At 58.5% G+C, this 56,604-nt stretch carries 52 protein-coding genes (2 of these 52 running past the window's edge); 33 read left to right on the top strand and 19 right to left on the bottom strand.

Annotated elements, in window-relative coordinates; translation table 11 throughout:
- The 3 genes from RRF55_RS08190 to RRF55_RS08180 all read left to right on the top strand — a co-directional run.
- Positions 1-1,053 carry the 3' portion of an enolase C-terminal domain-like protein gene (locus RRF55_RS08190; protein WP_004185436.1) on the top strand. 288 nt of this gene lie to the left of the window's left edge, so the window shows 1,053 of its 1,341 coding nt (coding positions 289-1,341); the start codon falls outside the window, past its left edge; it ends in the stop codon at positions 1,051-1,053.
- Between the two features lie 17 nt (positions 1,054-1,070).
- Entirely contained in the window at positions 1,071-2,411 is a 1,341-nt protein-coding gene (gudD, locus tag RRF55_RS08185; protein WP_002915223.1) for a glucarate dehydratase, read from the top strand.
- A 72-nt stretch (positions 2,412-2,483) separates the two neighbouring features.
- Positions 2,484-3,623, top strand: a complete 1,140-nt coding sequence (locus RRF55_RS08180; RefSeq protein ID WP_002915222.1) for a glycerate kinase — start codon at positions 2,484-2,486, stop codon at positions 3,621-3,623.
- 157 nt (positions 3,624-3,780) lie between these two features.
- Here RRF55_RS08180 and barA read toward each other — a convergent pair whose 3' ends face one another.
- Positions 3,781-6,531: a two-component sensor histidine kinase BarA gene (gene barA, locus RRF55_RS08175; RefSeq protein ID WP_004151066.1), complete on the bottom strand. Its 2,751-nt coding sequence runs from the start codon at positions 6,529-6,531 to the stop codon at positions 3,781-3,783.
- A gap of 113 nt (positions 6,532-6,644) precedes the next feature.
- Here barA and rlmD point away from each other — a divergent pair, with 113 nt between their 5' ends.
- The 5 genes from rlmD (at position 6,645) to eno (ending at position 14,509) form a co-directional block, all read left to right on the top strand.
- Complete coding sequence (rlmD, locus tag RRF55_RS08170) at positions 6,645-7,949, top strand: 23S rRNA (uracil(1939)-C(5))-methyltransferase RlmD (protein ID WP_032415455.1); 1,305 nt, start codon at positions 6,645-6,647, stop codon at positions 7,947-7,949.
- A gap of 121 nt (positions 7,950-8,070) precedes the next feature.
- A complete protein-coding gene (relA, locus tag RRF55_RS08165) occupies positions 8,071-10,308 on the top strand; it encodes a GTP diphosphokinase (protein ID WP_002915217.1) in 2,238 nt (745 codons plus the stop codon).
- Positions 10,309-10,419: 111 nt separating this feature from the next.
- Positions 10,420-11,211 (top strand): nucleoside triphosphate pyrophosphohydrolase, encoded by a 792-nt coding sequence (mazG, locus tag RRF55_RS08160; protein ID WP_002915215.1) that lies wholly within the window; start codon positions 10,420-10,422, stop codon positions 11,209-11,211.
- A gap of 280 nt (positions 11,212-11,491) precedes the next feature.
- The gene (pyrG, locus tag RRF55_RS08155) at positions 11,492-13,129 is read left to right on the top strand and encodes a glutamine hydrolyzing CTP synthase (protein ID WP_004142808.1); all 1,638 of its coding nucleotides are present in this window, start codon (positions 11,492-11,494) and stop codon (positions 13,127-13,129) included.
- 81 nt (positions 13,130-13,210) lie between these two features.
- Positions 13,211-14,509 (top strand): phosphopyruvate hydratase, encoded by a 1,299-nt coding sequence (gene eno / locus RRF55_RS08150; RefSeq protein WP_002915213.1) that lies wholly within the window; start codon positions 13,211-13,213, stop codon positions 14,507-14,509.
- A gap of 64 nt (positions 14,510-14,573) precedes the next feature.
- On the opposite strand, the gene RRF55_RS08145 is transcribed toward eno, so the two are convergent.
- Positions 14,574-15,683 (bottom strand): SDR family oxidoreductase, encoded by a 1,110-nt coding sequence (locus RRF55_RS08145; RefSeq protein ID WP_029497026.1) that lies wholly within the window; start codon positions 15,681-15,683, stop codon positions 14,574-14,576.
- Positions 15,684-16,157: 474 nt separating this feature from the next.
- Here RRF55_RS08145 and queE point away from each other — a divergent pair, with 474 nt between their 5' ends.
- Positions 16,158-16,829: a 7-carboxy-7-deazaguanine synthase QueE gene (gene queE / locus RRF55_RS08140; protein ID WP_002915210.1), complete on the top strand. Its 672-nt coding sequence runs from the start codon at positions 16,158-16,160 to the stop codon at positions 16,827-16,829.
- Positions 16,830-16,870: 41 nt separating this feature from the next.
- Here queE and queD read toward each other — a convergent pair whose 3' ends face one another.
- Positions 16,871-17,236 carry a 6-carboxytetrahydropterin synthase QueD gene (gene queD, locus RRF55_RS08135; RefSeq protein ID WP_004174641.1) on the bottom strand — a complete coding sequence of 122 codons (366 nt, stop codon included), beginning with the start codon at positions 17,234-17,236 and terminating at the stop codon, positions 16,871-16,873.
- A 316-nt stretch (positions 17,237-17,552) separates the two neighbouring features.
- On the opposite strand from queD, the gene cysJ reads away from it, so the two are divergent.
- The 3 genes from cysJ to cysH all read left to right on the top strand — a co-directional run bounded on the left by cysJ (position 17,553) and on the right by cysH (position 21,897).
- A complete protein-coding gene (gene cysJ / locus RRF55_RS08130) occupies positions 17,553-19,352 on the top strand; it encodes an NADPH-dependent assimilatory sulfite reductase flavoprotein subunit (protein WP_004151065.1) in 1,800 nt (599 codons plus the stop codon).
- Positions 19,352-21,064, top strand: coding sequence for an assimilatory sulfite reductase (NADPH) hemoprotein subunit (cysI, locus tag RRF55_RS08125; RefSeq protein ID WP_004142787.1), 1,713 nt, complete (start codon positions 19,352-19,354; stop codon positions 21,062-21,064). Before cysJ ends, cysI begins: the two co-directional genes overlap by 1 nt.
- 98 nt (positions 21,065-21,162) lie before the next feature.
- Positions 21,163-21,897, top strand: coding sequence for a phosphoadenosine phosphosulfate reductase (cysH, locus tag RRF55_RS08120; protein ID WP_002915177.1), 735 nt, complete (start codon positions 21,163-21,165; stop codon positions 21,895-21,897).
- 72 nt (positions 21,898-21,969) lie between these two features.
- Here the strand turns inward: cysH and RRF55_RS08115 are convergent, their stop codons facing one another.
- Complete coding sequence (locus RRF55_RS08115; protein ID WP_004174643.1) at positions 21,970-23,016, bottom strand: aminopeptidase; 1,047 nt, start codon at positions 23,014-23,016, stop codon at positions 21,970-21,972.
- A 246-nt stretch (positions 23,017-23,262) separates the two neighbouring features.
- On the opposite strand from RRF55_RS08115, the gene cysG reads away from it, so the two are divergent.
- The 13 genes from cysG (at position 23,263) to rpoS (ending at position 34,493) form a co-directional block, all read left to right on the top strand.
- A complete protein-coding gene (cysG, locus tag RRF55_RS08110; RefSeq protein WP_072198726.1) occupies positions 23,263-24,669 on the top strand; it encodes a siroheme synthase CysG in 1,407 nt (468 codons plus the stop codon).
- A 9-nt stretch (positions 24,670-24,678) separates the two neighbouring features.
- Entirely contained in the window at positions 24,679-25,587 is a 909-nt protein-coding gene (cysD, locus tag RRF55_RS08105) for a sulfate adenylyltransferase subunit CysD (RefSeq protein WP_002915160.1), read from the top strand.
- A 9-nt stretch (positions 25,588-25,596) separates the two neighbouring features.
- Positions 25,597-27,024, top strand: a complete 1,428-nt coding sequence (gene cysN / locus RRF55_RS08100) for a sulfate adenylyltransferase subunit CysN (protein WP_014907017.1) — start codon at positions 25,597-25,599, stop codon at positions 27,022-27,024.
- Complete coding sequence (gene cysC, locus RRF55_RS08095; protein WP_032415454.1) at positions 27,024-27,629, top strand: adenylyl-sulfate kinase; 606 nt, start codon at positions 27,024-27,026, stop codon at positions 27,627-27,629. Before cysN ends, cysC begins: the two co-directional genes overlap by 1 nt.
- Before the next feature lie 50 nt (positions 27,630-27,679).
- On the top strand, positions 27,680-28,006 hold the full coding sequence (locus RRF55_RS08090; RefSeq protein WP_002915157.1) for a DUF3561 family protein: 327 nt from the start codon (positions 27,680-27,682) through the stop codon (positions 28,004-28,006).
- Between the two features lie 140 nt (positions 28,007-28,146).
- Positions 28,147-28,464, top strand: a complete 318-nt coding sequence (gene ftsB, locus RRF55_RS08085) for a cell division protein FtsB (protein ID WP_002915156.1) — start codon at positions 28,147-28,149, stop codon at positions 28,462-28,464.
- Positions 28,465-28,483: 19 nt separating this feature from the next.
- Positions 28,484-29,194 (top strand): 2-C-methyl-D-erythritol 4-phosphate cytidylyltransferase, encoded by a 711-nt coding sequence (ispD, locus tag RRF55_RS08080; protein WP_004174645.1) that lies wholly within the window; start codon positions 28,484-28,486, stop codon positions 29,192-29,194.
- Positions 29,194-29,673 (top strand): 2-C-methyl-D-erythritol 2,4-cyclodiphosphate synthase, encoded by a 480-nt coding sequence (gene ispF / locus RRF55_RS08075; protein ID WP_002915113.1) that lies wholly within the window; start codon positions 29,194-29,196, stop codon positions 29,671-29,673. The genes ispD and ispF overlap by 1 nt, the downstream gene beginning before the upstream one ends.
- The gene (truD, locus tag RRF55_RS08070; RefSeq protein ID WP_004174647.1) at positions 29,670-30,719 is read left to right on the top strand and encodes a tRNA pseudouridine(13) synthase TruD; all 1,050 of its coding nucleotides are present in this window, start codon (positions 29,670-29,672) and stop codon (positions 30,717-30,719) included. The genes ispF and truD overlap by 4 nt, the downstream gene beginning before the upstream one ends.
- Complete coding sequence (gene surE, locus RRF55_RS08065; protein ID WP_004174648.1) at positions 30,700-31,461, top strand: 5'/3'-nucleotidase SurE; 762 nt, start codon at positions 30,700-30,702, stop codon at positions 31,459-31,461. Before truD ends, surE begins: the two co-directional genes overlap by 20 nt.
- Positions 31,455-32,081, top strand: a complete 627-nt coding sequence (locus RRF55_RS08060; RefSeq protein ID WP_002915108.1) for a protein-L-isoaspartate(D-aspartate) O-methyltransferase — start codon at positions 31,455-31,457, stop codon at positions 32,079-32,081. Before surE ends, RRF55_RS08060 begins: the two co-directional genes overlap by 7 nt.
- A 125-nt stretch (positions 32,082-32,206) precedes the next feature.
- On the top strand, positions 32,207-33,343 hold the full coding sequence (gene nlpD, locus RRF55_RS08055) for a murein hydrolase activator NlpD (protein WP_032415453.1): 1,137 nt from the start codon (positions 32,207-32,209) through the stop codon (positions 33,341-33,343).
- Positions 33,344-33,500: 157 nt separating this feature from the next.
- Entirely contained in the window at positions 33,501-34,493 is a 993-nt protein-coding gene (gene rpoS, locus RRF55_RS08050) for an RNA polymerase sigma factor RpoS (RefSeq protein WP_002915106.1), read from the top strand.
- 52 nt (positions 34,494-34,545) lie between these two features.
- Here the strand turns inward: rpoS and RRF55_RS08045 are convergent, their stop codons facing one another.
- Both RRF55_RS08045 and RRF55_RS08040 read right to left on the bottom strand, forming a co-directional pair.
- Positions 34,546-34,923 carry a hypothetical protein gene (locus tag RRF55_RS08045; RefSeq protein WP_004900191.1) on the bottom strand — a complete coding sequence of 126 codons (378 nt, stop codon included), beginning with the start codon at positions 34,921-34,923 and terminating at the stop codon, positions 34,546-34,548.
- Positions 34,920-36,122 (bottom strand): MFS transporter, encoded by a 1,203-nt coding sequence (locus tag RRF55_RS08040; protein WP_004210571.1) that lies wholly within the window; start codon positions 36,120-36,122, stop codon positions 34,920-34,922. Before RRF55_RS08040 ends, RRF55_RS08045 begins: the two co-directional genes overlap by 4 nt.
- A gap of 108 nt (positions 36,123-36,230) precedes the next feature.
- Here RRF55_RS08040 and RRF55_RS08035 point away from each other — a divergent pair, with 108 nt between their 5' ends.
- Positions 36,231-37,118 (top strand): LysR family transcriptional regulator, encoded by an 888-nt coding sequence (locus RRF55_RS08035; protein WP_016947562.1) that lies wholly within the window; start codon positions 36,231-36,233, stop codon positions 37,116-37,118.
- A gap of 8 nt (positions 37,119-37,126) precedes the next feature.
- Here the strand turns inward: RRF55_RS08035 and RRF55_RS08030 are convergent, their stop codons facing one another.
- A complete protein-coding gene (locus RRF55_RS08030) occupies positions 37,127-37,534 on the bottom strand; it encodes a MarR family winged helix-turn-helix transcriptional regulator (protein WP_002915102.1) in 408 nt (135 codons plus the stop codon).
- A gap of 173 nt (positions 37,535-37,707) precedes the next feature.
- Here RRF55_RS08030 and RRF55_RS08025 point away from each other — a divergent pair, with 173 nt between their 5' ends.
- From RRF55_RS08025 to RRF55_RS08010, 4 genes are all read left to right on the top strand, one after another.
- Positions 37,708-38,301 (top strand): non-oxidative hydroxyarylic acid decarboxylases subunit B, encoded by a 594-nt coding sequence (locus RRF55_RS08025; RefSeq protein ID WP_064153081.1) that lies wholly within the window; start codon positions 37,708-37,710, stop codon positions 38,299-38,301.
- Entirely contained in the window at positions 38,301-39,728 is a 1,428-nt protein-coding gene (locus RRF55_RS08020) for a non-oxidative hydroxyarylic acid decarboxylases subunit C (protein WP_004151060.1), read from the top strand. The genes RRF55_RS08025 and RRF55_RS08020 overlap by 1 nt, the downstream gene beginning before the upstream one ends.
- Before the next feature lie 10 nt (positions 39,729-39,738).
- The gene (locus RRF55_RS08015) at positions 39,739-39,975 is read left to right on the top strand and encodes a non-oxidative hydroxyarylic acid decarboxylases subunit D (RefSeq protein WP_002915098.1); all 237 of its coding nucleotides are present in this window, start codon (positions 39,739-39,741) and stop codon (positions 39,973-39,975) included.
- A gap of 338 nt (positions 39,976-40,313) precedes the next feature.
- A complete protein-coding gene (locus RRF55_RS08010) occupies positions 40,314-40,466 on the top strand; it encodes a Hok/Gef family protein (protein WP_002915097.1) in 153 nt (50 codons plus the stop codon).
- A gap of 119 nt (positions 40,467-40,585) precedes the next feature.
- On the opposite strand, the gene mutS is transcribed toward RRF55_RS08010, so the two are convergent.
- The 9 genes from mutS to RRF55_RS07965 form a co-directional block, all read right to left on the bottom strand.
- Positions 40,586-43,147, bottom strand: coding sequence for a DNA mismatch repair protein MutS (gene mutS, locus RRF55_RS08005; RefSeq protein ID WP_004151059.1), 2,562 nt, complete (start codon positions 43,145-43,147; stop codon positions 40,586-40,588).
- Positions 43,148-43,415: 268 nt separating this feature from the next.
- Positions 43,416-43,763, bottom strand: coding sequence for a DUF1493 family protein (locus tag RRF55_RS08000; protein ID WP_008806210.1), 348 nt, complete (start codon positions 43,761-43,763; stop codon positions 43,416-43,418).
- Positions 43,748-44,197 carry an STM2901 family protein gene (locus RRF55_RS07995; RefSeq protein WP_004188736.1) on the bottom strand — a complete coding sequence of 150 codons (450 nt, stop codon included), beginning with the start codon at positions 44,195-44,197 and terminating at the stop codon, positions 43,748-43,750. The genes RRF55_RS08000 and RRF55_RS07995 overlap by 16 nt, the downstream gene beginning before the upstream one ends.
- Positions 44,198-44,208: 11 nt before the next feature.
- On the bottom strand, positions 44,209-44,691 hold the full coding sequence (locus RRF55_RS07990; protein ID WP_130974835.1) for an Hcp family type VI secretion system effector: 483 nt from the start codon (positions 44,689-44,691) through the stop codon (positions 44,209-44,211).
- A 278-nt stretch (positions 44,692-44,969) separates the two neighbouring features.
- Complete coding sequence (locus RRF55_RS07985; protein WP_004149516.1) at positions 44,970-45,749, bottom strand: heme ABC transporter ATP-binding protein; 780 nt, start codon at positions 45,747-45,749, stop codon at positions 44,970-44,972.
- The gene (locus tag RRF55_RS07980; RefSeq protein ID WP_004185411.1) at positions 45,742-46,737 is read right to left on the bottom strand and encodes a FecCD family ABC transporter permease; all 996 of its coding nucleotides are present in this window, start codon (positions 46,735-46,737) and stop codon (positions 45,742-45,744) included. Before RRF55_RS07980 ends, RRF55_RS07985 begins: the two co-directional genes overlap by 8 nt.
- On the bottom strand, positions 46,737-47,555 hold the full coding sequence (locus tag RRF55_RS07975; RefSeq protein ID WP_032415449.1) for a heme/hemin ABC transporter substrate-binding protein: 819 nt from the start codon (positions 47,553-47,555) through the stop codon (positions 46,737-46,739). Before RRF55_RS07975 ends, RRF55_RS07980 begins: the two co-directional genes overlap by 1 nt.
- Positions 47,552-48,583, bottom strand: coding sequence for a hemin-degrading factor (locus tag RRF55_RS07970; RefSeq protein WP_023328379.1), 1,032 nt, complete (start codon positions 48,581-48,583; stop codon positions 47,552-47,554). Before RRF55_RS07970 ends, RRF55_RS07975 begins: the two co-directional genes overlap by 4 nt.
- 71 nt (positions 48,584-48,654) lie before the next feature.
- Entirely contained in the window at positions 48,655-51,018 is a 2,364-nt protein-coding gene (locus RRF55_RS07965) for a TonB-dependent receptor domain-containing protein (protein WP_048332146.1), read from the bottom strand.
- Positions 51,019-51,233: 215 nt separating this feature from the next.
- Here RRF55_RS07965 and RRF55_RS07960 point away from each other — a divergent pair, with 215 nt between their 5' ends.
- A complete protein-coding gene (locus RRF55_RS07960; RefSeq protein ID WP_032415447.1) occupies positions 51,234-51,527 on the top strand; it encodes a SelT/SelW/SelH family protein in 294 nt (97 codons plus the stop codon).
- 39 nt (positions 51,528-51,566) lie between these two features.
- On the opposite strand, the gene RRF55_RS07955 is transcribed toward RRF55_RS07960, so the two are convergent.
- Both RRF55_RS07955 and RRF55_RS07950 read right to left on the bottom strand, forming a co-directional pair.
- The gene (locus RRF55_RS07955) at positions 51,567-53,276 is read right to left on the bottom strand and encodes a thiamine pyrophosphate-requiring protein (protein ID WP_004181065.1); all 1,710 of its coding nucleotides are present in this window, start codon (positions 53,274-53,276) and stop codon (positions 51,567-51,569) included.
- 35 nt (positions 53,277-53,311) lie between these two features.
- The gene (locus RRF55_RS07950; RefSeq protein WP_064114828.1) at positions 53,312-54,253 is read right to left on the bottom strand and encodes an AEC family transporter; all 942 of its coding nucleotides are present in this window, start codon (positions 54,251-54,253) and stop codon (positions 53,312-53,314) included.
- 184 nt (positions 54,254-54,437) lie between these two features.
- Between RRF55_RS07950 and RRF55_RS07945 the strand changes: the two genes are divergently transcribed.
- A complete protein-coding gene (locus RRF55_RS07945; RefSeq protein WP_004181063.1) occupies positions 54,438-55,325 on the top strand; it encodes a LysR family transcriptional regulator in 888 nt (295 codons plus the stop codon).
- A gap of 66 nt (positions 55,326-55,391) precedes the next feature.
- Positions 55,392-55,733: a nitrous oxide-stimulated promoter family protein gene (locus RRF55_RS07940; RefSeq protein WP_074185251.1), complete on the top strand. Its 342-nt coding sequence runs from the start codon at positions 55,392-55,394 to the stop codon at positions 55,731-55,733.
- A gap of 66 nt (positions 55,734-55,799) precedes the next feature.
- On the opposite strand, the gene RRF55_RS07935 is transcribed toward RRF55_RS07940, so the two are convergent.
- On the bottom strand, positions 55,800-56,604 hold the 3' portion of the coding sequence (locus tag RRF55_RS07935) for a metal ABC transporter permease (RefSeq protein WP_064153082.1). It continues 50 nt past the right edge of the window; 805 of the gene's 855 nt are visible here — the last part of the coding sequence; the start codon falls outside the window, past its right edge; it ends in the stop codon at positions 55,800-55,802.

The raw sequence follows: 56,604 nt of genomic DNA, 5'->3' as shown, positions 1-56,604 counted from the left end.
ACCTTCGGCAAAGGGGCGTGGACCTTCGAACTGAAGGTTAACGCGGTGGCGGCGCTGGAAGCGGCGCTGCTGGACCTGCTCGGCCAGGTGCTTAATGTGCCGGTCTGCGAGCTGCTGGGCCCGGGTAAGCAGCGTGATGCCGTCACCGTGCTGGGCTACCTGTTCTATATCGGCGATCGGCAGAAAACCGACCTTGGCTATCTGGACCATACGCCGGGCGATCACGAATGGTACCGCCTGCGCCACCAGCAGGCGTTGAGCAGCGAGGCGGTAGTGCGTCTGGCGGAAGCCGCCCAGGATCGCTACGGTTTCAAAGACTTTAAGCTCAAAGGCGGCGTGCTGCCCGGCGAGCAGGAGATTGACACCGCGCGGGCGCTGAAAAAGCGTTTCCCGGATGCGCGCATCACCGTCGACCCTAACGGCGCCTGGCTGCTGGATGAGGCCATCGCGCTGTGTAAAGGGCTGCAGGATGTTCTGACCTACGCCGAAGATCCGTGCGGCGCCGAGCAGGGTTTCTCCGGCCGGGAGGTGATGGCCGAGTTCCGCCGCGCCACCGGGCTGCCGGTCGCCACCAATATGATAGCCACTAACTGGCGCGAAATGGGCCATGCGGTGATGCTCAACGCCGTCGATATCCCGCTGGCGGACCCGCACTTCTGGACGCTCTCCGGCGCGGTGCGGGTGGCGCAGCTGTGCGACGACTGGGGGCTCACCTGGGGCTGCCATTCCAACAACCACTTTGATATTTCCCTGGCGATGTTTACCCACGTCGGCGCAGCCGCGCCGGGCAACCCCACCGCCATCGATACCCACTGGATCTGGCAGGAGGGCGACGCGCGCCTGACCAAAAATCCGCTGCAGATTATTAACGGCAGCATTGCCGTGCCAGACGCGCCGGGACTCGGCGTGGAACTTGACTGGGAGCAGGTGCGCAGAGCCCATGAGGCCTATAAAGCGCTGCCGGGCGGCGCGCGCAACGACGCGGGCCCGATGCAGTACCTGATCCCCGGCTGGACATTCGACCGCAAACGTCCCGTTTTCGGCCGCCACTAATTAAAAAGGATGATGCTATGACGACTTTCTCTTCAACGCCCGTTGTCACCACCATGCAGGTGATCCCGGTTGCCGGCCATGACAGCATGCTGATGAACCTGAGCGGCGCGCACGCCCCGTACTTCACCCGCAATATCGTAATTATCAAAGATAACGCCGGCCATACCGGCGTCGGTGAAATCCCGGGCGGTGAAAAAATTCGCCAGACCCTGGAGGATGCCATTCCGCTGGTGGTGGGCAAAACGCTGGGCGAGTATAAAAACGTGCTGGGCGCGGTGCGCAATCAGTTTGCCGACCGCGACGCCGGGGGCCGCGGCCTGCAGACCTTTGACCTGCGCACCACCATTCACGTGGTGACCGGCATCGAAGCGGCACTGCTGGATCTGCTGGGCCAGCACCTTGGGGTCAACGTCGCCTCGCTGCTAGGCGATGGCCAGCAGCGCAGCGAAGTCGAAATGCTGGGCTATCTGTTCTTTGTCGGTAATCGCCATGCGACGCCGCTGGCCTATCAGAGCCAGCCGGATGAGCAGTGCGAGTGGTATCGCCTGCGCCATGAAGAGGCGATGACGCCGGATGCGGTGGTCCGCCTGGCGGAAGCGGCGTATGAAAAATATGGTTTCAACGACTTTAAGCTGAAGGGCGGCGTGCTGGCCGGTTTTGAAGAAGCCGAAGCGATCAGCGCCCTGGCGAAGCGCTTCCCGAATGCTCGCGTCACTCTCGACCCGAATGGCGCCTGGCTGCTTGAGGAGGCCATTCAGATTGGTAAACAGCTGAAGGGCGTGCTGGCCTATGCGGAAGATCCGTGCGGCGCCGAACAGGGCTTCTCCGGCCGCGAAGTGATGGCCGAGTTCCGCCGCGCGACGGGCCTGCCGACCGCCACCAATATGATCGCCACCGACTGGCGGCAGATGGGCCATACGCTGTCGCTACAATCGGTGGATATCCCGCTGGCGGACCCGCACTTCTGGACCATGCAGGGGTCGGTGCGCGTAGCGCAGATGTGCCATGAGTTCGGTCTGACCTGGGGTTCGCACTCTAATAATCACTTCGACGTGTCGCTGGCGATGTTCACCCACGTCGCGGCAGCGGCGCCGGGCAAGATCACCGCTATCGATACCCACTGGATCTGGCAGGAGGGCAACCAGCGTCTGACCAAACAACCTTTTGAAATCAAAGGCGGCATGGTGCAGGTACCGAGTACCCCGGGCCTGGGGGTTGAGCTGGATATGGACCGCGTGATGCAGGCAAATGAGCTATATAAGAAACATGGTCTTGGCGCCCGCGACGATGCGATGGCGATGCAGTATCTGATCCCGGGCTGGACCTTTGACAACAAGCGTCCATGCATGGTGCGCTAAAAGTCCGCCGGCCTCTGCGGGGGCCGGCATTGCGCGACAGCGCCAGGGGTTGGCTCAGAGTAAGGACAGCAGATGAAAATAGTGATCGCACCGGATTCCTGGAAGGAGAGCCTGAGCGCGCTGGAAGTGGCCAGTGCGATAGAGCAAGGCTTTCGCGAGATTTATCCTGACGCCGAGTACGTCAAGCTGCCGGTTGCCGATGGTGGGGAAGGGACGGTGGAAGCCATGGTGGCGGCGACCGGCGGGCTTCTGGTTCCGCTGACGGTCACCGGGCCGCTGGGCGAGCCGGTTGAGGCATTTTACGGGCTGTCCGGCGATCGCCAGTGCGCCTTTATCGAAATGGCGGCGGCCAGCGGCCTGGAGAGCGTCCCGCCGGCGCAGCGTAACCCGCTGCTGACCACTTCCTGGGGTACCGGGGAGCTTATCCGCCATGCGCTGGACGCCGGGGTAAGACAGATCATTATTGGTATTGGCGGCAGTGCGACCAATGACGGCGGCGCCGGGATGGCGCAGGCGCTGGGGGCGAAACTGCTGACCGCCGAGGGCCAGCAAATTGCCTCCGGGGGCGGCGCGCTGGAGACGCTGGCGCGAATCGATCTCAGCGAACTCGATTCGCGGCTGGCAGATTGCCGGATTGACGTTGCCTGCGACGTCACCAACCCGTTGACCGGCCCGCAGGGCGCCAGCGCGGTGTTCGGCCCGCAAAAAGGGGCGACGGCGCAGATGATCGACCGGCTCGATAGCGGCCTGCGGCACTATGCCCGGATTATCGCCCGCGATTTAGATATCGACGTGCTGAGCCTTGAGGGCGGCGGCGCGGCGGGCGGCATGGGTGCGGCGCTGTATGCGTTCTGTGGTGCTCAGTTGCGTCCGGGCATTGAGATTGTCACCGATGCGCTACAGCTGGCTGAGCGGGTGGCGGATGCCGATTTAGTGATCACCGGCGAAGGGCGTATCGATAGCCAGACGATCCACGGCAAAGTGCCGGTGGGGGTGGCGAGGGTGGCGAAGCGTTTTAACGTCCCGGTGATCGGGATTGCCGGCAGTCTTACCGCCGATGTTGGCGTCGTGCATCAGCACGGGCTGGATGCGGTATTCAGCGTGTTGTATACCATCTGTACCCTTGATGAAGCGTTGGCCAATGCCGCCGCCAACTTGCGAATGACGGCGCGTAACGTAGCCGCGGTTTTGCAGATGGGCGACAGGCGGTAACCCGGCTGGCGCAGTGGTATTTGTAGCCCGGATAAGGTGCGTAGCACCGCGATCCGGGAACCATCCCCGGTGGCGCTTACGCTTACCGGGGCTACCAACCGAATACCGGACCGTAGGACGTAGCCCGGATGAGGCGCGTAGCGCCGCTATCCGGGGTTTACACCCCCATCCGGCACGCTTCGCGGGCCACATTATCCATCTCATCTAACAGCTCAAGCAGCTCCGGCTCCAGATCCTCGGCGGCGGTGCCTGCCCGCAGCTGACTTTCCAGGGTATGGCACAGCTTTTTCAGCCGCGGCACGCCGCTATAGCTGCAGCTGCCGTGCAGTTTATGGATCAGATCCACCAGCCCTTCCGGCTGCTCGCCCACCAGCTGCTCCTCAACTTTGTTACGCACCTCCGGCATAAAGGCGATCAGCATTTGCAGCATCTCCCGCGCCAGGTCCGGCTTCATGGCCGCCTGGCGCAGCGCCAGCTGCCAGTCGAGCGTTTGATTATGATCGACGATCGGCTCTGCGGGCGGTAGCGACGCCGGAACGACGCTGTGCAGGCCGGGCTGATAGCGCAACAGCAGTGCGTGCAGTTTCTCTTCTTCGATTGGCTTCGCCAGATAGTCGTTCATGCCGGCGCTCAGTAATTTCTCACGCTGCCCCTCCAGGGCGTGCGCGGTGACCGCAATAACCGGGGTTTGCTGATGATGGGACAGGTGATGGATAAGCTCACAGGCGCGGATGCCGTCCATATCCGGCATCTGAATATCCATCAGGATCAGATCCATCTGCAGCTGCTTGGCCTTGTCCACCGCCTGCTGGCCGCTGTCGCAGAGGATCACCTGCTGCACAAGATCATCCAGCAGGGCGCCAATCAGCTTCAGGTTAGCCGGGTTGTCGTCGACGGCCATTACCGTCATTGGCAACTTATGACTGTCGATCTGCATCAGCGGCGCGGAGGCAAGCGCGTGGCTGGTAGCCACCAGCGCCGGTAGCAGACGGGTGGTGGTGAGCGGCTTTAACAGGCAGGCGGCAACGCCGTCGCGCTTCAGGGCTTCGGCGCTGACCTGGGCATGGCACGGCAGGGCCAGCAGTACGTTATCGGACATCGCGCAGGCTTTGGCTAATTTTTCCCGATGCGGCGACAAATCGCGCATTGAAACCGGGATACCGACCAGCAGAATGTCATACTGCGCTTCCGCCAGCGAGGAGAAGGTAGGGCTGTAGATAACCTCCAGCGGCGTAGCGGCCAGCATCTCCAGGGTACACTGCGCCGCCGTCGCGTTGGCTTCCACATAGGCCAGACGTTTGCCGACAAGCCCGTCGGTGTTCAGCGTATCCGGAATGGCGTTCGGGTTGAGATCGAGGCTGATATGGAACCAGAAGGTGGAGCCGCGGTTCGGCTGGCTGTGGAACGAAATATCCCCGCCCATCTCTTTGACCAGACGCTGAGTGATCACCAGCCCGAGCCCGGTGCCGCCGTGGCGGCGTGAAATACTGGCATCGGCCTGACGGAAGGCCTGGAATAGCCGGGACTGGTCGCGCTCGGGGATGCCGATGCCGGTATCGTGGATCTGAATTTCGATCTGTACCCGGGAATTACTGATGGCCCGCTGCTCCACCAGTACGTCGATATTGCCGTGCTCGGTAAATTTGATGGCGTTGCCCACGAGGTTGGTCACAATCTGCTGCAGACGCAGCGGGTCGCCGATAACGTTGTCCGGTACATTGTTCTTAATATTCAGCGTCAGCTCCAGCCCTTTATCGTGCGCGGAATGCGCCAGCAGGGTGACCACTTCATCAAGCGAAGTGCGCAGCAGGAACGGAATACTCTCCAGGATCAGCTTCCCGGCTTCCAGCTTGGAAAAGTCGAGCACGTCATTGATGATCGCCAGCAGATTGTTGGCCGAACGTTCGATGGTGGTCAGGTGGTCGCGCTGCGTAGCGTTGAGATCGGTTTTCAGCGTCAGGCGGGTAAAGCCGATCACCCCATTGAGCGGGGTGCGCAGCTCGTGAGACATATTGGCCAGGAACTCAGACTTAATGCGCGCCGCCTCCTGGGCGCGCTTTTTCGCCAGGTCCAGCTCGACGTTCTGGATCTCCATCTGCTCAAGCGTTTCCCGTAGATCGGAGGTCGCCTGGTCGACGTTGTGTTGCATCTCTTCGTGGTATGCCGCCAGCGACATGGCCATCGAGTTAATGCCATTTTTCAGCATATCCAGTTCGCCGAGCATAAAGCCTTCGACCCGGCTGTCCAGCTGTCCGCGGCGGATGCGGTCGACAGTGTTAACCATATTGCGGATTGGCCCGGTGACGTCGCGCATCAGCCTCCAGCCGAAGATTAACGCGATGCCGATACAGAACAGCATCATTACGCTGGAGATAAAAATCTCTTTGTACTGCTGGAGGCGAACCGATTTTAGATCCAGCTCCAGGGCGACGTAGCCCAGCATATTGCCCGGCATTTTAGCGTCAGATTCGGGTGATTCATCCGGAGAATAGCTTTCCGAGACAATAGGCGTGCGCAGGATCATCATGTCGCCATCGCGGATGACGCTGAGGTGACGGGGGAATGCCTCGCCTTTCGGGATCTGCAGTTCGCTGGGATTGAGCTGGTAATTGGAGGTGACAAATAAGCGGTTATGCGAATCGTACACCGAGATGGCCCGCACGATCTCCGAGTGGCGACGATGCAGAACGCTGATCAGCTGGCCGATGGATTCGCGGTTTTGCAAGTTCATGCCATATTCGCTGGAGACCGCCAGCGGTTCGATAATACTGGCGCCAGCGTCCTCCAGCTGGCGTTGCAGGTCGTTATAACGATGAGCGACAAAGAAAATACTGAGCAACAGTCCTATCAGGACGGTTGGCGCCAGAATCAGAATCATCATGCGAGCACGCAGGCTGTAGTTGGTCATGCGGTTCCATTATGGGAGAATATAGACATCATCGTTCTGTGCAGCGTCGCTGCGCCTCGCGGCGCTGCCGCTCTGAACGAGCTCGTTTTATTTGATTGAGACAACTCTCTACGATGGCGCAATTCTACTCTGCAAAACGGCGTGTGACGACGCGCCAGATCATAACCGTTACAGTCAACGACCTCGATCCCTTTGGTCAGGGTGTTGCCCGCCATCAGGGGAAGGCGTTGTTCGTGAGCGGCGTGCTGCCCCACGAGCAGGCCGAGGTGGTGCTGGTGGAAGATAAAAAACAGTACGCCCGCGCCGAGGTGAAACGCCGACTGACCGACAGCCCGCAGCGCCAGGCGCCGCGCTGCCCCCATTTTGGCGTCTGCGGCGGATGCCAACAACAACATGCCAGCGTTCCGCTTCAGCAGCAAAGTAAACGCGCCGCGCTGGGGCGACTGATGAAGCGCGAGGTAGATGACGTCATCGCCGGCGCGCCGTGGGGCTACCGCCGTCGCGCACGCTTGAGCTTGAATTATCAGCCGAAGACCCAACAATTGCAGATGGGTTTTCGCCAGGCCAACGCCAAAGCGATCGTCGATGTGGTGCAGTGCCCTGTTTTGGCGCCCCAACTTGAGGCATTGCTGCCCGCCGTGCGCGAGTGCTTAAGCGCGCTGAGCGCATTACGCCATCTCGGCCACGTCGAGCTGGTGCAGGCGGACAATGGCCCGCTGATGGTGCTGCGCCATACCGCAGCCCTGCCGGCGACAGACAAGGAAAAACTGGAACGCTTTTCGCAAACTCACGGTCTTTCCCTGTACCTCGCGCCACAAAGCGAGATACTGGAGCATATTCATGGCGAAGCGCCATGGTATACCTCAGACGGACTACGCTTAGTGTTCAGCCCGCGGGATTTTATCCAGGTCAACGACGGCGTAAATCAGCAGATGGTGCGTACCGCACTGGAGTGGCTGGATCTGCGGCCAGAGGACCGGGTGCTGGATCTGTTCTGCGGGATGGGCAACTTTACCCTGCCGCTGGCGACACGCGCCGCCCATGTGGTGGGCGTGGAAGGGGTGCCGGCGCTGGTGGAGAAGGGGCGGGAAAACGCCGCCCGCAATGGTTTATCAAATGTCACTTTCTTCCATGAAAATCTGGAAGAAGACGTCACCCGTCAGGCCTGGGCGAAGCACGGCTTTGATAAAGTGCTGCTGGACCCGGCCCGCGCCGGCGCGCCGGGCGTGATGCCGCATATAATAAAACTGGCACCGCGGCGGGTGGTGTATGTTTCCTGCAACCCGGCGACGCTGGCGCGAGACAGCGAAACCCTGTTGCAGGCTGGATATCAGATTCAACGCCTGGCGATGCTGGATATGTTCCCGCATACCGGCCATCTGGAATCAATGGTGTTGTTTGAGCGCAGGCTTACATAAGGTCATTCACAACGTCGCAGAAGAGCCACCCTGGCCATGAATGCTGACGCGACCTGCAGGATGACATGTAGAAAGTTGAGGCTTGCCGACTTCGGCAGGCCGGTCCCTTAAGGAGAGGACAATGGTTGCGGTAAGAAGTGCACATCTTAATAAAGCTGGTGAATTTGACCCGAAGAAATGGATCGCGAGTCTGGGAATTTCCAGCCAGCAGTCGTGTGAGCGCTTAGCCGAAACCTGGGATTATTGTCGCGAAAAAACGCAAGGACACCCGCAGGCGGACCTGCTGCTGTGGCGGGGCGTCGAAATGGTGGAGATCCTCTCCACCCTAAGTATGGACATCGATACGCTGCGCGCGGCGCTGCTGTTCCCGCTGGCCGACGGCGAAGTTGTCAGCGAAGAGGTGATGCAGGAGAGCGTAGGTAAATCGGTCGTGACCCTGATTCACGGGGTGCGGGACATGGCCGCTATCCGCCAGCTGAAGGCTACCCATACCGACTCGGTCTCTTCCGAGCAGGTGGATAACATTCGCCGTATGCTGCTGGCGATGGTTGACGATTTCCGCTGCGTGGTCATCAAACTTGCTGAGCGGATCGCGCATCTGCGCGAGGTCAAGGACGCGCCGGAAGATGAGCGCGTTCTTGCGGCGAAAGAGTGCACCAATATCTATGCTCCCCTGGCGAACCGCTTAGGTATCGGCCAGCTGAAGTGGGAGCTGGAAGATTACTGCTTCCGCTATCTGCACCCGGCGGAATACAAGCGCATTGCCAAACTGCTCCACGAGCGCCGTATCGACCGCGAGCATTACATCGAAGAGTTTGTCGGCCACCTGCGCTCAGAGATGAAAGCCGAAGGCGTCAAGGCGGAAGTCTATGGCCGGCCGAAGCATATCTACAGTATCTGGCGCAAAATGCAGAAAAAACACCTCGCTTTCGACGAGCTGTTTGACGTTCGCGCGGTGCGTATTGTGGCTGAGCGTTTGCAGGATTGCTATGCCGCGCTGGGGATCGTCCATACTCACTACCGCCATCTGCCGGATGAATTCGACGACTACGTGGCCAACCCGAAACCCAACGGTTACCAGTCTATCCATACCGTGGTGCTGGGGCCGAGCGGCAAGACGGTGGAGATTCAGATCCGCACCCGGCAGATGCATGAAGATGCCGAGCTGGGCGTGGCCGCACACTGGAAGTACAAAGAGGGCGCGGGAGCCGGCACCAGCGGCGGCCGCGGCTATGAAGACCGTATCGCCTGGCTGCGTAAGCTGATTGCCTGGCAGGAAGAGATGGCCGACTCCGGCGAGATGCTCGACGAAGTGCGCAGCCAGGTCTTCGACGACCGGGTGTATGTCTTTACGCCGAAAGGCGACGTGGTGGACCTGCCTGCGGGGTCGACGCCGCTCGACTTTGCCTATCATATTCACAGCGATGTCGGCCATCGCTGCATCGGCGCCAAAATTGGCGGCCGCATTGTGCCGTTCACCTATCAGCTGCAGATGGGCGATCAGATTGAGATAATCACCCAGAAGCAGCCGAACCCAAGCCGCGACTGGCTGAACCCGAACCTTGGCTACGTGACCACCAGCCGTGGACGCTCCAAAATTCACGCCTGGTTCCGTAAACAGGATCGCGATAAAAACATTCTCGCCGGGCGGCAGATCCTTGACGATGAGCTCGAGCATCTGGGCATCAGCCTGAAGGATGCCGAGAAACATCTGCTGCCGCGCTACAACTTTAATGAACTGGATGAACTGCTGGCGGCTATCGGCGGCGGCGATATTCGCCTTAACCAGATGGTCAACTTCCTGCAGGCGCAGTTCAATAAACCTAGCGCCGCCGAGCAGGATGCGGCCGCGCTGAAGCAACTGCAGCAGAAAACCTACACGCCGCAAAATCGCACCAAGGACAATGGCCGGGTAGTGGTGGAAGGGGTAGGCAACCTGATGCACCATATTGCCCGCTGCTGCCAGCCAATCCCGGGCGACGAGATCGTCGGCTTTATCACCCAGGGGCGCGGGATCTCCGTGCATCGCGCGGACTGCGATCAGCTGGCTGAACTGCAGTCGCATGCTCCGGAGCGCATCGTCGATGCGGTATGGGGCGAAAGCTACTCGGCGGGCTACTCGCTGGTGGTCAGGGTGGAGGCGAACGATCGCAGCGGTTTACTGCGCGATATCACTACCATCCTCGCCAATGAGAAGGTGAACGTGCTGGGCGTCGCCAGCCGCAGCGATACCCGTCAGCAGCTGGCAACCATCGATATGACCATCGAGATTTACAACCTGCAGGTGCTGGGCCGGGTGCTCGGTAAGCTCAACCAGGTGCCGGATGTGATCGACGCGCGCCGTCTGCACGGCGGTTAATTCGTCTGTAGGCCGGATAAGGCGAAGCCGCCATCCGGCAATTTCGCAACGTCGGATAAGGTCTAAACGCCTTATCCGGCCGACTATTTTTAAAATTTCCAGGATTGTCACATGACTCAAATTGACCGCTTGCTCGGCATCATGCGCCGCCTGCGCGACCCGGAAAACGGCTGCCCATGGGATAAAGAGCAGACCTTTGCCACCATCGCCCCTTACACCCTTGAGGAGACCTACGAGGTCCTCGATGCTATCCAGCGGGAAGATTTTGACGATCTGCGCGGTGAGCTGGGCGATCTGCTGTTCCAGGTGGTGTTCTATGCGCAAATGGCGCAGGAAGAGGGACGCTTTAACTTTGACGATATCTGCGCCGCCATCAGCGACAAGCTGGAGCGTCGCCACCCGCATATCTTCGGCGAGGCATCGGCGGGCAATAGCACGGAAGTCCTGGCTCGCTGGGAGCAAATCAAAAGCGCGGAGCGGGCGGAAAAAGCCCAGCATTCGGCACTGGACGATATTCCCCATAGCCTGCCGGCGCTAATGCGCGCGCATAAAATCCAGCGCCGCTGCTCGGCAGTGGGTTTCGACTGGACCTCGCTGGGCCCGGTGCTCGACAAAGTGCATGAAGAAATTGATGAAGTGATGCATGAAGCGCAGCAGGCGGTGGTGGATGAAGCAAAACTGGAAGAGGAAGTGGGCGATCTGCTGTTTGCCACGGTGAATTTATCCCGTCATTTGGGCGTCAAAGCCGAGGTGGCGCTGCAGAAAGCAAACCTCAAATTTGAGCGTCGTTTCCGCGAGGTCGAGCGTATTGTCGCCGCCCGAGGCCTGGAAATGACCGGCGTCGACCTCGATACCATGGAAGAAGTGTGGCAGGAAGTAAAACGCCAGGAAACTGATCTCTAACGGATTTTCGTGATCAAGCGCGATTTGTGTGATTTTATAAATAACAAGCGCTTGATTTACGTCAAAAACATTTCGCCAAAAGCGTCTATTTTCTCTTTCCGTTATGTCGTTGAAACACCATGTAGCCTGCCTCTTCGAGTTGTTCGAGTCGCAACACAGGTGCAACTTGAAGAACGAAGGGGAGGGGAAGAATGAAAGTTTGTGGCGTCACGCATGTTCGGGTATACTACTTTCCCGTCCTGGTTATTCCATCGTTTTACCCTAACTTCTCAGGTTCAGCATGACAACGAACTATATTTTTGTGACCGGCGGGGTCGTATCCTCTCTGGGTAAAGGCATTGCCGCAGCCTCCCTGGCAGCCATTCTTGAAGCCCGTGGTCTCAACGTGACCATCATGAAACTGGATCCGTATATCAACGTCGATCCGGGCACCATGAGCCCAATCCAGCATGGGGAAGTGTTCGTTACTGAAGACGGCGCAGAAACCGATCTGGACCTGGGCCACTATGAGCGTTTTATCCGCACCAAGATGACGCGCCGCAATAACTTCACCACCGGCCGTATCTACTCCGACGTGCTGCGCAAAGAGCGCCGTGGCGACTACCTGGGCGCGACCGTTCAGGTTATCCCGCACATCACCAACGCTATCAAAGAGCGCGTACTGGCGGGCGGCGAAGGCCATGACGTCGTGCTGGTGGAAATCGGCGGTACCGTAGGCGATATCGAATCCCTGCCGTTCCTCGAAGCGATTCGTCAGATGGCGGTAGAGATCGGCCGCGAGCATACCCTGTTCATGCACCTGACTCTGGTGCCGTACATGGCCGCCGCGGGCGAAGTCAAAACCAAGCCGACCCAGCACTCCGTAAAAGAGCTGCTCTCCATCGGTATTCAGCCTGATATTCTGATCTGCCGCTCCGATCGCGCGGTTCCGGCCAACGAACGAGCCAAAATTGCTTTGTTCTGTAACGTTCCGGAAAAGGCTGTGATTTCTCTGAAAGATGTCGATTCCATTTATAAAATTCCGGGCCTGTTGAAATCTCAGGGGCTGGACGATTATATTTGTAAACGATTCAGCTTAACTTGTCCGGAAGCAAACCTGGCCGAATGGGAACAGGTAATCTATGAAGAAGCTAATCCGGCAGGCGAAGTCACCATCGGTATGGTCGGTAAGTACATTGAACTGCCGGATGCCTACAAGTCGGTGATTGAAGCGCTGAAACACGGCGGTCTGAAAAATCGCGTTACCGTCAACATCAAGCTGATCGATTCGCAGGATGTGGAAACGCGCGGCGTCGAAATCCTCAAGGATTTAGACGCTATCCTGATCCCGGGCGGCTTCGGCTACCGCGGCGTTGAAGGCAAGATCGCCACCGCGCGCTATGCGCGTGAAAACAATATTCCTTATCTGGGCATCTGCCTGGGTATGCAGGTAGCGCTGATTGAGTTCGCGCGTAACGTAGCGGGTATGGAAAACGCCAACTCGACGGAATTTGTGCCAGACTGTAAATACCCGGTCGTGGCCCTGATTACCGAATGGCGTGACGAAGATGGCAACGTTGAAGTCCGCTCTGAGAAGAGCGATCTGGGCGGCACCATGCGCCTGGGCGCGCAGCAGTGCCAGCTGAGTGATGATTCTCTGGTACGCCAGCTTTACGGCGAGCCGACCATCACCGAGCGTCATCGTCACCGCTACGAAGTCAACAACATGTTGTTGAAACCGATTGAAGCTGCCGGTCTGCGCGTTGCGGGCCGTTCCGGGGATGATCAGTTGGTCGAGATCATCGAAGTGCCGAACCATCCGTGGTTTGTGGCCTGCCAGTTCCACCCGGAGTTTACTTCGACGCCGCGTGATGGACACCCGCTGTTTGCCGGCTTTGTGAAAGCCGCGAGCGAGTACCAGAAACGCCAGGCGAAGTAAAAAGAGTTTGAACGGCAATGCACCCATCCGGGTGCATTGTTTGTCTGGAGTTTTAGTTTAACTTGTACTGAGGAAAACCTAATGTCCAAAATCGTTAAAGTCATCGGTCGTGAAATCATCGACTCCCGTGGTAACCCGACTGTTGAAGCCGAAGTACACCTGGAAGGTGGTTTCGTCGGTATGGCAGCTGCTCCGTCAGGTGCTTCTACTGGTTCCCGCGAAGCGCTGGAACTGCGCGATGGCGACAAATCCCGTTTCCTGGGTAAAGGCGTAACCAAAGCTGTTGCTGCGGTAAACGGCCCGATCGCTCAGGCAATCCTGGGCAAAGATGCTAAAGATCAGGCTGGCATCGACAAGATCATGATCGACCTGGACGGTACTGAAAACAAATCTAACTTCGGTGCGAACGCTATCCTGGCCGTTTCTCTGGCGAACGCCAAAGCAGCAGCTGCGTCCAAAGGCCTGCCGCTGTACGCGCACATCGCTGAACTGAACGGCACTCCGGGCAAATACTCCATGCCGGTTCCGATGATGAACATCATTAACGGCGGTGAGCACGCTGACAACAACGTCGACATCCAGGAATTCATGATTCAGCCGGTTGGCGCGCCGACCCTGAAAGAAGCAGTACGCATGGGTTCTGAAGTGTTCCATCACCTGGCGAAAGTGCTGAAGTCCAAAGGCATGAACACTGCCGTTGGTGACGAAGGCGGCTACGCGCCGAACCTGGGTTCCAACGCCGAAGCGCTGGCTGTTATCGCTGAAGCGGTTAAAGCTGCAGGCTACGAGCTGGGCAAAGACATCACCCTGGCGATGGACTGCGCGGCGTCTGAATTCTACAAAGACGGTAAATACGTTCTGGCTGGCGAAGGCAACAAAGCGTTCACCTCTGAAGAGTTCACTCACTTCCTGGAAGAGCTGACCAAACAGTACCCGATCGTCTCCATCGAAGATGGTCTGGACGAATCTGACTGGGAAGGTTTCGCTTACCAGACTAAAGTACTGGGCGACAAAATCCAGCTGGTTGGTGACGACCTGTTCGTAACCAACACCAAGATCCTGAAAGAAGGCATCGAAAAAGGCATCGCTAACTCCATCCTGATCAAGTTCAACCAGATCGGTTCTCTGACCGAAACTCTGGCTGCTATCAAGATGGCGAAAGACGCTGGCTACACCGCTGTTATCTCTCACCGTTCTGGCGAAACTGAAGACGCTACCATTGCCGACCTGGCTGTTGGTACCGCTGCAGGCCAGATCAAAACTGGTTCTATGAGCCGTTCTGACCGCGTTGCTAAATACAACCAGCTGATTCGTATCGAAGAAGCGCTGGGTGAGCAAGCGCCGTTCAACGGTCGTAAAGAGATCAAAGGCCAGGCTTAATCCTGTCCTTGTGAAATAATCATGCCAGCCTTCGGGCTGGCATTTTTTTTTACGCCTGCGGCCATTATTTAAAGTCGACGGCCATTTGCTGAGGGATCGACAACCCACGGGTGGTTTCCACGCAGCGGTCGATGTAATCGGTAAAGCGCGGCGGTTTTGGCATCCCCATGCTCAGCAGTTTGTCGTTACTAAAGCGCACGTTCAGTGTGGCGAATGCGCCGTATAAGCGCATGGCTTTCAGCATCAGCCGCTCATTGCATGGCCCAAATATCCCTTTCAGTTCACGACGCATTTTGACCAGCGTTTCATAGCTCACCTGGGCGTACTTATCCCCCACCGGCGCCTGCTCCAGGGCCTGAGCCATCGCCCGGTCGATTTCGGCAAACTTCACGCTGTTCTCTTCGCCAGCAGAGATATGCACCACCTCGCCGTGAGCCAGAGGCTGGTTAAGCAGCATTAGCAGGGCGTCGGCGCAGTAGTCCACCGGGATAACGTCAATTCGGTCCTCCATGGAGCACATGAATTTCTGCAGCATCAGCCCCATGCTGAACACCCAGAAAATACTGCTGGAAGGCCGGCAGCCGTGATGGGTATGACCCACCACGATAGAGGGGCGGGCAATTACCAGCGGTAGCGTAGGGCACTGCTGCTGCATTAGCTGCTCGATGGTCGACTTCGAGTGGGTATATTCCACCAGGTGCTCAGCGCGTTCCCGAAACTCCGAGCTTTCGGCGACCAGTGAATCCGGTTCAGGCGAACATGACATCGCCGTACCGACGTGCAGAAAGCGCTGCAGACCCGTCACCTGCGCCATACGTTGCGCCAGGCGCAGCGTGCCCTCAACGTTAACCTTCCAGATAAGCGGGTTGCTGCCAAATGAGGCGACAGCGGCGCAGTTGAGGATGTGCGTGACCTGATCGAGGCGCGGATCGTTAAGAAAATGCTCCGGAGAGGCGAGATCGCCCAGCAGGATATGCTGCTGGCGCAACATCGCCAGCTTCTCCTCGGCGATGTTGAACTTACGCATGTTCTCTTTAACCCGTTCGAGGCCAGCCTCGGGGCTATCAGCACGTACCAGCAGCAGCAGATCTAACCGGGTTTCCTGATGGAGTATTTTCTCTAACGCGGCACCGCCCAGAAACCCCGTAACGCCGGTAATTAATAATGTGGTCATAAACGCTATCTCATTATGGTTGGTCTGCGGGATTCTAGGCGGGCAAAAGTAAACGACAATTAAATAAAAAAGGGGCCCGATCAGGGCTTTATTAAGACCAGTTTAAGGTTATTATTACCGGGGGATAGAATTGGACTCGCAGATCGGCCAGATAATTCACTCTTTCATGTATCAGTTTGTACATTACTGTATTTTAAGGTTTTTTATTTTGGTTCTTGGACCTTTTATTTTATCCTGAATGACAGGAATAACATTTTCTGTTACATATTTCCCCCCGCGCGTCAGAATGCTATTTATTTTAATTCTTACCATGCTAATAAACTAAGCCAAAAGAAAAGATTGCTTTTTTAATCAATAATATTATTCCCGACACGGATATTGACGGAGGGGTAAAAAAGCGATCGCAGCGCAGGACAAGACCTGGGCAGCGAAATCTGCGATAATGAACGTTTATCACCCTAAACAGAGATGACTATGCAGTACCCGATTAACGAGATGTTCCAGACCCTGCAAGGCGAGGGTTACTTCACCGGCGTGCCTGCCATCTTTATTCGTCTGCAGGGATGCCCGGTAGGATGCGCGTGGTGTGACACCAAGCATACCTGGGACAAGCTGGCCGATCGGGAAGTGTCGTTGTTCAGCATCCTGGCGAAAACCAAAGAGAGCGACAAGTGGGGCCCGGCAAGCAGCGAGGATCTGCTGGCGATTATTGGGCGGCAGGGGTGGACAGCCCGCCACGTGGTTATTACCGGCGGTGAGCCCTGCATTCATGATTTAACGCCGTTAACCTCGCTTCTGGAACAAAACGGCTTTAGCTGTCAGATTGAAACCAGCGGCACCCATGAAGTACGCTGCAGCCCCAATACCTGGGTGACGGTTTCCCCGAAGGTCAACATGCGCGGTGGCTATGACGTGCTGTCTCAGGCCCTGCAGCGGGCGGATGAGATCAAGCATCCGGTAGGGCGCGTCCGCGACATAGAAGCGCTGGACGAACTGCTGGAAACGCTGAGCGATGACAAACCGCGGATCATCGCCCTGCAGCCGATCAGTCAGAAAGAAGATGCGACGCGCCTGTGTATCGACACCTGCATCGCCCGCAACTGGCGCCTGTCTATGCAGACGCACAAGTATCTGAATATTGCCTGATAAAAAAGCCCGGCAGCGTACTGACCGGGCTTTTTTTTCGCTTACTCGCCGCGATAGACGCAGCCGGCGGTGCAGGTCTCTTTGACCATCACGGCGCTGAGCAGCGGCACCCGCGGTTTCATCTCATCCCAGATCCATTTGGCCAGCACTTCGCTGGTGGGGTTTTCCAGACCAGGAATATCGTTCAGATAATAGTGGTCGAGGCGATCGTATGTCGGCTTAAAGGCGGCCTTCAGCTCGGCAAAATCCATGATCCACCCGGTATGGGGATCGACTTCACCGGTGATCTCCAGACGCACCATAAAGGAGTGGCCATGCAGGCGACCGCATTTGTGTCCTTCCGGGACGTGCGGCAGGTGGTGGGCGGCTTCGAAGGTGAAATCTTTAAACAGCGTGGTGGACATCATTGACTCTCAACAGGACGAAAAAAACCGCCGTAGGGTACCGGAAAGTACATTTTTTCGCATTAACTAAAACGGCCGTGAACAGAAAATGGACATGTTTATCTGCTTTATTTGATTTAATCTCTTATATTTCAATTGCTTATTTAATCGATTTTGTTGTTAATAACTACAACTAAAACAGGTTAGTCCATTTGGTTATTTATTATTTCCATCCCTTATTTAATTGTTACTATGCCCGCCGTTAACCTTCTATTCTCTTCTGTTTTTGTCGCGCTGACAGGGTGCGAATAACAGCTTTGCTTACTGGAACAAACGACGCATGACGACACAGGCCCCACCTTCCAACTTGCTGCCGCTCAACCCGGAGCAACTGGCGCGCCTTCAGGCGGCCACCACTGACTTCACGCCCACTCAGCTCGCCTGGGTATCTGGCTATTTCTGGGGCGTGCTGAATCAGCAGTCCGGCGCGGCGGTAGCCGCCCCCGCCCCGGCCGCCGAGGTACCGACGATCACGCTGATTTCCGCCTCGCAAACCGGCAACGCCCGCCGCGTCGCCGAAGCGCTGCGTGACGATCTGCTGGCGGCGAAGCTGAACGTGAAGCTGGTGAATGCAGGCGATTATAAATTCAAACAAATTGCTGCGGAAAAACTGCTGGTGGTAGTGACGTCCACCCAGGGGGAAGGAGAGCCGCCGGAAGAAGCGGTCGCATTGCATAAGTTCCTGTTCTCTAAGAAAGCGCCGAAGCTGGACGGGACCGCGTTCGCCGTCTTTGGTCTCGGCGATACCTCTTATGAATTTTTCTGTCAGTCCGGCAAAGATTTCGACAACAAGCTGGCCGAGCTCGGCGCGGAACGTCTGCTCGATCGCGTTGATGCCGACGTTGAATATCAGGCCGCGGCCGCTGAATGGCGCGCGCGCGTGGTTGAGGCGCTGAAGGCTCGTGCGCCGGTCGCTGCGCCCGCTCAGCTGGCCACCAGCGGCGCGGTGAACGATATTCACACCAGCCCATATACCAAAGAAGCGCCCCTGACGGCGACCCTGTCGGTCAATCAGAAAATCACCGGCCGCAATTCAGAAAAAGATGTGCGCCATATCGAAATAGACCTCGGTGATTCCGGTCTGCGCTATCAGCCGGGCGACGCCCTGGGCGTCTGGTACCAGAACGATCCTCAGCTGGTGAAAGAGCTGGTGGAGCTGCTGTGGCTGAAAGGCGACGAGCCGGTGACCGTTGAGGGTAAAACTCTGCCGCTGTCGGAAGCCCTGCAGTGGCATTTTGAGCTGACGGTTAACACCGCGACTATCGTTGAAAACTACGCCACCCTGACGCGCAGCGAATCGCTGCTGCCGCTGGTGGGCGACAAAGCTCAGTTGCAGCAGTATGCCGCCGCGACGCCGATCGTCGATATGGTCCGTTTCTCTCCGGCGCAGCTGGACGCTGAGGCGTTAATCGGTCTGCTGCGTCCGCTGACGCCGCGCCTGTATTCTATTGCTTCCTCACAGGCGGAAGTGGAGAGCGAGGTGCATGTCACCGTGGGCGTGGTGCGCTATGAAATTGAAGGCCGCGCCCGGGCTGGCGGCGCCTCCAGCTTCCTCGCCGACCGCGTGGAAGAGGATGGCGAAGTCCGTGTCTTTATCGAACACAACGACAACTTCCGTCTGCCAGCCAACCCGGAGACCCCGGTGATCATGATTGGCCCGGGCACCGGTATTGCGCCGTTCCGCGCCTTTATGCAGCAGCGCGCTGCGGACGGAGCGCAAGGCAAGAACTGGTTGTTCTTCGGCAACCCGCACTTCACCGAAGATTTCCTCTATCAGGTGGAGTGGCAGAGCTATGTGAAGGAAGGTCTGCTGACCCGTATCGATCTGGCCTGGTCCCGCGATCAACAACAAAAAATCTATGTGCAGGACAAACTGCGCGAGCAGGGGGCCGAGCTGTGGCGCTGGATCAATGACGGCGCCCACATTTATGTCTGCGGCGACGCCAATCGTATGGCGAAGGACGTGGAAAACACCTTACTGGAAGTGATTGCCGAATACGGCGCGATGGACGCCGAAGCGGCGGACGAATTTTTAAGTGAGCTGCGCGTTGAGCGCCGTTATCAGCGAGATGTCTACTAATGAGCGAAAAACATCCGGGGCCTTTAGTGGTCGAAGGTAAACTGAGCGATGCCGAGCGCATGAAGCTTGAGAGCAACTACCTGCGCGGCACCATTGCGGAAGATTTAAACGACGGTCTGACCGGCGGTTTTAAAGGCGATAACTTCCTGCTGATCCGTTTCCACGGCATGTACCAGCAGGACGATCGCGATATCCGCGCGGAGCGCGCCGCCCAGAAGCTGGAGCCGCGTCATGCGATGCTGCTCCGCTGCCGTCTGCCGGGCGGGGTGATCACCACCACCCAGTGGAAGGCGATCGATAAGTTTGCCGCTGAGAACACCATTTACGGCAGTATTCGCCTGACCAACCGGCAGACCTTTCAGTTCCACGGCATTCTGAAAAAGAACGTCAAGCCGGTGCATCAGATGCTGCACTCGGTGGGGCTGGACGCGCTGGCCACCGCCAACGATATGAACCGTAACGTGCTGTGCACCTCCAACCCCTACGAGTCGCAGCTGCACGCTGAGGCCTACGAGTGGGCGAAAAAGATCTCCGAGCATCTGCTGCCGCGTACCCGCGCTTATGCCGAGATCTGGCTGGATCAGAAAAAGGTCGCCACTACCGACGAAGAGCCGATCCTCGGCCAGACCTATCTGCCGCGTAAGTTTAAAACCACGGTGGTGATCCCGCCGCAGAACGATATCGATCTGCACGCCAACGACATGAACTTCGTGGCGATCGCCGAAAACGGCAAGCTGGTGGGCTTTAACCTGCTGGTGGGCGGCGGTCTCTCTATCGAACATGGTAACAAAAAAACCTACGCCCGCACGGCGAGCGAATTCGGTTATCTGCCGCTGGAGCATACTCTGGCGGTGGCGGAAGCGGTTGTGACCACCCAGCGCGACTGGGGCAACCGTACCGACCGTAAGAATGCGAAAACCAAGTACACCCTTGAGCGCGTCGGTGTCGAAACCTTCAAAGCGGAAGTGGAGCGCCGGGCAGGCATTAAGTTTGAGCCGATCCGCCCGTACGAATTTACCGGCCGCGGCGATCGCATCGGCTGGGTGAAGGGGATTGATGATAAGTGGCACCTGACGCTGTTTATTGAAAACGGCCGCATTCTCGATTATCCGGGTCGTCCGCTGAAGACTGGCCTGCTGGAGATTGCTAAGGTCCATCAAGGCGAATTCCGCATCACCGCTAACCAGAACCTGATTGTCGCCAGCGTACCGGAAGATCAGAAGGCGCGGATCGAGAAGCTCGCGCGGGATCATGGTCTGATGAATGCCGTCACCCCGCAGCGCGAAAACTCGATGGCCTGCGTCTCCTTCCCGACCTGTCCGCTGGCGATGGCGGAAGCCGAGCGTTTCCTGCCGTCGTTTATCGACAAGGTGGAAGGGGTGATGAGCAAGCACGGCGTGAGCGATGAGCATATCGTCACCCGCGTCACCGGCTGCCCGAACGGCTGCGGCCGCGCGATGCTGGCGGAAGTGGGACTGGTGGGCAAAGCGCCGGGCCGCTATAACCTGCACATCGGCGGTAACCGCAACGGCACCCGCATCCCGCGGATGTACCGGGAGAATATTACCGAGTCGGAAATTCTCGACTCGCTAGACGAACTGGTAGGGCGCTGGGCGAAAGAGCGCGAAGCGGGTGAAGGCTTCGGCGATTTTACGGTGCGTGCGGGCATCATTCGCCCGGTGCTCGACCCAGCCCGCGATTTCTGGGAATAACATCCTGGTGCCCGGTGGCGCGTAGCGATCCGGGCCAGCGAAACCCGTAGGCCGGACGAACGCAGTGTCGTCCGGCAAAACAGGCAAACGAGGTTCATATGTCCGTACTCGATCTAAACGCGCTTAATGCATTGCCGAAAGTGGAACGCATTCTGGCACTCGCGGAAACCAACGCCCAACTGGAAAAGCTTGACGCCGAAGGGCGTGTGGCGTGGGCGCTGGAAAATCTGCCGGGAAACTATGTGCTGTCGTCGAGCTTTGGCATTCAGGCGGCAGTCAGTTTGCATCTGGTGAATCAGATCCGCCCGGATATTCCGGTGATCCTCACCGATACCGGCTACCTGTTCCCGGAAACCTATCAGTTTATTGACGAGCTGACGGACAAGCTCAAGCTGAACCTGAAGGTCTACCGCGCGGCTGAAAGCGCAGCCTGGCAGGAGGCGCGCTACGGCAAGCTGTGGGAGCAGGGCGTTGAGGGCATTGAGAAATACAATGAGATCAACAAGGTTGAGCCGATGAACCGGGCGCTGAAAGAGCTCAACGCGCAGACGTGGTTTGCCGGTCTGCGCCGCGAGCAGTCGGGCAGCCGGGCTACGCTTCCGGTGCTGGCGGTCCAGCGCGGGGTGTTCAAGGTGCTACCGATTATCGACTGGGATAACCGCACGGTGTATCAGTACCTGCAGAAGCACGGGCTGAAGTACCATCCGCTGTGGGATCAGGGCTATCTCTCGGTAGGCGATACCCACACCACCCGCAAATGGGAGCCGGGCATGGCAGAAGAAGAGACCCGGTTCTTCGGGCTTAAACGCGAGTGCGGATTGCACGAGGGTTAAGCTGTTAGCTCTTCCTCTGAGTGATAATTCAAAAAGAACACGCGGGCGATACCGCGCGTTCTTTTGTGCGTATTAGCTTTTCTTCTCCACCTTCGCCAGCTCTTTCACCAGCGGCAGCATGACTTTCACTACCTCGCGTCCGCGGTGTTCGATGCGCCCGGGCAGCGCGTGGTCGATATACTGCTGATTATCCAGCTGGACGTCATGCCAACTGGTTCCCTGCGGGAAACTGGCCGATTTGCTCCGCTGCTGATAGCCATCTTTTTTGCCGAGTGACCAGTTAGTCGCCTCGACCGACAGCACCGGGATCCCGGCGTTGTCGAAGACGCTGGCGTCATTGCAGCAGCTGGTGCCTTTCGGATAAGCCGGATTGAGTCCCGGGTTGGTGTAGGCGGCGATGCCCTTGCTGCGAGCGATAGCCAGCGCGCGGTCGCGGGTCAGCTTGCGCACCGAGGCCGGCGTGCTGCGGCCGCTGTTGAAGTAAAGCTTATCGCCCACCACCAGATTATCGAGATTGATCACCAGCAGGGTATTTTTCTTTTCCGCTTCGCTCATCCGCTGCAGCAGGTTTTGCGCGCCGAGACGGCCTTCCTCTTCACCGCTGGTGGCGATAAAGCGGATGCCATAGCGGGTAGGGACGTTCTTTAAATGCTCCGCCAGCTCCAGCAATACGCCAAGTCCCATCGCGTTGTCGTCGATGCCCTGCAGCGTCAGGCCGCCGAGGTTGTTCTCCACGTCTTTATCGCTCTGCGGCGCATAGGTGTCGAGGTGTGCCATGATAATAATCTGCTGGCGCACTTTACCTTCATGGGCGGCGATCACCGTACTGCCGGTGGCGTTATGCCAGTTCTTGCGCTGATTGCTGTCGGTATAGATATAGCGGGTATTGAAGCTTCGCACGTCGCTCTGATACCCCATCAGGGCGAACTGCTGGCGCAGATAGTCAGCTGAGAGCATTTCCGGCGGCGTTCCGGTCATTCGTCCCGGGAAGACGGTGGCGATATGGCGGGCCTGGCTACTGGCGGTGTCGCCCAGCGCGCTGAATGCGGGGGCGGCGGCAAAAACAAAACCGGTGCCGAGCGCCAGCGGAAGCAGACGGCGGCACAACGCGGAAAACATAAGGGGTCCTTACACGAACAAGACAATTTGACGGCTACAGTATGAAACTGTGACCGCGGTTAAACAATTTCAATTGCTCTTAAATAGCGGAAAAATAGCGCGTTAAGCACTTTTTGATATTTGTATTTCCGCTGCGTTATTCCTTTGTGTCACAACTCATTCCATTTCGTAATTTCATTTGCTCTAAGGCGCACCCTATAGTCGCAGTATCGCTGAATGTAAGAGAGTTGTTGCACCGTGGATTACTTGCCCCTTTTTGCCGAACTGAAACAAAGGCCCGTGCTGGTGATCGGCGGCGGCGAGATTGCTGAACGTAAGATCAAGTTCCTGCTGCGCGCCCAGGCGCAGGTGCAGGTGGTCGCTGAAACGCTGTCACCGGCGCTGGCCGATCTGGCTGCGCGCCAGGCACTCAGCTGGCGGGCGACGGAATTCAGCGACTCGCTGGTGGATGATGTCTTTCTGGTGATTGCGGCCACCGAGGATGAGGTGCTTAACCAGCGGGTATTTGCGGCAGCTAACGCGCGCTACCGGTTGGTCAACGTGGTGGATAACCAGGCGCTGTGCTCGTTTGTTTTCCCTTCTATCGTCGACCGTTCGCCGCTGCTGGTGGCGATCTCCTCCAGCGGTAAAGCGCCGGTACTGTCGCGCATTCTGCGTGAAAAAATCGAAGCGCTGCTGCCGACGAATCTCGGTCGGCTGGCGGAATCAGCAAGCTACTGGCGCAACCATCTGAAAACCCGCCTGACGACTACCGAAGCGCGTCGCCGCTTCTGGGAGCGCGTCTTTACCGGCCGCTTCGCCAGCCTGATGGTGGCGGGCAACTCTGCGGAGGCGGAAAAAGCGCTGCAGGATGAGCTCGACAAACCCGAACGCGAGACGGGAGAAATTATTCTGGTCGGCGCCGGGCCGGGCGATGCCGGGCTGCTGACCCTTCGCGGTCTGCAGGCGATCCAGCAGGCGGACGTGGTTTTCCACGATCATCTGGTGACTCAGCCGGTTCTCGAGCTGGTGCGCCGCGATGCCGAGCTGATCTGCGTTGGCAAACGCGCCGGCGAGCATTCGGTGCCGCAGCATGAAACCAATCAGCTGCTGGTGGAGGCGGCGAAGGCGGGGAAAACCGTCGTGCGCCTGAAGGGCGGCGATCCGTTTATTTTTGGCCGCGGCGCAGAAGAGCTGCAGGCTGCCGCCGAGGCGGGGATCCCGTTCCAGGTGGTGCCGGGCGTCACCGCCGCCGCCGGAGCGACAGCCTACGCCGGTATTCCGCTGACCCATCGCGATTATGCGCAAAGCGCCGTCTTTGTCACCGGCCACTATAAGCCGGACAGCGCCCCCTTCGACTGGTCGCTGCTGGCGAAGAGCCAACAGACGCTGGCGATCTACATGGGCACCATGAAGGCAGCGGAAATCAGCGCGCAGCTGATCGCCCACGGTCGCGACAGCGACACGCCGGTGGCGGTAATTTCCCGTGGCACCCGTGACGATCAGCAGACGATAACCGGCACATTGCAACAACTCGAACACCTGGCGAAAGACGCCCCGATGCCCGCCCTGCTGGTGGTAGGCGAAGTGGTGCAGCTGCATCAGCAGCTCGCCTGGTTTCAACATACATCATCCGCCGAGGGGTTTAACGCTTCGGTGGTCAATCTGGCTTAAGGAACGGTTATGGACCAAAAACGACTCACTCACCTGCGGCAACTGGAGGCGGAAAGCATCCATATTATTCGTGAGGTGGCCGCCGAATTTTCTAACCCGGTAATGATGTACTCCATCGGGAAAGATTCCAGCGTAATGCTGCATCTGGCGCGCAAAGCGTTTTATCCGGGAACCCTGCCGTTCCCGCTGCTGCACGTCGATACCGGCTGGAAATTCCGTGAGATGTATGAGTTCCGCGACCGGACCGCTAAAGCCTACGGCTGTGAACTGCTGGTGCATAAAAACCCGGAAGGGGTGGCGATGGGCATCAACCCGTTTGTCCACGGCAGCGCCAAGCATACCGATATCATGAAAACCGAAGGGCTGAAGCAGGCGCTGAACAAATACGGCTTTGACGCCGCGTTCGGCGGCGCGCGTCGCGACGAAGAGAAATCCCGCGCGAAAGAGCGCATCTACTCCTTCCGCGACCGCTTCCACCGCTGGGACCCGAAAAATCAGCGTCCGGAGCTGTGGCACAACTACAACGGCCAGATTAACAAAGGCGAAAGCATCCGCGTCTTCCCGCTCTCCAACTGGACCGAGCTGGATATCTGGCAGTACATCTATCTGGAAAATATTGAAATCGTGCCGCTGTATCTGGCCGCTGAGCGTCCGGTGCTGGAGCGCGACGGTATGCTGATGATGATCGATGACGACCGTATCGATCTGCAGCCGGGCGAGGTGATTGAAAAACGGATGGTGCGTTTCCGTACCCTCGGCTGCTGGCCGCTGACCGGCGCGGTGGAGTCTGAAGCGCAGACGCTACCCGAAATTATTGAAGAGATGCTGGTATCGACCACCAGCGAACGTCAGGGGCGCGTCATTGACCGCGACCAGGCCGGCTCGATGGAGCTGAAGAAACGTCAGGGGTATTTCTAAGGAGCCGCCATGAACACGACCATTGCCCAACAAATTGCCAACGAAGGCGGCGTAGAAGCTTACCTGCACGCGCAACAGCACAAGAGCCTGCTGCGTTTTTTGACCTGCGGCAGCGTCGATGACGGCAAAAGCACCTTAATTGGCCGCCTGCTGCACGATACGCGCCAGATCTATGAAGACCAGCTCTCTTCGCTGCACAACGACAGCAAGCGTCACGGCACCCAGGGCGAAAAGCTGGACCTGGCGCTGCTGGTGGACGGCCTGCAGGCCGAGCGCGAGCAGGGCATCACCATCGACGTGGCCTATCGCTACTTCTCAACCGAAAAACGCAAATTTATCATCGCCGACACCCCGGGGCACGAGCAGTACACGCGCAATATGGCCACCGGCGCGTCCACCTGCGACCTGGCGATCCTGCTGATCGATGCGCGCAAGGGCGTGCTCGACCAGACCCGCCGTCACAGCTTCATCTCGACGCTGCTGGGCATTAAACACCTGGTAGTGGCGGTCAACAAAATGGATCTCGTCGAGTTTAGCGAAGCGCGCTTCAACGAGATCCGGGAAGATTATCTGACCTTTGCCGAGCAGCTGCCGGGCAACCTTGATATCCGCTTTGTGCCGTTGTCGGCGCTGGAAGGCGATAATGTCGCCAGCCAGAGCGCGAATATGCCGTGGTACAGTGGCCCGACGCTGCTGGAAGTCCTCGAAACCGTGGAGATCCAGCGGGTGGTCGAGAGCCAGCCGCTGCGCTTCCCGGTGCAGTATGTTAACCGTCCGAACCTTGATTTCCGCGGCTTCTCCGGCACGGTCGCCTCCGGTACCGTGCAGGTTGGCCAGCGTCTGAAGGTGCTGCCGTCGGGCGTCGAATCGAGCGTGGCGCGTATCGTCACCTTCGACGGCGACCTGCAGGAAGCCGCCGCCGGCGAAGCCATTACCCTTGTGCTGAAAGATGAAATCGACATCAGTCGCGGCGACCTGCTGGTTGACGCGCAAGCCTCGCTGCCGGCGGTACAAAGCGCTAGCATCGACGTGGTGTGGATGGCCGAGCAGCCGCTGACCCCGGGCCAGAGCTACGACATCAAAATCGCCGGCAAGAAGACCCGCGCTCGCGTCGACGCTATCCGCTACCAGGTCGATATTAACAACCTGACCCAGCGTGAAGTCGAGTCTCTGCCGCTGAACGGCATCGGCCTGGTGGAGCTGACCTTTGACGAACCTTTAGTGCTGGATCCGTATCAGCAAAACCCGGTGACCGGCGGGCTTATCTTTATCGATCGCCTGACCAACGTCACCGTCGGCGCCGGGATGGTCAACGAGCCGCACCTGCAGGCATCGACTTCGGCATCACAGTACAGCGCCTTCGAGCTGGAGCTGAACCAGCTGATCCGTAAACATTTCCCGCACTGGGACGCCCGCGACCTGCTGGGAGGCCAATAATGGCCCAGCATGACGAAAACGTCGTCTGGCATGCCCACCCTGTGACCCAACAGCAGCGGGAACAGCATCACGGCCATCGCGGCGTGGTGCTGTGGTTTACCGGCCTTTCGGGGTCGGGTAAATCCACCGTCGCCGGGGCGCTGGAGGAGGCCCTGCATGAGCGCGGCGTCAGCACCTATCTGCTGGACGGCGATAACGTGCGCCATGGCCTGTGCAGCGACCTGGGATTCAGCGATGAGGATCGCAAAGAGAACATTCGCCGCGTCGGCGAAGTGGCCAGGCTGATGGTCGATGCCGGGCTGGTGGTATTGACGGCATTTATATCTCCGCACCGTGCGGAACGGCAGATGGTGCGCGAGCGCCTCGGGGAAGGACGCTTTATCGAAGTGTTCGTCGATACCCCGCTGGCCATCTGCGAGGAGCGGGATCCGAAAGGATTGTATAAGAAAGCGCGGGCAGGGGAATTACGCAATTTCACCGGCATAGACTCGGTCTATGAGGCGCCAGAAAAGGCGGAAATTCATCTGGATGGTGAACAATTGGTAACAAATTTGGTGCACCAACTATTAGACCTGCTGCAACAGAGCGATATTATCAGATCCTGAAACGGCAGCGGCATCGAGGGGTGCCGGTTGCCCGGTCTACAGGATTCGATATGCGCAATACCCAGAACCTCAGTATTATTCGTTCAGAACCGCCTCCGGCGATCGGCGACGAGACCACCTGGTCTTTGTCGGGCGCTGCCGTGGGCTTTATTTCGTGGCTGCTGGCGCTGGGTATTCCCTTCCTTCTCTATGGCAGTAATACACTCTTCTTTCTCCTCTACACCTGGCCATTCTTCCTTGCGTTGATGCCGGTGGCGGTGGTGGTCGGTATTGCGCTGCACTCTCTGCTCAATGGCAAACTGCTCTATAGCGTCAGCGCGACCATCCTGACCGTTGGGCTGATGTTTGCGCTACTCTTCCTCTGGCTGTTGGGATAACCCGTTGCTGGTATGAATCAAGCATGGGTATCGACAGCAAAAATATGGTACAGTCCCCGCGTTACGCGGCATCGTCCGCGCGCCCCGGTAGCGTACCCGGGCGAGTTTTGGGATGATGATGCCGTTTTTCAGGGGGCAGGATGGGTAAACTAACGCTGCTATTATTAGCTTTGCTGGTCTGGCTACAGTATTCGCTGTGGTTCGGTAAAAACGGCCTGCACGACTACACGCGGGTTAACGACGACGTCACCGCCCAGCAGGCGACTAACGCCAAATTAAAAGCACGCAACGATCAGCTGTTTGCCGAAATTGACGACCTCAACGGCGGGCAGGAAGCGATTGAGGAGCGTGCGCGCAATGAACTCAGCATGACCCGCCCGGGCGAAACCTTCTATCGTCTGGTACCGGATGCGTCTAAACGCAATCAGGCATCGGGGCAACAGCAGAACAATCGATAACCAGGCCCAGGATTACAACATGGCAGCCACTTTTCCGGGCGTTTGCGCCGTGGTGCCGGCAGCCGGTTTCGGCCGCCGCATGCAAACGGAATGCCCGAAACAATATCTCTCAATCGGTAACAAAACGATTCTCGAACACGCGGTCGCCGCGCTGCTGGCGGATGCGCGCGTCCAGCGGGTGGTGATTGCCGTCAGCCCCGGCGATCGCCGCTTCAGCCAGCTGCCGCTGGCGCAGCATCCGCAAATTACCGTGGTGGATGGCGGCGCTGAGCGTGCCGATTCGGTGCTCGCCGGCCTGCAGGCGTTGCCGGAGGCGCAGTGGGTGCTGGTGCATGACGCCGCGCGCCCCTGCCTGCATCAGGACGACCTCAGCCGCCTGCTGTCGCTCTGCGAAACCAGCCGCGTCGGCGGGATCCTTGCGGCGCCAGTGCGCGACACCATGAAGCGCGCCGAGCCGGGCAAAACCGCTATCGCCCATACCGTCGACCGCAATGACCTGTGGCATGCGCTCACCCCGCAACTTTTCCCTCGCGAGCTGCTGGTGGATTGCCTCACTCGCGCGCTAAACGAGGGTGCCACTATCACCGATGAAGCCTCGGCGCTGGAGTACTGCGGCTTCCATCCGCAGCTGGTCGCCGGACGCGCGGATAATATTAAAGTGACGCGCCCGGAAGACCTGGCGCTGGCTGAATTTTACCTCACCCGTTCCCGACACCAGGAGAAAGCTTAATGCGAATTGGACATGGTTTTGACGTACACGCTTTTGGCGGTGAAGGCCCAATCATCATTGGCGGGGTACGCATTCCTTATGAAAAAGGGCTGCTGGCCCACTCCGACGGCGACGTCGCGCTGCATGCGCTGACCGACGCGCTGCTTGGCGCCGCGGCGCTGGGCGATATCGGCAAGCTGTTCCCCGATACCGATCCGGCGTTTAAAGGCGCCGATAGCCGCGAACTGCTGCGCGAAGCATGGCGCCGCATTCAGGCCAGGGGCTATACGCTCGGCAACGTCGACGTCACGATTATTGCCCAGGCGCCGAAAATGCTGCCGCATATTCCGCAGATGCGCGTCTTTATCGCTGAGGATCTCGGCTGCCATATGGACGACGTCAACGTGAAAGCGACCACCACCGAGAAGCTCGGCTTCACCGGCCGCGGGGAAGGGATCGCCTGCGAAGCGGTTGCGCTGCTGCGTAAGGCCGACAAATGATCGCCTTTGACCAACTGACCTGGCTGCACGGCAAGCCGCAGAGCAGTGGGCTGCTGAAAGCCAATCCGGAAGATTTTCTGGTGGTGGAAGATCTGGGCTTTGCCCCGGACGGCGAAGGCGAACACGTGCTGGTGCGGATCCTGAAAAACGGCTGCAATACGCGCTTTGTCGCCGACGCGCTGGCAAAATTCCTTAAGATCCACGCCCGTGAAGTGAGCTTCGCCGGGCAAAAAGATAAGCACGCGGTCACCGAGCAGTGGCTGTGCGCCCGGGTGCCCGGCAAAGAGATGCCGGACCTGAGCAAATTTCAGCTCGAGGGCTGCCAGGTACTGGAATATGCTCGCCATAAGCGTAAGCTGCGTTTAGGCGCGCTGAAAGGCAACCAGTTTACCGTGATCCTGCGCGAGATTAGCGATCGCCAGGACGTGGAGACGCGTCTGCAGGCCATCGCTGAACGGGGAGTGCCGAACTATTTCGGCGCGCAGCGCTTCGGCATTGGCGGCAGTAACCTGCAGGGTGCCCTGCGCTGGGCGGAGAGCGGCGCGCCAGTGCGCGATCGCAATAAGCGCAGTTTTTGGTTGTCGGCAGCCCGCAGCGCGTTGTTTAATCAGCAAGTGAGTATTAGATTAAAAAAAACGGAATTTAATCAGGTCGTTGATGGCGATGCGCTACAATTAGCGGGGCGCGGGAGCTGGTTTGTCGTCACACCGGAAGAACTCGAGGTTTCGCAGGCGCGGGTGCATAACCGCGAACTGATGATTACGGCCACGCTGCCGGGCAGCGGCGACTGGGGAAGCCAGCGCGACGCCCTGGCTTTCGAGCAGGCCGCGATCGCCGAGGAAACCGCGTTACAGGCGCTGCTGGTGCGGGAGAAAGTCGAGGCGGCGCGCCGGGCGATGCTTCTCTATCCACAGCGGCTCAGCTGGAACTGGTGGGATGACGTAACCGTTGAACTGCGTTTCTGGCTGCCGGCGGGCAGCTTCGCCACCAGCGTGGTCAGGGAGCTTATCAATACAACGGGTGACTATGCGAATATTGCTGAGTAACGATGACGGGATCCATGCGCCGGGGATACAGACCCTGGCGAAGGCCTTAAGGGAGTTTGCCGAGGTCCAGGTGGTTGCACCCGATCGTAACCGCAGCGGGGCCTCAAATTCGCTGACGCTGGAATCGTCCCTGCGTACGTTTACCTTTGAAAATGGCGACATCGCCGTCCAGATGGGCACCCCGACCGACTGTGTCTATCTCGGCGTGAACGCGCTGATGCGCCCGCGTCCGGACATCGTAGTTTCCGGCATTAATGCCGGCCCCAACCTGGGCGACGACGTCATCTATTCCGGCACCGTGGCCGCGGCGATGGAAGGCCGTCATCTGGGGTTCCCCGCGCTGGCCGTGTCGCTGAACGGCTATCAGCATTACGATACCGCCGCGGCGGTAACCTGCACCATTCTGCGCGCCTTAAGCCGCGAGCCGCTGCGTACCGGGCGGATCCTTAACATCAACGTGCCGGATCTCCCGCTTGATCAAATCAAGGGCATTCGCGTGACCCGCTGCGGCAACCGCCATCCGGCCGACCAGGTGATCCCGCAACAAGATCCTCGCGGCAACACCCTGTACTGGATTGGTCCGCCGGGCGATAAGCGCGATGCCGGGCCGGGCACCGATTTTGCGGCAGTGGATGAAGGCTATGTTTCCGTGACGCCATTGCACGTCGATTTAACCGCCCATCAGGCGCATGAGGTGGTCACCGATTGGCTGGAACGTGTCGGGGTTGACAGGCAATGGTAAGTAAACGTGTTGAAAGTTTGTTGAATCAACTGCGCACGCAGGGCATCGTCGATGAACGTGTCCTCGAGGCGATCGCGCTGGTCCCGCGCGAAAAGTTTGTTGATGAAGCCTTTGAACATAAAGCGTGGGAAAACACCGCGCTGCCGATTGGCCAGGGGCAGACCATCTCCCAGCCGTATATGGTGGCGCGGATGACCGAGCTGCTGACGCTGACGCCGGAGTCGCGGGTGCTGGAGATCGGCACCGGTTCCGGCTACCAGACGGCCATCCTGGCGCATCTGGTGCATCACGTATGCTCGGTAGAGCGAATTAAGAGTTTACAGTGGCAGGCGCGTCGTCGCCTGAAACAACTTGATTTACATAATGTTTCAACCCGTCATGGCGATGGGTGGCAAGGTTGGCAGGCGCGGGCGCCGTTTGATGCCATTATTGTGACGGCGGCGCCGCCGGAAATACCGACCGCGCTGCTGGCGCAGCTGGATGATGACGGCGTGCTGGTGCTGCCGGTCGGCGAAGAGCATCAGTTTCTCAAACGGATCCGTCGTCGGGGCAACGAATTTATCATTGATACCGTCGAGGCCGTTCGCTTTGTTCCCCTGGTGAAGGGGGAGCTGGCCTGAGACCCGGATTATTCCAGGTTTTTTTTGCCTGACTTTAGGCGTAGGGTGGACACATTTTTCAGTGTCCTGGCCGGGCGCCGCCCGGTAAGCAAGATATTGGCAGTTAACATATTCCTGGGGGATAAATGAGCGCGGGAAGCACCAAATTTACCGTCAGCCGTATTGCGGCTCTTTCACTGGTTTCACTCTGGCTGGCCGGGTGTACCAACACCAATAATCCGCCTGCGCCGGTTAGCTCTGCCGGCGGCGCCGCCTCTTCCAGCACCAACTCCGGCATGCTGATTACGCCGCCACCCTCCGGCGTCAAGTCCGCTCCTCAGGCGCAGCCGATTCAGCCGATGCAGACCCAGAGCATTCAGCCGCAGCCGGCGCCGGTGGCGCAGGAGCCGGTACAGACGGTAAATGGCAGGATCGTTTACAACCGCAAATATGGCGATATTCCGAAAGGTAGCTATACCGGCGGCAGTACCTATACGGTAAAACGCGGCGACACGCTATTCTATATCGCCTGGGTCACCGGCAACGATTTCCGCGACCTGGCGCAACGCAACAATATCCCGGCCCCGTACGCGCTGAACGTGGGGCAGGTACTGCAGGTCGGTAACGCCTCAGGCCAGCCGATCACCGGCGAAAACGCCGTTTCTCAGGCCAGCGCAAGAGCGAGCGGCGGTGCGACGACCAGCACAACTTCTGCACAAAAATCGACCGCGGTGGTTGCTTCACAACCGACTATTACGTATTCTGAATCTTCAGGTGAACAGAGTGCTACCAAGATGTTGCCTAATAATAAACCAGCGACTACAACCACAACGGTTGTCGCGCCGGTGACGGCACCAACAACGGTGAGCACAACCCAGCCGACTGCAAGCAGTACGTCAACCAGTTCGCCGATCTCAGCATGGCGCTGGCCGACTGATGGCAAGGTTATCGAGAACTTTAGCGGCGCGGAAGGCGGCAATAAAGGTATCGATATTGCAGGCAGTAAGGGACAGGCTATTGTCGCGACCGCCGATGGGCGCGTCGTCTATGCCGGTAACGCACTGCGCGGCTACGGTAATCTTATTATCATCAAACACAACGATGATTACCTGAGTGCCTACGCTCATAACGATACCATGCTGGTTCGGGAGCAACAGGAAGTCAAAGCGGGGCAGAAAATCGCTACCATGGGTAGCACCGGAACCAGCTCAACAAGATTACATTTTGAAATTCGTTACAAGGGGAAATCCGTCAACCCGCTGCAGTACTTACCGCAGCGATAATTTGGCAAAGTACGGATAAGCGAAGCATCAGCTAACAGGCGCCAGGGCGGTGTCTACGTTCCTCTCGCAGAGAGGGCAGGGGAAATCGTCCAGGCGTCGTTTGTTGATGTGCCGTGGAAGGTGCTTTGCTCAGGGATCACGGGTAGGAGCCACCTTTATGAGTCAGAATACGCTGAAAGTTCATGATTTAAATGAAGACGCGGAATTTGATGAGAACGGAATTGAGGTTTTCGACGAGAAAGCCTTAGTAGAAGAGGAACCCAGTGATAGCGATCTGGCTGAGGAAGAGCTGCTGTCGCAAGGCGCAACCCAGCGCGTACTTGACGCCACTCAGCTTTATCTTGGAGAGATTGGTTATTCCCCACTGCTGACCGCGGAAGAGGAAGTCTATTTCGCGCGTCGCGCACTGCGTGGTGATGTCGCTTCACGCCGTCGCATGATTGAAAGTAACTTGCGTCTGGTGGTGAAGATTGCCCGTCGTTACAGCAATCGTGGTCTGGCGCTGCTGGATCTGATTGAAGAAGGTAACCTCGGCCTGATCCGCGCCGTTGAGAAGTTTGACCCGGAACGTGGGTTCCGTTTTTCGACCTACGCGACCTGGTGGATCCGCCAGACTATTGAACGGGCGATCATGAACCAAACCCGTACGATCCGTTTGCCGATCCATATTGTTAAAGAGCTGAACGTCTATCTGCGTACCGCGCGCGAGTTGTCCCATAAGCTGGACCACGAGCCTAGCGCGGAAGAGATCGCCGAACAGCTGGACAAACCGGTCGATGACGTCAGCCGTATGCTGCGTCTGAACGAGCGCATCACCTCCGTGGATACTCCGCTGGGTGGCGATTCAGAAAAAGCGCTGCTGGATATTCTGGCCGATGAGAAAGAGAACGGCCCGGAAGACACCACGCAGGACGATGATATGAAGCAAAGTATCGTCAAATGGCTGTTTGAACTGAACGCCAAGCAGCGTGAAGTTCTGGCACGTCGTTTTGGTCTGCTGGGTTATGAAGCTGCCACGCTGGAGGATGTGGGCCGTGAAATTGGCCTGACCCGCGAACGCGTGCGGCAGATCCAGGTGGAAGGTCTGCGTCGCCTGCGGGAAATTCTGCAGGGACAGGGGCTGAATATCGAAGCGCTCTTCCGCGAATAAGACGTTTTCTGTCAAAAAGGCCCCCTCGAAAGTCGGGGCCTTTTTCTTTGGGCTAGCCGAGGCGGGTTTCCTGCAGATGGCGCCAGACGATTTTCCCTTCCGCTTGCTGAAAAATCGCCGTCGACCAGCGAACGTTCTGGCTGCTATCCGCCAGCGTTTGGCTTTCACGATATAGCACTGCGGCGCCGTCGTGCCACTCGCTGATGATTTCCATCTGATCCACTACGATATCTAACCCCGGACGGCTGCCGCCGGCGTGGTGGAAAAAATGGCTCACCGTTGGGTAGTCCATCTTCTCACCGCTCAAGGGGATCATGGTAAAATCGGCGGCAAAACGCTTCATCAGCGCCTCAGCGCTTCCTTCGCCATGGCTTAACCAGCGTTCGATAAGGACATGGGCATCGAGGACTTCCTGCAGATAAGGATTCATGACTTCTCCAGAGTGGTGTGCAGGCGATGGATAATCGCCCGATTATTCAGCCGCAGGCAAAACAGCAGCGGCAACAGGGTAATGACGGCGGCGCTGATAAATACCCCCTGCCAGGCGTAGGCCGGCGGGAATACCCTCAGCAGCAGGGCGAGCAGGGCGCTGCCGGCAAAGAAGCTGAGCTGGCGGTTAAGATTCCATAGCGCGCTGGCGTCAGGCATCTCTTCGGCAGGCGTATGCAGGAAAGCGCTGCTTTGCGCGGTGCTGCTGCATAAGCTGCCTCCGCCGCCCATCAGCGTAAAGGCCAGAATCAACAGCGCCAGCGGGCTGTCCGCATCGATCTTCAGCAGCAGCATGATCCCCATCGCCTGAAGCAGGCAGCCGATGACGACCAGCGGCCGGGGCCCGAAGCGGTTGAAATATCTGCCGGTAAAGGTGATGGCGGCAAACGAGGCCAGCGACCAGGGCACCATCAGGGCACCGATTGCCCCCGGCGCCATCCCGGTGACGCGTTGCAGGTAGTACATCCCCACCACGTTGACGCCAATAAACATCCCCGGCACGCAGAGGTAGATCAGCATCGCGAAGCGCAGCAGGGGATCGGCCAGCAGCGACAGTGGAAGAAAGCGAGTCGGGCGAACCGGACCGGGGGTGTCGTTCAGCCATCGCACCGCCAGCACAAAGGTTAGCAGAGCCACAGGCAGGCTGGCGAAAAAGACCCAGCGCCAGCTGAACGCCTCGACTAACAGGCCGCCGATCGCCGGCGAGCAGGCGGGGGCCAGCAGGCCGACCAGCATCACCGCCGCCGACAGCTTCGCCCGCTCATGCGGCTGAAACAGCGGCCACGTCAGCGCCTGGCCGAGGGGGATTAACAGCCCGCCGCCCATCCCCTGCAGCGTCCGCCATAAAATCAGTTCGCTCAGGCTGTTGGCAAGCCCTGCCGCCAGCGCGCCGAGGCTGAACAGCCCCAGCGAGAGTAAAAACAGCCGTTTCGCCCCCCAGCGCTCGCTGAGCCAGGCGCTGAACGGCACAACGACCGTCAGACCGAGAATATAGGCATTACTGACCCACGCCAGCTGCGAGACGGAAACCGCCAGCGCGCGGCTGATTGCCGGAAAGGCGATGCTGGCGATAAACATATTGATCAAATCGAGAAAAAAACCGAACAGAAAAACGGTGGCAACGCGGTGGCGGTAGGTCATGGTTCACTCCCTCAGACAGGCGGCTACTGTAAACCTGCCGCAGCGAGGGATAAACGGGACTAATTGGGATATACTGTCTGAATATTTTTGACAATCATCCGGACGACGATGCTTAATCTTCAGCGCGTGACCATGTTTATCGCCGTGGTAGATGCCGGCAGTTTCACCCTGGCCGCAGCGGCGCTGGGGCAGACCAAGGCGGTGGTCAGCTTTAACGTACGGCAGCTGGAAAATGAGCTGGGGGTGACGCTGCTGCTGCGTTCGACGCGGCGTTTGCGGCTCACTGACGCCGGGGTGCTGTTCTATCAGCGCGGGGTAGCGCTCCTGAACGCGGCGGAAAATCTCCAGGATGAGGTGCGGGCCAGCCATAGCGGCTTAAGCGGGGAGCTACGGATCACCACCACGCCGGAGTATGGCGCGCAGGTTATCATTCCAGCGCTGGCCGCGTTCGCCCGTCGTCATCCGGCGCTGCGGGTGCGCCACGTCTCCTCCTCCCATCATGCCGACCTCATTTCAGAACGATTTGACGTGGCGATACGCCTCGGTACGCTGGCCGATTCCCGCTATCGGGCGACGCGGATAGCCAGTTTCGCGATCCTGCCCGTCGCCTCTCCGGCCTGGCTGGCAAGCCATCCGGTGCAGACGCTGTCCGATCTGGCGCAAGCTGAGTGGATTATTCACGAGCGCCTGCAGACGCCGCTGCGCTGGCAGCTGCGCACGGATCACCAGACAGAGGTGGATTTCGCGATAGCCAGCGCGCCGCGGTTTTCTGCTGATAGCGCTACGGCGCTGATGAGCTTTGCTCTGGCGGGATGCGGCGTCGCCTTGCTGCCCGCATGGCTGGTAGCCAAAAAGGTGGCGCAGCGGGAGCTGGTGCCGCTCCTGCCGGAATACCATTTCCCACAGCAGGGCGTGTATGCCCTTTATCCCGACTCGCAGCATTTGCCGACCCGGGTGCGGGCATTTATTGACTTCCTGCGCGAGAAGGTCGGTTAAGCGCCCGTTCAGGGCGCCATCATTTTGTGCACCAGCCGGGAGAACTGCTCGCGCTCGTCATCGCTCAGGCGGCCGAGAAACTCGTCATCGACCTCATTGCCCTGCGGAATGGAACGGTTAAGCAACGCCTCGCCTTCGTCGGTCAGATAGACAAAACGGCGGCGTTTATCGGCCGGATCGTGCTCACGGCGCACCAGGCCGCGCGCTTCCATTCGGCTGAGCATCTCCGCCAGCGTAGCCTTGGTGCTGACCGCCGCTTCAATCAGCGCCACCTGTTCGATCCCGGGGTGCTCCGCTACCGAGCGCATCACCGCATACTGAGGTTTAGTCAGGTCCGGCAACGCCTGCTGCCAGCGGGCGGTATGCTGTTGAAAAAGCTGGCGCAGCAGGTGGAATGCTTCGTTTCGTAACTCCATGAATACTCCGTAACAAAACTGTCACCTCTATGATAGCCGTTCGTACGCCTTTTTATACCCTTTCTGCGTTTTGATTAAAAATGCGCACGTATACGAACGATCTTGCCAATAAGGGCTGGAGGGGGTAGTTTAAATATAAAGTTCGTACACGAACAAAAGTAATGAGGTCTGGAATGAAACTGATTATTGGGATTACGGGGGCCACCGGGGCACCGCTTGGGGTGGCATTGCTGCAGGCGCTGCGCGATATGCCGGAGGTGGAAACCCATCTGGTGATGTCGAAATGGGCCAAAACCACCATCGAGCTGGAAACGCCCTGGACGGCGCGCGAAGTGGCCGCGCTGGCGGACTTTTCCCACAGCCCGGCAGACCAGGCCGCCACCATCTCATCCGGTTCATTTCGTACCGACGGCATGATCGTTATTCCCTGCAGTATGAAAACGCTTGCAGGCATTCGCGCGGGTTATGCCGAAGGACTGGTGGGCCGCGCGGCGGACGTGGTGCTCAAAGAGGGGCGCAAGCTGGTGTTGGTCCCGCGGGAAATGCCGCTCAGCACGATCCATCTGGAGAACATGCTGGCGCTGTCCCGCATGGGCGTGGCGATGGTCCCGCCGATGCCAGCTTACTACAACCACCCGGAGACGGTTGACGATATCACCAATCATATCGTCACCCGGGTGCTGGATCAGTTTGGCCTCGACTATCACAAAGCGCGCCGCTGGAACGGCTTACGCACGGCAGAACAATTTGCACAGGAGATCGAATAATGGCTTTTGATGATTTGCGCAGCTTTTTGCAGGCGCTGGATGACCAGGGACAACTGCTGAAAATCAGTGAAGAGGTGAACGCTGAGCCCGATCTGGCGGCGGCCGCCAATGCGACCGGACGCATCGGCGACGGTGCCCCGGCGCTGTGGTTCGATAATATTCGCGGCTTTAACGACGCTCGCGTGACGATGAACACCATCGGCTCGTGGCAGAACCATGCCATCTCGCTGGGCCTGCCGCCTAACACGCCGGTGAAAAAGCAGATTGATGAGTTCATTCGCCGCTGGGATAACTTCCCGGTGACGCCAGAGCGCCGCGCCAACCCGGCGTGGGCAGAAAATACTGTTGATGGCGATGATATCAACCTGTTCGATATTCTGCCGCTGTTCCGCCTCAACGATGGTGACGGCGGTTTCTACCTCGATAAAGCCTGTGTCGTTTCGCGCGATCCGCTGGATAAAGATAACTTCGGTAAGCAAAACGTCGGTATCTACCGCATGGAAGTGAAAGGCAAGCGCAAGCTCGGCCTGCAGCCGGTACCGATGCACGATATCGCGCTGCATCTGCACAAAGCGGAAGAGCGTGGGGAAGATCTGCCAATCGCCATTACCCTCGGTAATGACCCGATTATTACCCTGATGGGCGCCACGCCGCTGAAATACGATCAGTCTGAATATGAGATGGCTGGCGCGCTGCGCGAGAGCCCGTATCCCATCGCTACCGCGCCGCTGACCGGCTTTGACGTGCCCTGGGGTTCGGAAGTGATCCTCGAAGGGGTCATTGAAGGGCGTAAGCGTGAGATCGAGGGGCCGTTCGGTGAATTTACCGGTCACTACTCCGGCGGTCGTAACATGACGGTAGTGCGTATCGACAAAGTCTCTTATCGCAGCAAACCGATTTTTGAATCGCTCTACCTCGGTATGCCGTGGACCGAGATTGACTATCTGATGGGCCCGGCGACCTGCGTACCGCTGTATCAGCAGCTGAAGGCCGAATTTCCGGAAGTGCAGGCGGTCAACGCCATGTACACCCATGGTCTGCTGGCGATCATCTCCACCAAAAAACGCTACGGCGGTTTTGCCCGCGCGGTGGGCCTGCGGGCGATGACCACTCCCCACGGCCTCGGATATGTGAAGATGGTGATCATGGTTGATGAAGACGTCGACCCGTTCAACCTGCCGCAGGTGATGTGGGCGCTCTCCTCGAAGGTTAACCCGGCAGGAGACCTGGTGCAGTTGCCGAACATGTCGGTCCTTGAACTTGACCCAGGCTCCAGCCCGGCAGGCATTACCGACAAACTGATTATCGACGCCACCACCCCGGTTGCGCCGGACCTTCGCGGCCACTACAGCCAGCCGGTGCAGGATCTGCCGGAAACCAAAGCCTGGGCTGAAAAACTGACCGCTATGCTGGCCAACCGTAAATAAGGAGAAGAAGATGATTTGTCCACGTTGCGCCGATGAAAAGATTGAAGTCATGGCGACCTCGCCGGTGAAAGGGGTCTGGACCGTGTATCAGTGCCAGCACTGTCTTTACACCTGGCGAGATACCGAGCCGCTGCGCCGCACCAGCCGCGAACACTATCCGGAAGCGTTCCGCATGACGCAGAAAGATATCGATGAGGCGCCGCAGGTGCCGCACGTACCGCCGCTATTGCCGGAAGATAAGCGTTAATGAAAGGGGCCCGCTAAGTCGGGCCTTTTTTATATTTAGTACAATTATGGAAATTATTTTTTCATTAAATTAAAAAATTACGTGAAGGGTTAATATACCGGGATGACTTTGCGAGCCTGCATCCAGATTATTATAAAATTCGTCTGATTAATTCCTTGCAGATAAATTTCACGCCCTGACGAGTGTAGAATTGCGGCGGGTGCTTGAGGCTGTCTGGCCTTGAGCATTACCAGGCCCCCAGACAGACGAAAGCCCCAGGAGATATTTCTATCAACTGAGGCTAGCGAATGAACATAGACAATTCAGATGTTAGTCTCTTCTTTGCAGGAAGGCAAGATATGCTGACAAAATATGCCCTTGTGGCAATCATCGTACTCTGTATTACGGTACTGGGATTTACGCTGTTGGTGCACAGCTCACTATGCGAGCTGAGTATTAAAGAGCGTAATATTGAGTTTAAAGCTGTTCTCGCTTACGAATCGAAGAAGTAGCATCCGCGCGGGGGCAACCCCGCGTATGGGTTGTCAGGACGTATCCTCTAGCACCCATTTTTTTGTTTGCTAAAACGGCAGCGCTTCACAGCGCTGCCGTTTTTCACCTTAATGGGTGGCTAGACCAGGCTTTTCAGACGGTAGATCCACTCCAGCGCCTGACGCGGGGTCAGGGAGTCCGGATCAAGATTTTCCAGCGCCTCAACCGCAGGCGAGGTCTCTTCCGGGGCGGCGAGTAGCGACATCTGCGTGCCGTCGACCTGGGTCGCCGCCGCGTTGGGCGAGATACTCTCCAGCTCGCGCAGTTTCTGCCGCGCGCGCTTGATCACCTCTTTCGGCACCCCCGCCAGCGCGGCGACCGCCAGGCCATAGCTCTTGCTGGCCGCGCCGTCCTGCACGCTGTGCATAAAAGCGATGGTATCGCCGTGCTCCAGCGCGTCGAGGTGGACGTTGGCGACGCCTTCCATTTTCTCCGGCAGCTGGGTGAGCTCGAAGTAGTGGGTGGCGAACAGCGTCAGCGCCTTGATTTTGTTGGCCAGATTTTCCGCACAGGCCCACGCCAGCGATAGCCCGTCGTAGGTGGACGTGCCGCGGCCAATCTCATCCATCAGCACCAGGCTATGCTCGGTGGCATTGTGCAGGATATTGGCGGTTTCAGTCATCTCCACCATAAAGGTCGAGCGGCCGCTGGCCAGGTCATCCGCCGCGCCGACGCGGGTAAAGATGCGATCGATGGGCCCGATCTCCACCTTCTGCGCCGGGACGTAGCTGCCGATATAGGCCAGTAGCGCAATCAGCGCGGTCTGGCGCATATAGGTACTTTTACCGCCCATATTCGGCCCGGTGATAATCAGCATCCGCCGCTGCGGCGCCAGCTGCAGCGGGTTGGCGATAAACGGCTCTTTCAGCACCTGCTCGACCACTGGATGGCGGCCTTCGCTGATGCGAATGCCCGGCTTATCGCTAAAGGTCGGGCAGCAGTAGTTCAGGGTTTCCGCGCGTTCCGCCAGGTTGACCAGCACGTCCAGCTCGGCCAGCGCGCTGGCGCTGGTTTGCAGGTCGGCGAGATGCGGCAGCAGCAGGTCGAACAGTTCGTCATAAAGCTGTTTTTCCAGCGCCAGCGCTTTGCCCTTGGAGGTCAGCACCTTATCTTCGTATTCCTTCAGCTCAGGAATAATGTAGCGTTCGGCGTTCTTCAGCGTCTGGCGGCGCACGTAGTGGATCGGCGCGAGGTGGCTCTGGCCGCGGCTGATCTGGATGTAGTAGCCGTGGACGGCGTTGTAGCCGACTTTCAGGGTATCGAGGCCCAGCCGCTCGCGCTCGCGGATCTCCAGTTTATCGAGATAATCGGTGGCGCCATCGGCCAGCGCCCGCCACTCGTCCAGCTCTTCGCTATAGCCCGGGGCGATGACCCCGCCGTCGCGGACCAGCACCGGCGGGGCGTCGATCACCGCGCGCTCCAGCAGTTCGCGCAGTTCGGTGAACTCGCCCATTTTCTCGCGCAATTTTTGCACCGGCTGACTGTCAACGTCGGCCAGCAGCTCACGCAGCAGAGGCAGTTGCTGCAGGGCATGACGCATGCGGGCAAGATCGCGCGGCCGGGCGGTACGCAGCGCCAGACGCGCCAGAATACGCTCCAGATCGCCGACCTGGCGCAGCACCGGCTGCAGCTCGGTATAGCGCTCCTGCAGCGCGCCGATGGTCTGCTGGCGCTCCACCAGTACGGCGGTATCGCGGACCGGCATATGCAGCCAGCGCTTGAGCATCCGGCTACCCATCGGCGTCACCGTACAGTCGAGTACCGAGGCCAGGGTGTTGTCGGTGCCGCCGGCCAGATTCTGGGTGATCTCGAGGTTACGGCGGGTGGCGGCATCCATAATGATGCTGTCCTGCTGGCGTTCCATGGTGATGGAGCGGATGTGCGGCAGCGAGGTACGTTGGGTATCTTTGACATACTGCAGCAGGCAGCCGGCGGCGCACAGGCCGCGCGGGGCGTTTTCGACGCCGAAGCCGACCAGATCGCGGGTGCCGAACTGCAGGTTTAGCTGCTGGCGTGCGGTGTCGATTTCAAATTCCCACAGCGGGCGACGGCGCAGACCGCGGCGGCCCTCGATCAGCGACGATTCGGCAAAATCTTCCGCATACAGCAGTTCCGCCGGGTTGGTGCGTTGCAGCTCTGCCGCCATGGTTTCGCGGTCGGCCGGTTCGCTCAGGCGAAAGCGCCCGGAGCTGATATCCAGCGTCGCGTAGCCGAAGCCTTTGCTGTCCTGCCAGATGGCGGCCAGCAGGTTGTCCTGGCGCTCCTGCAGCAGCGCTTCATCGCTAATGGTGCCCGGGGTGACGATACGCACCACTTTACGCTCGACCGGCCCCTTGGTGGTGGCTGGGTCGCCAATCTGCTCGCAAATGGCCACCGACTCGCCCTGATTGACCAGTTTGGCGAGGTAGTTCTCTACGGCGTGGTGGGGGATGCCGGCCATGGGTATCGGTTCGCCCGCGGAGGCGCCGCGCTTGGTCAGCGAGATATCGAGCAGCTGCGAGGCGCGTTTCGCATCGTCATAAAATAGCTCGTAAAAATCCCCCATCCGGTAAAACAGCAGAATGTCAGGATGTTGCGCCTTTAGCTTGAGATACTGCTGCATCATCGGCGTGTGGGCGTCGAGATTGTCAATTGTGCTCATGGGGTGTTATCCAGATCCCTGATTTTAAATGGCTGCGATTTTGTAGTTTTCGTCGTTATCACATGGATGAGACATAATAACGGAGATGGGCAGGTGAGGGAAACCGACGAAAGCACGCGGCGCGATCCGGATTCCAGTTGCAGAGGGGGCGGGGTACCGTCACAGTAATTGAACCGCCGCCACGCGATCGTCTTCATACATTACGTTCGCCGTCGATGTTGTTCTGCCTTCTGGCCGTAGACCTCGTTACGACAACGGCTTGTGGTTGCTAGTCGTAAAGCCATTTACCTGCTTTTGCTGATTCGGCAAACATTTTGATAGTTAAAGGTTTACGCGTTTTTTCTACATCTTCTCGTTTTACTTTAAACCACCGAGTTAGCATTGGAGTATTCTCCCAAGGGAAATAACACGACCATTTAACACTGGAAAGATCAACATTAAATTTTTGTTCAAATTTATTTAAAGCGTCATGCAGATCGTCGCCGGGAGCATCAAATAAGTCATAATCAAGTTCCAATGGGATTTCTTTCCAATTTTTATCTAAACGGGTTGAGATCTCATCTTTAAACAAGTCTAAAACCTGATCTTGAATGCTTTTCATTAAAAGGATGTCCATTGTATACGGTCTTTGGGGCGAGCTATTAGGTTGTATTTTTCCTGAGTTTTTCTTGAAACTTGATAAATTGAGTTTACAAGTCCTATCCAACCTAACCACGGAACATAACGGGCGATAACAGCAGCAAGACTATTCGTTTTTCTCATTCTTACACCAACGGGTGTAGGAACCCTAATACCAAATGGAGTTTTTGCATTTCTCAGAAGCATCCTTCCATATTTAGAAACAACACTTGTTCCTTTTATTGCCTCTCCTGGCTTTGTTCTGGTTTTTAGCCAAGGTTGCCCGGCGAGGATAGCGGCACCAGATTCAATACCAATGCCAAGTTCGTCACAAAATTGTTCAAGAAAAATGACATCAAAAAGTTCACCAGCCGAAAGATTGGATTGTCCGTGATAGAAATAGGTTCCATTTAGTTCTTCTGTCGTATCCATTTGCTCATCTATTATGCTGTTTGTCTTTCATTCCAGGCATCGGTGAAAATTATATTTCCGTCACAATGTTTCCAGGTGATCTTCTCATATCTAAGTTCGACAGATTCAAGATGGTTGTTGTTCTTGTCTTCTGGGGAAGCCATTGTAGGAGATATTGATACGATTCGGACGCCTTCAAGTAGCATATTGAAGTATTCCACTTCTTGACCAGCATCGCTGATTTTATACCATTTGATTTCAGCAGATTTCAGGTTCTGACCATTAGCTACTGCTTTGTAGAGGTATGGACTGGAATAGTCGAATTCTTTAACGATGATCATTGGTGAGTGCTGACGAGTGCCGGTAGGCTTGCCAGTGGCATTATCAGTGGGAATGGAGAGATTGTGATGAAACCCTTTAAATTCGATGCTGAACTCCCTGTCTGCAACATCACAACCACCTTTGATTAGTGCCCCACCGTCGTCGTATATCCACATATTACCTGGAATAGCCATGCTTCTTCTTCCCTCTATTATCATTAGTAAGAAAACAGTGTATCGAGTTGATTAAGCGCAGTAAATAATCAATGTGTCGTTTTTGGATTAATACGGGAAATATCTTCTCTGTAATGATGGTTTATATTTAAAAATAGCTGTCGTAAATATTTCATTGGGTTATTACGCCATTGGTATAGATTTTAAATATAAATGACCCTCAATAATATAATGCAGGCAATTATTGCCAGAAAGCGTAAGCGCGGCGCGATCCGGATTCCAGTTGCGCCGCGCGGGGATTATGGCGCCAGATAAACCTGGGGGACCGCGTTGTCCGGGTGCTGGACGAGGCGGACATCCGCCCCGTACCAGCGATGGATAACCGGCTGCTGGATCACCTCCTGCGGCGTGCCCTGGGCGACCAGATGTCCCTGGTGAAGCAACAGAATGCGGTCGGCCCACAGGGCGGCGAGGTTAAGGTCATGCAGCACCACGCAGACGTGCAGTTGCCCGCCGGCGGTGAGCCGTTTGAGCAAACGCAGCAGGTGCTGCTGATAGTAAAGGTCCAGCGCCGAGGTGGGCTCATCGAGAAACAGCCAGCCCTGCGGCGCGCCGTCGCGCCATAGCTGCGCCAGACAGCGGGCCAGCTGTACCCGCTGCTGCTCGCCGCCGGAGAGGCCGGGATAGCGGCGACCGGCAAGGCCATCGCAGCCGGTGACGGCCATCACCGCCGCCAGCACCGCCGGATCCGCCGTCGCGCCCCACGGTGAGCGTCCCATGGCAATGACCGTTTCCACCGTCCAGTCGGCCTGCAGGGCCGTTCGCTGCAGCATGACCGCCCGCCGGCGCGACAGCGCCTCGGGGGACCAGGCTTCCAGCGGCTTGCCTGCAAGATGGCGGGTGCCGCTGTCCGGAGTCAGATAGCCGGTCAACAGGCGCAGCAGAGTGGATTTCCCGGCGCCGTTCGGCCCGATAAGCGCCGTCATCTCGCCGCCGCGCAGCGCGACGGAGACGTTGTCGATAATCTGTCGTTTACCAAGGTGAAGTGACAGCCCCTGGGCGCAGTATTCATTAACCATGTCTGGAGTTCTCCCGACGAAAGACCAGCCACAGAAACCAGGGGGCGCCCAGCAGGCTGGTGAGCAGACCGACCGGTATCTCCGCCGGCGCCGCCACGGTGCGGGCCAGGGTGTCGGCCAGCAGAAGCAGGATCGCGCCGGCCAGCAGCGAGCCGGGGATCAGTCCGCGATGGTCCGGTCCCAGCCACAGGCGCATCAGGTGCGGCACCACCAGGCCGATAAAGCCGATGACTCCGCTGATGGCCACCGCGGCGGCCACCAGCACCGCGCTGCACAGCAGCAGCCAGCGCTGCAGCGCCTGCACGTTGACCCCGAGATAGTGCGCCTCTTCATCGCCAAGCTGCAGCAGATTGAGGCGGGACGCCATCCACCACACCGCCAGCGCAGCCGGGATAATCAAGGTCGCGGCCACCAGCAGCGTCGGCCATTCGGCCTGGCCCAGACTGCCCATTCCCCACAGCGACAGCTGGCGCAGCTGGGCGTCATTGCTCAGCCAGGACAGGACGCCGACCAGCGCGCCGCACAGCGCGTTGATGGCGATCCCCACCAGCAGCAGGCGCGACAGCGAACCCTCCTCCGCCCGACTGAGGATGAAAATCACCACCATCACCGCCAGGCTGCCAATAAACGCCGCCAGCATCGGCATATACAGAGCGATCAGCCCCGCAGCGGAGAACGGGAGCACCAGCCAGCTGGCCACCGCCAGCGCGGCGCCGCTGCTGATGCCCAGCAGGCCCGGGTCGGCAAGCGGGTTGCGAAACAGCCCCTGCATCACGCAGCCGGAGAGGGCCAGCGCCGCGCCCACCAGCAGGGCCAGCAGCACCCGCGGCAGACGGATGGTCAGCCAGATATGGCGCAGCATGTCATCCCCGGAAGGCAGCAGGTTGACCAGCGGCAAGCGCATGGCGCCGAGGGTGGTGGCAAACAACGTCAGGGAGACCAGCAGCAGCGTCATCAGCAGCAAACGGCGAGCGAGGGCAGGGCGCATCAGGGCAACTGCTCCGCTTTGTTTCGCAGCGCGATTATCGCCTGCGGTGTGCGCGGCCCGAAGCCCAGCAGGGCCATATCGTCGATCGTCAGCAGCTGTTTATGACGCCCCGCCGGGGTCTGCACCAGGCCGGGCAGTTTCCACAGCCCGGCTTCGCCGCCCATCCCTTTGAGACCATCGGCGGAGATCACCACCAGATCCGCCTGGCTGGCGGCGACCCCTTCCTGCGACATGGCGCGATAGTGGTCGAAGCCCTGCATCGCGTTCTGCAATCCGGCGGCGCGAATGGCGCCATCGGCCGCGGTATGCTGTCCGGCCACCAGGGTATTCATTCCGCCGTGGCTGAGAATAAACAGCACCCGCTTAGCAACCGGCTGCGTTGGAATGGCGGCGATCTGCTGCTGAAGCTGCTGGCGCAGCGCGTCGCCTGCCGCCGTTTTGCCTAACGCTTCGGCAATGACAGCCACTTTGTTATCGATCGCGGACAGACTTTCGCCGCCCGGCACGTTCACCACCTTCACCCCGCTCGCCTGCACTTTGTGTAAGACCAGCGAGGGCTGCGCCTGGGCGCTCGCTAACACCAGCTGCGGGCGTAACGCGAGGATCCCCTCGGCGTTCAGCTGTCGCAGGTAGCCGACGTCCGGCAACTTTTGCGCCGCCGGGGGCCAGCTGCTGGTGCTGTCCCGCGCCACCAGGCTCTCCTCCACGTGAAGGGCGTAGACGATCTCAGTGACATCTCCGCCGAGGGTGACGAGCCGCTCAACGGCGGCGTGACTCAGCAGCGGGAAAGCGATCAAGAGCAGTAACCAGCGCATCATGCGGGCTGCCCTTCACGGGTCAGGCGGTCTACCTGCTGGCGCCATTGCGTCTGCTCGGGGTGCCCCTCGCTGCGCTGGCCGTAGAGCTGGGCAATCTGGGTGCCGTCTTTAGCGAACAGTTCGACGCTGGTGACGTGTCCGTCCGAAGTCGGCTTGCGGGTCACCCACACTTCATCGACGCTCTCTTCGCGCAGATGCAGGGTAAAAGTAGTATTGAAGATATTCAGCCAGCCGCGCATGGGGGCCAGCTTTTCCAGGGCGCCGGTAAAGATCTGCACGCAGCCGCGATTGCCGACGAAGATCATGATTTCATTGCCCTCCTGGCGCACCGTCTCCAGCAGCGACGGCAGCGCATGGCGATCCACGCGGCAGGCGAGGTCGTCGCTCACCAGACGGAAGGCCTGCTGGCGGGAAAGCTGATATTTACGCAGCAGACCGAAGAACTGGTGAACGTCGGTCATCGCGCGCCAGTCGTTCTCCAGGGCGGCGCCGTCGGCGGTATCGGCATATTTCACCGGCTCCAGCGGGCGCAGGGTCAGCGGTGCCGGCGCCGCCACCCGATATTCCGCGATCAGGGTCTCCCAGGCCGCCATGTCGGTCTGCGTGGTCGCATAGACTTTCAGCAGGGCGTCGCCGTGGTGGTCGAAAAACTGGATGCTCTGACGGCCATTATCGTTCAGATGGAAGGCGCTGGCCCACTGGCTGAGGAACAGACGCAGGTCGAGCGCACGCGGGTTCAGCACCAGCCCGGCGTGGCCGCTGAGGTGCTGGTGCGTGAACTGGCCCACCTGCTCATGCACGGCATACTCGTTGCGGCAGATGCATTTGGTTTCGCCGACGCGCTCCAGGGCGGCAATCAGCGCCCGGGCGTCATCGCTCAGGCGCACGGCATCATGGCCGAGGCGGGCGGCGGTCAGCTCGGCTTCGCTGATCCCCATTTCCGCGGCGATATCGCGGGCATATTTCGCGGTACTGGCCGCTTTGGTGGCCTGGTAGCGCTGCCACAGGTCAGGGTGTGCATTTGGCATAATCATATCCTTCTCGACGATGAATATCCCCGGCCGGCGGGCCGGGGGCAGGTGCGTTATTATTCGGGCAATCAGAAGTCGACGTTGACGCCCAGCTGCCAGGTGCGGCCCGGCATCACCGCCAGCGCTTTATCGTTGGCGTCCTGGTTGGTGCCGGTCTCGATATTGCGGCTGCTCAGGTAATCCCAGTATTTACGATCGGTGAGGTTGTAGACCCCGCCATTGAGGCGCACGTTTTTCGCCACCTGCCAGTACGCGGTCCAGTCCAGCATGCCGTAGCCCGGCACGCGCATATAGTCGCTGCTGGCATCGGTGATGGCGGATCCGCTGTTGCTGTAGCTTTCGCGGTTGGTGGCGGTCGCCTGTTTCCCTTTGACAAAGGTCGCCGTCAGGGCGGTGCCGTAGCGTTTCGCCGGATCGTCCCACGCCACGCCGACGATGGCTTTCATTGGCGCCACGCTGTCGAGGTCGACGTATTTATCGCCGCTGTAGCTGGATTTCGATTTCCCTTCGCTATAGCCGAGGGCGAGGGTGGCGCTCAGGCCGTCCACCTGCTCAAACCAGGTGCCAAAGTTAAATTTAGTGCTAATCTCACCGCCGTAGATATAGGCTTTATCGCGGTTTTCCGCCTGATAAATGGTGTAGATGTTCGACGGCACATTCGTGAACTGGCCCGGATTGTTGGCGCGGGTATAGCGGGTATAGGCGATAAAGTTCTTATAGCTGTTGTAGAACAGCGCCGTGCGCAGGGTGATGCCTTCGGTAACTTCCCCTTTCAGCCCCCACTCGAGATTATCGCTGGTTTCCGTCTTCAGATCGGTATTGCCGATCAGGGCATACTGCTGGCTGCCGGCGTAGCTGGAGCCGAGGTTCCAGGAGCCATACAGCTGACTGGCGTTGGGGAACTGCGCCCCGCGCTGGTACTGCAGGTAGGTCATCAGGCGCGGGGTGAGGTCGTACTGGAAGGTCAACGACGGCAGAACCTGGGTATCGCTGTTTTTGCCGTACAGATTCGCCACCGACGATTCGCTCAGCACGCTGCTGTTGGCGGCGAGATCGGACAGATTTTCCGGCTTAGTCGATTGATGCACCACGCGCACGCCGGGAATAACGGCGAAGTTGTGGCTGTCGAGATCGAAGTTGATCTTATCCTGGACAAAGCCGCCGAGGGTGTAGCTGCGGCTGTCTGCCTCCGGCTGCATGATCTCGCTGTAAACGCTGGGGATCGGCGACTGGCTGAACGGCCGCTGGGTTTTGCTGGTGCTGGCGTTGAAACCGGCGCTCAGATCGTGGCGGCCCAGGGTTTTCGCCAGCGCGGTCTGCAGGCCCCAGGTGTCGGTATCGTAGTTAGAGTTCACCGTCTGCATTCTGCGGGTGACGCTGTCCGGCATATAAGTCCAGTCATGGGCTTCGGTATGCTGGTAGTAGATTTTTGTGGAGACGCTGTCGAGGTAGTCGTTCATCGGCGTCCAGTCATCCTTCAGGCTCAGGCCCCAGCGCCGGGTCTGGCTGGTCTGGTTGGCGGTGCCGATGGTGCTGTTGCCGCTGGAGTCCCAGGTATCGTAGTGGGTGTGGTTGGTTTTATGGTAATAGTCGAAGGTGCTGGTCAGCTTGTGCTCATCGTTAGGCTGCCAGATCCCGGAGGCCAGAAAAGCATCGGAGTGCCAGTTCGCCGGGTAGGCGTCGAGGGTGCCGCTGTTGTTTTCGGTTTCCTGGCCGTCACGGCGGCTATAGACCAAAATCCCGCGCAGGAACTCATCGCCGCCGGCGACGGTCACCCCGTTGTGCCAGCTGCGATCCGCAGAGTCGTAACCGCTGCGGTAGCCGAAGGCGCTGGTCTTGCCCGGGCGCAGGTAATCATCCGCTGATTTCGGGCGGAAGGAGACATTCCCCCCGATAGCGCTGTTGGCCGTTTCCGTCGAGGTGGCGCCGGACTGGATATCCACGCTGCCGTACATATACGGGTCGATATAATCGCGGCCGATGCCGAAGGTGTTGAGCCCGGCGCGGCCGACGTAGCCGCGGCCGGTGGCGTTGGGTTGCGCGATACCGTCCACGTCGATGCCGACGCGGTTGCTCTCCATACCGCGAATGTTGTAGCCGGTGTAACCTCCGCGGTCGAAGCCGCTTTTGCCGTTGCCGGAGCCGCCGCTGGCCCCGGTGGCGCTGATGAGCGGCTCATAGCGCATGATCGAGCCAAAATCGTTAGCGCCTTTATTCTCCAGCTCCCGGGCGCTGATGCTATGTTCGCTACCGGCTTTCTGCACCGGCGCGGGGGCGGTGACGGTCATTTGTTCCGAGGTGTCATCCACCGCCTCGCCGCTAACGGCGGAAGTATCTGCTGCGATGGCAGAAGTCTGATAAATTGCTGCAAACAAAGAGGTCACCAGCAGGCGTTTTTTACACCATGCTGCTGACGGAGTCGATTTGTACATAGTCGCCACGCCTTGATCGTTATTAGTATCGGCTCACGCGTTACTTCCAGAGTTGCAGGTTGCTCCGTCTTTTCCGTTGCGGATGGGGTCTTACTCCATTTGTTGATTGCGAATGGTAATGATAGGTATTATCGTTTGCAACAAAATAATCATGTGTTCTTCATTTAAACTGCACTTTGTTTACAATTTGCCCTTTCAGACTTAGCGAGACGACGATGAACTCAAAAGCGGCCATCACCATCACCTACTGTTCCCAGTGCAACTGGATGCTGCGCGCCAGCTGGATGGCGCAGGAGCTGTTACATACCTTCAGCACCGACATCGCCTCGGTGACGCTGGTGCCGGGGACCGGCGGGATCTTCAAGATCGATGTCGACGGTCAGCAGATCTGGGAGCGCAAGCAGGATGGCGGTTTTCCGGATGCGGCCGAGCTGAAACGCCGGGTGCGCGATGTCTGCTTCCCGGAGAAGCCGCTGGGCCATGTGGATAAAGGTGACCAGAAGGGGTGACAACCCCCTCCGGACGACAAGCGCCCGGAGGATAAACCGTTAGCGGGCTAACTGCACGTCAACCAGCACGCTTTGTCGGCGGGTGCGTATGAGGGATACCGCTTCTTCCAGCACGCCGGGGAGATCTTCGGCCCGGGAAACCGACAGGGCCGCCGCGCGGCTGGAGGCGGCGATCGCGGCGAAATCCGGCGAGGTGGTAAAGGCGGTGGCCGGAATGGTTTCCGCGCGGGCCGCGTAGCCGTCCGGGTAGAGCGCTTTGGTGCCGCCCGCGACGGCGCCCCATCCGCCGTTATTTCCGACCACGACGAGGACAGGAAGCTTCATTACCTCCGCAATATGGTGGCAGACCGCAGGGTTGGCGAACAGGTACGACCCGTCGCCGACGGCGGCAATAATCAGCTCTTCCCGGCGCGCAAGCTGCAGCCCCAGCGCGATGGGCAGGGCTTCGCCCAGGCCGCCGGCCAGCGCTTCCTGGTAATAGCTCTCGGCATGGGTCAGTCCGGCAAACTGCGGCAGCGTGGTCAGTTCAGAAACGATCCGGCCGCGGTGTTGATTAGCCAGATGGCCGAGGCAGTAGCTGAGCCAGGGTTTGGTAATGGCCCCGGTCTGGCTGGCATGGAGAAGCGCGTCGCGCTGGTTTTTCTGTTGCTGGATGCGGTTCTGCGTATATGCCGCCCGCTCCGCCACATGCTGCTGGCGGGCGGCCTGCAGCGGGCGCAGCGCCTCTTCCAGCAGGCTGAAGACTTCATCGGTCTCGCCCGCCAGGTTGATGTCCGCGCGATAGCCGCGCACCGGGTAGCGGGAGAAGAGCGGATCGGGGCCCATCTGGATCACGGTGCAGTCCTGGCGACAGTCGCCCTCGGCGATCATCCATGGTGCCTGCGAGTCGACCACCAGAATCACATCGGCGTCAGCGAGCCAGACGCTGGGATCAGCCCCGGCGAGCAGGGGATTATCGGCGCTCAGAGTAACCTCGGTGCCCCAGTATTCCACCAGAGGGATCGCCCATTCGCGCACCAGACTATCGAGGCGCGCAAAGCCTTCCGCCGTTCGGGCGCCGCGCTGGGCGAAGATGACCGGGTGTCTGGCGCAGGCGATTGCCTCGGCTGCACGGGCGATATCTTCCCGGACTGGCGCATAGCGGACCGGCTGCTGCGAAGGGCCAGCCTGCAGCGCGGCCTCATCGACGGCAAAGGTTTCGCACAGTGGCTCACGCGGTAAGCTCAGGTAGACCGGCCCTTTCGGCAGGGAGCTGGCGATCGCCCAGGCCCGGTCAACATGCTCGCCGATCTGATCGGCCAGCCGCAGTTCAAAATCCCACTTCACGGATTCACGGATCAGCGCCGCCTGGTCGCGCATCTCCTGGCCGTAGCCAATCGGCGTATTACGGCAGCCGAAGTGGGAATGTTCGCTTATCGGCGTGCGGCCGCCAAAAATCAGCACCGGAATATTGCTGTTCGCCAGATTGATGACGCCGCAGGCGGCGTTGGCTAGCCCGACGTTGGTGTGAACCATCACCGCCTGCACCTTGCCGGTGCCGAGGTAATAGCCATGGGCCATGCCGATGGCGGCGTTTTCATGCGGGCAGATCACTAACTCCGGTACCTTTTGCCCGGTCGCCCGGGCCTTTGCCCAGGCTTCAATGACTGGAGGATAATCGGTGCCCGAGTTGATAAAAATATACGCCACGTCCAGCGCCTGTAGCCGATGCAGTAACAGTTCAGCAGCCGATAATGTGATAGAGGCCATATTCTCTCCGTATTCACGCGGTGTAATCGCGGTAATTAAAAGGTTAAGAAAATAAATCCGCCCATCGTAATGATGGAGGCAATAATACTCAGCGCCATCGTCGAGGCCATTTCCTGCTCGCCGGTTTTATACTGCATAGCAATAATTATCGCGATGGAGCCTACCGGGATAGCCATCGTCAATACGACTTCCTTTATTTGCTCCATGCTGAAGCCCATTTTTAATAAAATGAGATAGCAGGCGCCGGGGACCAGAATATTGCGGGCGATAACGGTGATAATGGTAGCGGTGGTGATAACAATGCTGCGCGTATAGAGCACGATCCCGGCGGCAAACAGCGCCAGCCCGCCAGAGGCTTTGCCCAGCAGACCCAGCGACATCGAGATAGTCTGCGGAATATGGATATCCGCCAGCACGATGATCAGGGCGATTACCGGCGACCAGACCACGGGTTGTTTAATGGCGTTAACCACCCGTGCGCCAAAGGAAATATGCTGGCTCTTATCGCCAGTGGCGACCGACATCAGTATCATCACCAGCGGCAGCTGGAAGACGTTTTGCGTGATGCTGGACACGGTGATCAGCGACGCGCTGACGGTGCCAAATAAAAAGGCCAGCACTGAGGTGCCGATAAACGGGACTGCCGGCGAGCCGATGGCCAGCGCCTGCAGCGTACTGAGGGCGAGGTTGCGTCGAAACAGATAGCGGGCGACCAGTAAGGGAATGACGAAGCTGAGAATCAGCGCCAGGATGATAGCCACGGCGACCGGGCCCATGGTCATGACGATGTGTCGCGGCGTCATCACCATATTGCTGAAAATACTTAGCGGCAATGCGTAGAGCATCACAATTTTATTGATGTCTCCCGCCTGCTGCCAGTTAAAGTCTTTTCGTTTACCGCTAATATAGCCGATGATGACGGTAATGATGACCGGTAATATAGCGCCTGAAATTAATAGAATATTGTTCTGTGTCATGGTGATATATTCTCATTATAAATTATCTTCGGTTCAGAAATGTGTTTTGCCGTGGGTGGTGAGATAAATAAATCCTTTTGAAGTATGCGTTCCGGTGATTTTTGAGCGTATTGATAGCGATATTTATTCGCTAAAAAAGGGCGCAGGGGAAATGCAAAAACCGTTTATTCAATGAGTAAATATCATGCCAATGAAATTTAAGCAGATTCAGGCATTTATTACCGTCGCCCGCGAAGGCAATATGACCCTGGCCGCAGAGAAAATGGGGATCACCCAGTCGGGACTGAGCCGACTGCTATTGAGCCTGGAAGCGGACCTGAGCGCATCCTTATTCGAACGACATAAGCACGGCATGGCGTTGAGCGAATATGGCAGCGCCTTTTTACCCTACGCGCTGACGATGCTGAATACCGAACAAAAGGCGCGCGAGGAAATTGAGCTCATCCGCGGCGCCGGGAAAGGCATTCTGCGGATTGGCTGCGTTTCCAGTCTGCTGACCAGCCATTTCATCGATAAGCTGGCGGCTTTCCATCAGCACCATCCCCAGATCCATCTGCGGATCGTCGACCGCATTGACTCCGAGCTGTATAAGCTGTTGCTGATGCACGACATCGATATTGCCCTCTGCGGTCCCTTACCGCATGATGAGAAAATCGTGGTGCGGGGCAAAATTAACTGGCAGGACCGGATCTGCATCGTCGCCAGGCAGCACCACCCGCTGCATCAGGCGGCGGACGTCACCCTGGAGGCGATGCTGGACTATCCGTGGATCATGCCGCCGCCGTCTAGTACGCCAATGAACATCCTGGCGGATATCTTTCGCGCCCGGCAGTTGCCCTGTCCGCAACCGGTTATTGAGTGCGCCTCATCCTCGGCCATTAAGGCCTTTCTGTGCGAGAGCGATCTGTTAACGTCGATGCCGGCCCCGGTTTACCGACACGAAGAAGCGCTTGGCCTGCTGCGCCCGTTTGAGCTCGAGGGCAGCGTTTTTATCCGGGATTTCTATGCCTACAGCCATTTCGGGGTTCTGTCCGGGGCAGCCCTACAGTTGATTCAGCATCTGAAGCAGTGAGTCTGGTCGGGTATGGATATTAAGGTGTATGATAAATGCATCTTAAAAAAGACGAAAGGCGGGGAGATGGGGAAGCGTATCGAACGGGAAAAAATGACGATTCAGCGGATGATTGCCCTCTACCAGCGGCGCTGTCCCGAGGCGCAGGCCGATGATGCGCACTATCAGGCGCTGAACGCCTACGCTGACAAGCGCCTTGATAAGTGCGTGTTTGGCGAGAACAAACCGGCCTGCAAGCAGTGTCCGGTGCATTGCTACCAGCCGGCGAAGCGCGAGGAGATGAAGCAGATTATGCGCTGGGCCGGGCCGCGGATGCTCTGGCGCCACCCGATCCTCACTGTTCGCCATCTGCTGGACGACAGGCGCCCGGTGCCGCCGCTGCCGGAAAAATATCGACCGAAAAAGTAGCGGCTTTCCCTGGTCAGCGCTGCGCAGCCGGGCGACAAGTCGTGCTCTTGTAGCCCCGGCAAGGCGTTAGCCGCCACCGGGGATAATTGCTGAAGTTTTCTGTTTCTGACTATCGCGGATCGTGCTTGCGACAAAGGCGACTACAAACAGCGCGGTAAACAGCACCACGATAGTCGGCGCTGGCGCGCTGTCGAGATAAAACGCCAGCCACACCCCTCCCGCCGAGCAGCCGATGGCCACCGCTACCGCCAGCAGCAGGGCGTGGATAAAGCGTCTCACCAGCAGAAGCGCGATCGCCCCGGGGGCAATCAGCAGCGAAATCGACAGAATAATCCCCACCGACTGCAGCGTCGCGACGATGGTCAGGGCGATCATGCACAGCAGGCCGTAGTGCAGCAATCCGCCGCGCAGGCCGCTGGCTTTAGCCTGCGTTGGATCGAAGGCGTGCAGCAAAAAATCCCGCCATTTGAGACCGATAATCAACGCAATCACCAGTGCGATCGCCGTCGTTTGCCCAATATCGCTGAGGGATATTCCCAGCATATCGCCGAACAGGATATGGTCGAGATGAACATCGGACTGGATCGCTACGTACAGCACCAGTCCGGCGCCAAACATGCCGGAGAAGACAATCCCCATGATGGTATCGCGCTTGAGTCGGCTGTTATCGTCGAGAAAACCGGTCGTCACGGCGCACAGCAGACCGGCGATAAACGCGCCGATGGCGAAGGGGATGCCGATAATGTAGGCCAGCACCACGCCCGGAAAGACCGCGTGGCTCATGGCGTCGCCCATCAGCGCCCAGCCTTTGAGCACCAGAAACACCGACAGCAGCGCGCAGGGAATGGCGACGACGATCGATATCGCTATC

The sequence above is a fragment of the Klebsiella sp. K47 genome (assembly GCF_051858335.1).
GTDB classification, from domain to species: domain Bacteria; phylum Pseudomonadota; class Gammaproteobacteria; order Enterobacterales; family Enterobacteriaceae; genus Klebsiella; species Klebsiella pneumoniae.
The sequence above is the reverse complement of the archived record's forward strand: the minus strand, read 5'-3'. Positions and strand labels throughout refer to the sequence as shown.

What these genes read in the sequence shown, in the direction of transcription:
- gudD (WP_002915223.1), top strand. Translation starts at nt 1,071, where the DNA reads ATGACGACTTTCTCTTCAACGCCCGTTGTCACCACCATGCAGGTGATC.
- RRF55_RS08180 (WP_002915222.1), top strand. Translation starts at nt 2,484, where the DNA reads ATGAAAATAGTGATCGCACCGGATTCCTGGAAGGAGAGCCTGAGCGCG.
- barA (WP_004151066.1), bottom strand. Translation starts at nt 6,531, where the DNA reads ATGACCAACTACAGCCTGCGTGCTCGCATGATGATTCTGATTCTGGCG.
- rlmD (WP_032415455.1), top strand. Translation starts at nt 6,645, where the DNA reads ATGGCGCAATTCTACTCTGCAAAACGGCGTGTGACGACGCGCCAGATC.
- relA (WP_002915217.1), top strand. Translation starts at nt 8,071, where the DNA reads ATGGTTGCGGTAAGAAGTGCACATCTTAATAAAGCTGGTGAATTTGAC.
- mazG (WP_002915215.1), top strand. Translation starts at nt 10,420, where the DNA reads ATGACTCAAATTGACCGCTTGCTCGGCATCATGCGCCGCCTGCGCGAC.
- pyrG (WP_004142808.1), top strand. Translation starts at nt 11,492, where the DNA reads ATGACAACGAACTATATTTTTGTGACCGGCGGGGTCGTATCCTCTCTG.
- eno (WP_002915213.1), top strand. Translation starts at nt 13,211, where the DNA reads ATGTCCAAAATCGTTAAAGTCATCGGTCGTGAAATCATCGACTCCCGT.
- RRF55_RS08145 (WP_029497026.1), bottom strand. Translation starts at nt 15,683, where the DNA reads ATGACCACATTATTAATTACCGGCGTTACGGGGTTTCTGGGCGGTGCC.
- queE (WP_002915210.1), top strand. Translation starts at nt 16,158, where the DNA reads ATGCAGTACCCGATTAACGAGATGTTCCAGACCCTGCAAGGCGAGGGT.
- queD (WP_004174641.1), bottom strand. Translation starts at nt 17,236, where the DNA reads ATGATGTCCACCACGCTGTTTAAAGATTTCACCTTCGAAGCCGCCCAC.
- cysJ (WP_004151065.1), top strand. Translation starts at nt 17,553, where the DNA reads ATGACGACACAGGCCCCACCTTCCAACTTGCTGCCGCTCAACCCGGAG.
- cysI (WP_004142787.1), top strand. Translation starts at nt 19,352, where the DNA reads ATGAGCGAAAAACATCCGGGGCCTTTAGTGGTCGAAGGTAAACTGAGC.
- cysH (WP_002915177.1), top strand. Translation starts at nt 21,163, where the DNA reads ATGTCCGTACTCGATCTAAACGCGCTTAATGCATTGCCGAAAGTGGAA.
- RRF55_RS08115 (WP_004174643.1), bottom strand. Translation starts at nt 23,016, where the DNA reads ATGTTTTCCGCGTTGTGCCGCCGTCTGCTTCCGCTGGCGCTCGGCACC.
- cysD (WP_002915160.1), top strand. Translation starts at nt 24,679, where the DNA reads ATGGACCAAAAACGACTCACTCACCTGCGGCAACTGGAGGCGGAAAGC.
- cysN (WP_014907017.1), top strand. Translation starts at nt 25,597, where the DNA reads ATGAACACGACCATTGCCCAACAAATTGCCAACGAAGGCGGCGTAGAA.
- cysC (WP_032415454.1), top strand. Translation starts at nt 27,024, where the DNA reads ATGGCCCAGCATGACGAAAACGTCGTCTGGCATGCCCACCCTGTGACC.
- RRF55_RS08090 (WP_002915157.1), top strand. Translation starts at nt 27,680, where the DNA reads ATGCGCAATACCCAGAACCTCAGTATTATTCGTTCAGAACCGCCTCCG.
- ftsB (WP_002915156.1), top strand. Translation starts at nt 28,147, where the DNA reads ATGGGTAAACTAACGCTGCTATTATTAGCTTTGCTGGTCTGGCTACAG.
- ispD (WP_004174645.1), top strand. Translation starts at nt 28,484, where the DNA reads ATGGCAGCCACTTTTCCGGGCGTTTGCGCCGTGGTGCCGGCAGCCGGT.
- ispF (WP_002915113.1), top strand. Translation starts at nt 29,194, where the DNA reads ATGCGAATTGGACATGGTTTTGACGTACACGCTTTTGGCGGTGAAGGC.
- truD (WP_004174647.1), top strand. Translation starts at nt 29,670, where the DNA reads ATGATCGCCTTTGACCAACTGACCTGGCTGCACGGCAAGCCGCAGAGC.
- surE (WP_004174648.1), top strand. Translation starts at nt 30,700, where the DNA reads ATGCGAATATTGCTGAGTAACGATGACGGGATCCATGCGCCGGGGATA.
- RRF55_RS08060 (WP_002915108.1), top strand. Translation starts at nt 31,455, where the DNA reads ATGGTAAGTAAACGTGTTGAAAGTTTGTTGAATCAACTGCGCACGCAG.
- nlpD (WP_032415453.1), top strand. Translation starts at nt 32,207, where the DNA reads ATGAGCGCGGGAAGCACCAAATTTACCGTCAGCCGTATTGCGGCTCTT.
- rpoS (WP_002915106.1), top strand. Translation starts at nt 33,501, where the DNA reads ATGAGTCAGAATACGCTGAAAGTTCATGATTTAAATGAAGACGCGGAA.
- RRF55_RS08045 (WP_004900191.1), bottom strand. Translation starts at nt 34,923, where the DNA reads ATGAATCCTTATCTGCAGGAAGTCCTCGATGCCCATGTCCTTATCGAA.
- RRF55_RS08040 (WP_004210571.1), bottom strand. Translation starts at nt 36,122, where the DNA reads ATGACCTACCGCCACCGCGTTGCCACCGTTTTTCTGTTCGGTTTTTTT.
- RRF55_RS08035 (WP_016947562.1), top strand. Translation starts at nt 36,231, where the DNA reads ATGCTTAATCTTCAGCGCGTGACCATGTTTATCGCCGTGGTAGATGCC.
- RRF55_RS08030 (WP_002915102.1), bottom strand. Translation starts at nt 37,534, where the DNA reads ATGGAGTTACGAAACGAAGCATTCCACCTGCTGCGCCAGCTTTTTCAA.
- RRF55_RS08025 (WP_064153081.1), top strand. Translation starts at nt 37,708, where the DNA reads ATGAAACTGATTATTGGGATTACGGGGGCCACCGGGGCACCGCTTGGG.
- RRF55_RS08020 (WP_004151060.1), top strand. Translation starts at nt 38,301, where the DNA reads ATGGCTTTTGATGATTTGCGCAGCTTTTTGCAGGCGCTGGATGACCAG.
- RRF55_RS08015 (WP_002915098.1), top strand. Translation starts at nt 39,739, where the DNA reads ATGATTTGTCCACGTTGCGCCGATGAAAAGATTGAAGTCATGGCGACC.
- RRF55_RS08010 (WP_002915097.1), top strand. Translation starts at nt 40,314, where the DNA reads ATGCTGACAAAATATGCCCTTGTGGCAATCATCGTACTCTGTATTACG.
- mutS (WP_004151059.1), bottom strand. Translation starts at nt 43,147, where the DNA reads ATGAGCACAATTGACAATCTCGACGCCCACACGCCGATGATGCAGCAG.
- RRF55_RS08000 (WP_008806210.1), bottom strand. Translation starts at nt 43,763, where the DNA reads ATGGACATCCTTTTAATGAAAAGCATTCAAGATCAGGTTTTAGACTTG.
- RRF55_RS07995 (WP_004188736.1), bottom strand. Translation starts at nt 44,197, where the DNA reads ATGGATACGACAGAAGAACTAAATGGAACCTATTTCTATCACGGACAA.
- RRF55_RS07990 (WP_130974835.1), bottom strand. Translation starts at nt 44,691, where the DNA reads ATGGCTATTCCAGGTAATATGTGGATATACGACGACGGTGGGGCACTA.
- RRF55_RS07985 (WP_004149516.1), bottom strand. Translation starts at nt 45,749, where the DNA reads ATGGTTAATGAATACTGCGCCCAGGGGCTGTCACTTCACCTTGGTAAA.
- RRF55_RS07980 (WP_004185411.1), bottom strand. Translation starts at nt 46,737, where the DNA reads ATGCGCCCTGCCCTCGCTCGCCGTTTGCTGCTGATGACGCTGCTGCTG.
- RRF55_RS07975 (WP_032415449.1), bottom strand. Translation starts at nt 47,555, where the DNA reads ATGATGCGCTGGTTACTGCTCTTGATCGCTTTCCCGCTGCTGAGTCAC.
- RRF55_RS07970 (WP_023328379.1), bottom strand. Translation starts at nt 48,583, where the DNA reads ATGCCAAATGCACACCCTGACCTGTGGCAGCGCTACCAGGCCACCAAA.
- RRF55_RS07965 (WP_048332146.1), bottom strand. Translation starts at nt 51,018, where the DNA reads ATGTACAAATCGACTCCGTCAGCAGCATGGTGTAAAAAACGCCTGCTG.
- RRF55_RS07960 (WP_032415447.1), top strand. Translation starts at nt 51,234, where the DNA reads ATGAACTCAAAAGCGGCCATCACCATCACCTACTGTTCCCAGTGCAAC.
- RRF55_RS07955 (WP_004181065.1), bottom strand. Translation starts at nt 53,276, where the DNA reads ATGGCCTCTATCACATTATCGGCTGCTGAACTGTTACTGCATCGGCTA.
- RRF55_RS07950 (WP_064114828.1), bottom strand. Translation starts at nt 54,253, where the DNA reads ATGACACAGAACAATATTCTATTAATTTCAGGCGCTATATTACCGGTC.
- RRF55_RS07945 (WP_004181063.1), top strand. Translation starts at nt 54,438, where the DNA reads ATGCCAATGAAATTTAAGCAGATTCAGGCATTTATTACCGTCGCCCGC.
- RRF55_RS07940 (WP_074185251.1), top strand. Translation starts at nt 55,392, where the DNA reads ATGGGGAAGCGTATCGAACGGGAAAAAATGACGATTCAGCGGATGATT.